The sequence below is a fragment of the Erwinia sp. 1181_3 genome (genome assembly GCF_052824965.1).
This window is the reverse complement of record NZ_VTDE01000007.1, coordinates 1-57,671: the sequence shown is the minus strand read 5'-3', so window position 1 is coordinate 57,671 and position 57,671 is coordinate 1. Positions and strand designations below refer to the sequence as shown.

The following is a 57,671-nucleotide window of genomic DNA, read 5'->3' as shown; positions in this document are numbered from 1 at the left end:
GCACCGAAGACAATCCCAATCGCCACCATCGCATTCAGCAACGTCGGGGTTTTATTGTCGCTGATCCCCAGCGCCACCGGCACCCACAGCACCAGCAGGAAACGCAACGTCACGCCCGCACCCCAGAACATACTGGTACCCACCAGTGAGAAACGGGTTTCGCCATCACGCCACAGGGTGCCGCAGGCGCGGAAGAAGCTGGCCGACATGCGGGCCGGATGCCATGACTGACCGCCGCGTGCGACCGCCAGTTTTGGGATCAGCACATTCGCCGCCACCGCCAGCGCATAAGCCAGCACGCAGGCCACCAGCGCCGCCGTCAGATTCCAGTCAGCAAGGAAGCCACCCGCCACCGATCCCAGCAGGATAGCGGCAATGGTGGAGGACTCCATCAGACCGTTGGCTTTCACCAGCGTGTCACCGCCGGTCAGCTCCCCGAGAATGCCGTATTTCGCCGGAGAATAGGCCGCCGCACCAATCCCCACCAGGCTGTAGCCGAGGAACGGGTCAAAACCAAAACAGATCACCAATGCGCCCAGTAGCTTGAGAGCATTGGCAAACATCATGACCCGCCCTTTGGCAAAGCTGTCGGCCAGTTGCCCGACAAACGGGGCCAGCAGGATGTAGGTGGCCACAAACATCATTTGCAGCACCGGCTGGCTCCACTCCGGGTAGACCAGTGATTTCATCACAGCCAGCGTGGCAAACAGCAGCGCATTGTCACCAAATGCGGAGAAGAACTGCGCCACAATCACCGCCATCATGCCCTTGGACAATAGCGGCTGACCACTCACCTGGGATGTGCTCATGCCTGTTCCTCCGACTTTTCAGCCATTTCACGCAGAGTGACGAAATCCGGTTTACCGCTGCCCAGCAGCGGCAGCTGTGACAACACGCGAATATCACGGGGAACAGCCAGCTCAGGGCTGCCCAGTTCACGCGCCGCACGGGTCAACTGTTCGCGGGTCAGGCTGGCATCGGTGGTAAACAGCACCAGAGCCTCGCCGCGATTACCGTCCGGTTTGATGGTTGCCGCATGCTGTTTCTCCCCTGAGGCTTTCAGCGCAATCAGTTCAACACTTTCCAGCGAGACCATCTCTCCGGCAATTTTCGCAAAGCGCTTCACGCGCCCCTGAATCTGACAGAAACCGCCCTCATCAAAGCTGACGATATCGCCGGTGTCATACCAGCCAGCGTCCATCTGACCTTCGCCGTTATCCGCCTGAGGCGCTTCCAGCACGCCAGGGCGCTCAACGCGCAGATAGCCTTTCATAATGTTCGGGCCACGCAGCTGTAACAGACCGCCCTGCTCGATCCCCGGTACAGAAACCAGGCGCGAATCCATGCCCGGCAGGATGCGACCCACGGTGTGGGATTTCGCGGCCATCGGCACGTTGATCGCCACCACTGGCGCGCACTCCGTTACACCATACCCCTCAAGAATACGGATGCCGTATTTCTCCATCCACAGTTCACGGGTCTGGTTTTGCAGCTTCTCCGCCCCCGCCACCACGTAACGTAAACGGGCAAAGTCATACGGACTGGCAAAACGCGCATAGTTCCCCAGGAAAGTGGAGGTGCCAAACAGCACGGTGCAGTTACGGTCATAAACCAGCTCCGGCACAATGCGATAGTGCAGCGGGCTGGGATAGAGAAACACTTCCGCACCCGTCATCAGCGGGGTAAACAGGCCCACCGTCAGGCCAAAGGCGTGGAACAGTGGCAACGCCGACATAAAACGATCGCGCGGCGTAAAGTCAGCCACGGTGCGGATCTGTTCAACGTTCGCCAGCAGGCTTTTATGCGAATGCACCACCCCTTTCGGGTGGCCTTCAGAGCCGGAGGTAAACAGCACCATCGCGGCGTCTTCCGGCTGCTGCGGCACCTGTGCCCGGGAAGGCATCAGCAGATGGCGCAGGATCCACAGTTTGTCCTGAGTTGTGACGGTATCTTTCAGATCTTCGAGGTAAATCCACTGCACCTGAGGGATGCCTTCCGGCAGATGCCACAGCTTGCCTTTGTCGAGGAACTGACGCGAGGTGAACACCGTTTTCACTTCAGATGCGGTCAGAGCGCTGGTCAGCCCTTTCACGCCCGCGGTGTAGTTCAGCATCGCCGGGATACGCCCGCGCATTGATGCACCGAGGATCGCCGCTGCCGTGACGGTGGCATTCGGCAGTAACAGGCCGATATATTCCCCCGGCTGGCTGTAGCGTTCCAGAATACGCCCCACTCCGAGCGACTTTTTCAACAGCCCGGTGTAGCTGTCAGGTTTAAAATTGACGTCTTCCACGCAGGGTTTAAACAATCCATAGCGGGTGCGTGCGGCCAGGAAGGCCTGGTACAGTGTTTCACGCGGACGTACCGCCATGCGGGCTTCCATCATGATGTGATGCAGATGCTCACCCGCCAGGCGACGACGATCGCGCGCACGCGGTGCTTCGGGCATCGGAATTATCGTCGCAGGCAGTACGGTCAGAGTGATACGTGGAAACAGACGGCGTTTAAACACACCGGCGAGGCGGCCAAACAGGGTGTATTCGGCACCTTCAATGCGCAGCGGCACCACGGTCGCCTGCGATTTTGCCGCGACAAACCCCGCACCATCGTAGATTTTCATCAGCGACCCGGTCACGGTAATACGCCCTTCCGGGAAGATCACCACCGGGCGCCCCTGGCCAATCAGCCGCACCAGGTGTTTGATGGACATCGGTTTGGTCGGGTCGAGGGGAACGAAGTCGATCACCGAGCGCAGCGCACGCATATACCACTGTTCGCTGATAGAGGAGTAGACGGCAAATACGGGTTTCACCGGCAGGAAAACCGCCAGCAGGATGCCATCAATGAATGACATATGGTTCGGGGTGATCAAGACCTTCTCTTTATAAAGCCCGGAGAGATCGCCCGTCAGGCGGGCACCAAACAGCACCCGTAGCAGAAAACGCAACACAGAGAACAGCATGCTTTGTCCTTATTCGCTGTAACAAATTGCGTTAACGATGCAGCAAAGGTGCGGACAACTCAATATCTAATACTTTTTTCCTGTTTCTCCGCTAACGGGGCAAGCACTTCGCCTCGTTAGCCCCGGATTAAATTTTAAACACCGCCATCGCCTGCACCAGCTGCTGGCTCTGATCTTCCAGTGAACGGGTGGCCACGGCAGACTCTTCTACCAGTGCGGCATTCTGCTGCGCCACCTCTTCCATCTGGCTGACGGCAACGTTCACCTGGTCAATGCCCTGGCTCTGTTCACGCGAGGCATTGGCGATCTCGCCCATCAGCACATTGATGCTGGCGATCTGCCCGGCGATGGTATTCATGGTGTCGCTGGCTTTAGCGGTCAGTTGCGATCCGGTATCCACGCGGCTGCGTGAGTCGGCAATCAGTGCGTGGATCTCTTTCGAGGCCTGCGCACTGCGTTGAGCCAGGGTACGCACTTCATTCGCCACCACCGCGAAGCCACGCCCCTGCTCGCCGGCACGTGCGGCTTCTACTGAGGCATTCAACGCCAGGATATTGGTCTGGAAAGCGATACCATCGATCACTTCAAGAATGCTGGCAATACGATCGGAGCTGCGGGAAATCTCCTTCATATTATTCATCACATCACTCATCAGATGGTTACCGGCACTGGCCGTACCCGAGACATTTTCCGACAGTTCATGACCATGACGGGCATTTTCAGCATTATGTTTTACTGTTGCCGTTAGCTGTTCCATGCTGGCGGCGGTCTCTTCCAGCGAGGATGCAGAAATTTCGGTACGGCGCGACAGATCGTCATTACCGTTCGCCAGCTCGGCACTGCCCGTTTCAATCGCCAGGCTGGCATCACGCACCCGGCTGACCGAGTTCATCAGTGACTGCTGCATCAGCGCCAGTCCGGCATTCAGGCGGCCCAGTTCATTGCTACCCGCTTCTGGCAGCGGCCTTGTCAGGTCACCGCTGGCAATAAACTCCAGCTGATTCACCGCCTGATTCAGCGGTTTCAGCAACATCACCCGCAGTACCATCCACCCCAGTGCAATCAGCACCAGCGTCAGCACAAAGCAGATAGCGATCAACACCAGCATCCGCGTACGGTCGGCGCTGGCCTGTTCAAGCTGCTGCTGCCCGGTTAACTGGGCATAATCAAAGAACGCTTTGTTGGCCTGGTCGAAGGCGATGCCCAGCGGGCGCAGACGGGTATCAATCATGGCGTAATAGGTGGTGAGGTCACGCTGTTGCAGAGCCTCAATCATCGGCTTCAGCCCTTCACTCATATACGTCTGGTAGGCGCGGTTAATATCCTCTCCGAGCGCTTCGCCCTTGCCGCTGCCTTTGACGGCGGTAAAGAAGCGCGCAAGGTCATCATGGGCTGCCGCCGCATACTTGCCCGCACGTTCAGCCGCGGCGGCCCCTTCCGGTAGTTTACCCAGTTCAATATTCCGCACCGCCAGTGAAGCCACCACGCGGATACGCTGCATGTTGGTGTTACTGCTGGCAAGGTTGCCTAGCTGCACGCCCTGGGTCAGGTTGACCGCATTCAGCGCGTCGTAAGATTTACCAATCGCCACCACGCCCAGCACGCTAACCACCAGCAGGATCAGTGCCATAAGCGCGAGCAGGAGAAGCAACCCGGTACGAATCGAGAGATTTTTGATCATGATATTTTCCGCAGGTGAAGTTTTTTTTAGGCTATAGCGGGTATATCGGCAGGAAGAGAGGATAACTGTAGGGGCGGGCCCGTGCCCGCCCACGCCCCATACTACTGCGTTTTCCAGCCGCCACCGGTTGCTACAATCAGCTGCACGCTGGTCACCCACTGGGTGCTTTGCAGTGTCAGCAGGCTCTGCTGCTGGGTCAGGCTGGTATTCTCGGTGGTGGCCACGTCGAGATAGTCGATCATCCCGGCCTGATACTGATTGTTAGTGACGCGTGCGGACTCCTGTGCTGAGGCCGCCGCACGCTGCTGCGCCTGCATTTCCGCCTCGAAGGTGCGCAGTGCCACCAGATAGTTTTCTACCTCTTCAAAGCCGGACAACACGGTCTGCCGATAGCTGGCCACATCCGCATCGTACGCGGCGCGTGCCTGATCCACTTTCGCGGAGGTGGCTCCGAAATCAAGCAGCGTACCGCTCAGGCTGGGTCCCAGCGACCAGACGCGATTGGGTAAGGTCAGCAGATGACTGAAGCTGGAACCGGAATAGCCCGCGCTGGCGCTGAGCGTCAGATCCGGGTAGTAACCGGCAATCGCCACGCCTACGGCGGCATTGGCGGCGGCCACCGTGCGTTCTGCCTGGGCGATATCCGGGCGGCGTTGCAGTAAGTCTGCAGGTAATGTCACTGGTGCCGCCGGCAGTGTGGCCTGAAGCGGTGCCACCGCGAGGCTAAACTCTGCCGGGGTTTTCCCCATCAGTACCGCAATCGCATGTTCAAGCTGAGCACGTTGCCAGCTGAGATCGAGCGCCGAAGCCCGTGCGCTTTCAAGCTGGGTTTCCGCCTGCGCCAGGGTGCCGCGTGATTCACTGCCTGCCTGGTATTTATTCTGGATAACCGTCAGATAGCGCTGATAGGCATCCACGCTTTTCTGATACAGCGCGATGCGCTGGTCAAGAATGCGCAGCTGGAAATAGTCCTGTGCCAGTGTTGACTGGGCGCTGAGGGTCATATTCGCCAGTTCGGCCGCGCTGGCCTCTGCGCTGGCCCGGTTCTCCTCCAGCGTGCGGCGCAGTTTGCCCCAGATATCCAGCTCCCAGGAGGCGGAGGCCTGCAATGCGTGGCTGTTACTGACCGACTGACCGCTGGTGCTGGTGGTGGCAGATGCCCCGCTGCGCGTCGAACTTCCCGTCCCGGTGACCGTTGGCAGCAGATCGCTGCGCGATTCTGAGGCCAGCGCCAGCGCCTGGCGGTACAGGGCTTCATACTGCGCCACGTTCTGATTCGAAATCTTCACCTGACGCAGCAGGCTATCCAGCGTGCTGTCGTGGTACACCGCCCACCAGTCGCCTTTACTGAGCTGATCCTGTGGCCTGGCCTGATGCCAGCCTTTGGCCTCTTTATACTGCAACGCGGTCGGGGCTGTCGGGCGCTGGTAATCCGGGCCAACGGCACATCCGCCAATCAGCAATGCCAGTACAAGAGGAGTGAGTTTTTTCATTTTCATCATTATTGAGTTATTCAGCATGACGCAGGCGCAGCCACTGACGTCGTGTGGCACGACTGACGCGGTCAAGATAGAGGTACACCACCGGAGTAGTGAATAAGGTCAGTAACTGGCTCAGGGCCAGACCACCGGCAATCGCCAGCCCCAGCGGGCTGCGCAGATCGGCATCTCCCCCGCTGCCCAGCGCCAGCGGCAGTGCGCCGAAGAATGCCGCCAGGGTGGTCATCATTATCGGACGGAAGCGCATCAGGCAGGCCTGAGTGATCGCCTGTTGCGGGGTCATTCCCTGCTTACGTTCGGCCACCAGCGCAAAGTCGATCATCATAATGGCGTTCTTCTTCACGATGCCAATCAACAACAGAATGCCGATCAGCGCGATCACCGTCAGTTCCGTGCCGGTTAACAGCATCAGCAGCAGCGCGCCCACCCCGGCGGACGGCAGCGTGGAGAGAATGGTTAACGGATGAATATAACTTTCATACAGCATCCCCAGCACAATATACACCGCAGCCAGCGCCGCGAGGATCAACCACGGCATTGAGGCATTCAGCTCGGCAAAGGCCTGCGCGGTGCCGGCAAAACCGGCCTGAATGGTGTTCGGCAGGCCAATTTTTGCCATCGCCGTTTTCACTGCCGCCTGCGCCGCTTCAAGGGATGCACCGTCCTGGAGGTTAAAGGCAATGGTGCTGGTGGCCGACTGCCCCTGATGGTTAACCGATAACGGTGCATTGCTGCCGCTAATGCTGGCAAAAGCCGAAAGCGGAATGCGATCGCCGCTGTCATTGACCACAAACAGCTTGTTGAGCGTATCCGGGTCGCGCGTCCATTCCGGACTGAGTGACATCACCACATGATACTGATTCAGCGTTTTGTAAAGCGTGGCAACCTGACGCTGGCTGAAGGCGTTATTCAGCATGTCATCCAGCATCTGCACATCCACGCCCAGCCGGGTGGCGCGGTCACGATCGATAGTGATCATCACTTCCTGCCCGCCGGTCTGCGAGTCAGAGTCAATGCTGGTCAGCAGGGGGATCTGCTCCAGCGCCGCCTTCACTTTCGGTGTCCAGATACGTAGCGTATCCAGATCGTCAGCCTGCAGGCTGTACTGATACGAGGCATTCGCACTGCGCCCGCCGATATGCAGATCCTGCGCCGCCATCAGGAACAGCTCCACGCCAGGCACATTCTGGGTTTTACCGCTGAGGCGGTTGGCCACTTCGCTGGCACTGGCATCACGCTGGTCGAAATCTTTCAGATGGACGAAAAACATGGCGGTATTACGCGAGCCAAATGCCCCGCTGCCCATCGAAGACATCACCCCATCCACCGCCGGATCTTTTTCGATCATCGCTGCATAGGCTTTCACTTTCGGTTCCATCGCCTGGAATGAGACGTTCTGATCGGCACGCATCATGCCCATCAGCAGCCCGGTATCCTGGTTCGGGAAGAATCCCTTCTGCACCACCGAATAGAGAAAGACGTTAAGGATTACGGTCAGCAGCAGGCTGAACATCGTCAGGCGCTGATGGCGCATCACCCATGTCAGCGCAGCGGCATAGGCAGCCAGCAGGCGGTTGAGGCCATTTTCAATCCACTGATAGAGCGGATGTGGGCGTTTCGTCACCGCCGGTTTACGCTTCAGCAGACGCGAACAGAGCATCGGGGTCAGGCTGAGTGAGACCAGCATGGAGATAATCAGTGAGGCGGTGAGCGTTACGGCAAACTCGCGGAACAGGCGCCCGACAATACTGCCCATCAGCAGGATCGGGATAAACACCGCCACCAACGACAGCGTCATCGACAGCACGGTGAAACTCACTTCCTGCGCACCTTTGATCGAGGCGCGCACCGGGCTGAGCCCCTCTTCGATGTAGCGGGTGATATTTTCCAGCACCACGATGGCATCATCCACCACAAATCCGGTGGCGATAATCAGCGCCATCAACGACAGGTTATCGAGGCTGTAACCGCACAGATACATCACCGCGCAGGTGCCAATCAGCGATACCGGCAGCGCCAGCGCCGGGATCACCAGCGCACGCACATCGCGCAGGAAAACAAACACCACGCCGATCACCAGCAGCATGGCAATCAGTAAAGTCTCTTCGGTTTCATACAGTGATGCACGCACGTTGGGTGAACGGTCGACCACAATGGTCAGTTTAACGTCAGCGGGCAGATCTTTTTCAATCAGCGGCAGTTGGGCTTTAATGCCATCGATGGTCTCCAGCATGTTAGCCCCGGCGGAACGGGTCACACCGATGGTCACCGACGGTGAACCGTTATAGAAACCAGCGCTGTAGTTATCTTCCACGGAATCAGACACCTTAGCGACATCGCTCAGGTGAATGGCACGCCCGTTGCTGTAGCTGACCACCAAATTACGGTACTGGCTGGCCTGATCGAGCTGGCCGTTGCCGTCCACCATCCATGACTGGCTTTTCCCTTCCAGCCTCCCTTTCGGCAAATTGGTGGTGCTGTTAGCGATGGCTTCACGCACGCTGTCCAGTGACACACCCGCCTGGCTTAACTGCTGAGGTTGCAGGTCAATTCGCACCGCAGGAAGGGCACTCCCGCGCAGGGAAACATCCCCCACGCCCGTCACCTGGGCGATCTTCTGTTTGATTTTACTGTCGGCCAGATCGTACAGCTCAGCGCTGGTGCGCGTGGTGGAGGACAGCGCCATCATCAGTACCGGGGCATCGGACGGGTTGGCTTTCTGGTAGGTAGGCAGCGACGGCATACTGCTCGGCAGCAGGCTGCGCGCTGCGTTGATGGCAGCCTGCACATCGCGCGCCGCACCGTTAATATCGCGATCGAGGGCAAACTGCAGGATGATATTGGTCGAACCTTGAGAACTCTCCGAGGTCATCTCAGTGATACCGGCAATCTGCCCCAGCGCGCGCTCCAGCGGCGTGGCCACTGTGGCGGCCATCGTTTCCGGGCTGGCCCCCGGCAGATCAGCCGATACCATAATGGTCGGGAAATCCACCGTAGGCAGTGGGGCGACCGGCAGCAGGCGATAGCCCAGCGCCCCCAGCAGCACCAGCGCCAGCGTGAGTAACAGCGTGGCAACCGGGCGGAAAATAAACAGACGCGTCACACTCATTCACGCCCCCGCACGGTGGCCGAACGGCGCAGATAACGTTTCATGCGCTGTGACAATCCATCAAACCACAGGTAGATCACCGGGGTGGAGAACAGTGTCAGCACCTGGCTGAAGATCAGCCCGCCAACAATCACCAGGCCCAGCGGCTGACGCAGCTCTGCACCCGAACCGGAAGCCAGCATCAGCGGCAGCGCACCCAGCAATGCCGCCATGGTGGTCATCAGAATCGGACGGAAGCGCAGCAGGCAGGCCTGGTGGATCGCCTCACGGGGGCTGAGGTGCTGCTTGTGCTCGGCCTCCAGCGCAAAGTCGATCATCATAATGGCGTTCTTTTTCACAATGCCGATCAGCAGGATCACCCCGATCAGTGCGATCAGGCTGAATTCGGTATCCGCCAGCATCAGCGTCAGCAGCGCCCCTACCGCCGCCGACGGCAGCGTGGAGAGAATGGTCACCGGGTGAATAAAGCTCTCGTAAAGAATACCCAGTACCACATACATGGTCAGCAGCGCTGCGAGGATCAGCCACAGCGTATTGCCGGTTGCACTCTGGAATGCCGCCGCTTCGCCCTGATAACGCAGGGTAATCGACTGCGGCACCGCCAGTGAAGTGCTCTCCTCACTGATGGCCTGCTGCGCCTGTTCCAGCGAATAGCCATCATTGAGATTGAAGGAGACAGTCACCGCCGGGAACTGATTCAGCCGCATATGTACCAGCGATCCGGTACGCAGGTGTATGCTGGCGACCGAGGTCAGTTTCACCATGCCACTGGTGGTGGTGCTCGTTGTGCTGTCCGTTGAACTGCTGCTGGTCGTGCTGGTGCTGGTTGTACTGGTTGATGATGACGCACTGCTGCTGGTTGAGGGTTGCAGATAGATATCATCAAACGAGGCCGGAGACTGCTGGAATGCAGGCGCCACTTCCAGCACCACGCGATACTGATTCGACTGGGTGAAAATGGTGGAGATCAGGCGCTGACCAAAGGCGTTATACAGCGCGGTGTCTACGTCTGAGGCAGTAATGCCGTAACGGGCGGCGGCATCGCGGTTCAGCTCAACGTATGCCACCTGCCCCTGATCCTGCAGGTTACTGACCACCGAGCTGAATTCCGGGCGCTGCTGCAATGCGCTGACCAGCTTCGGGGACCACGCCACCAGGTTCTGGCTATCCGCATCATCAAGCGTCAGTTGGTAGCGATCCGGGGTAACCTGATCGTTCACCGTCAGATCCTGCGCGGATTGCAGATACAGTGAGATGCCCGGCACCCCCGCCGTCGCCTGTTGCAGCTCGGCAATTACGCTGTCGGCGCGTTCATCGCGCTCGTCAAACGACTTGAGGTTAATCTGCAAACGGCCGCTGTTCAGGCTGGTATTACTGCCGTCGATCCCCACCGTCGAAGAGAGGCTTTCGACCGCCGGGTTTTTCAGGATAATTTCCGCCAGCTGCTGCTGACGCCGTGACATCTCTTTAAATGACACATCCTGAGAGGCGACGGTGACGCCCTGGATCAACCCGGTGTCCTGCGCCGGGAAGAACCCCTTCGGCACCACCAGATAGAGCAACGCCGTCAGGGCCAGGGTGGCTAACGCGACACACAGCGTTAGCCGTTGATGGTTGAGGACGACGGTCAGCAGGCGATCATATCCGGCCACCAGCTTGTCAAAGAACTCGCCGCCTTTGCGGTAGAAGCGCGTCTGGCGGTGTGCAGGAATATGGCGCAACAAATAGGCACACAGCATCGGCGTCAGGGTGAGCGACACCAGCATGGAAACCAGTATTGACACTGCCAGCGTGATGGCAAATTCGCGGAACAATCGCCCCACCACATCCCCCATAAACAGCAGCGGGATCAGTACCGCAATCAGCGAGAACGTCAGGGAAATAATGGTAAAGCCAATCTGCTGCGAGCCTTTCAGTGCGGCTTCCATCGGGCTTTCGCCCTTTTCCAGACGGCGGGAGATGTTCTCCACCACCACAATGGCATCATCAATCACGAAACCGGTGGCTACCGTCAGCGCCATCAGCGACAGGTTATTGAGGCTGAATCCGGCGAGATACATCACGCCAAAGGTGCCCACCAGCGACAGCGGCACGGCAACGCTTGGGATCAGCGTCGCCGCAACGTTGCGCAGGAACAGGAAGGTCACCATCACCACCAGCGCAATCGACAGCATCAGCTCAAACTGCACATCGCTAATCGATGCGCGAATGGTCTGGGTACGATCCGACAGCACGGTGACTTTGACGCCGTCCGGCAGCGCGGCCTGGAGTGTCGGCAGCTGCGCTTTAATGCTGTCCACTACCGAAATCACGTTAGCGCCCGGCTGGCGCTGCACGCTGATGACAATCGCCGGTGCGTTATTGGCCCACGCCGACTGATAAGTATTCTCAGCCGCTTCTTCAATGTGCGCCAGATCGCGCAGACGCAGCGCCGAACCGTTTTTCCAGGTCAGGATCAGGTTGCCGTATTCAGCGGCAGTGCGCAGCTGATCGTTGGCATCGATGGTGACCGAATGGTACTGACCATCAAAGCCCCCTTTCGACCCATTGACGTTGCTGTTGCTGACCAGCGTATTGACGTCCTCCAGCGTCAGGCCATGTGCGGCCAGCGCTTTCGGGTCCATCTGCACGCGGATGGCAGGCTGATGCCCCCCGGCCAGCGTCACCATCCCCACCCCGGAAATCTGTGACAGTTTTAGCGCAATACGGGTGTTCACCAAATCCTGCACTTTGGTCAGCGGCAGCGTGTCTGAACTGGCGGCTAAGGTGATCACCGCGCTGTCCGCCGGGTTGACCTTTTTATAGGTCGGCGGATTGGGTAAGTCGGTTGGCAGCAGACTGTCGGCGGCATTGATCGCCGCCTGCACTTCCTGTTCGGCCACATCCAGTGACAGATCGAGAGAGAACTTCAGGCTGATCACCGACGAACCGCTGGAACTGCTGGAGGCCATCTGGCTGAGGCCTGACATCTGCCCAAGCTGGCGCTCCAGCGGTGCCGTCACGGATGAGGCCATCACATCCGGGCTGGCACCGGGATAGAGTATGGTGACCTGAATGGTCGGATAATCCACCTGCGGCAACGCCGATGTGGAGAGCATACGGTAGGCAAAAATACCGGAAATCAGCACGCCCACCATCAGCAGGATGGTGGCTACCGGGCGTTCGATAAAGATGCGCGATGGGTTCATTGCGCTTTCTTGCCCCCGATAGCGGCGGCCGTCTCTTCGGCGGTGACCACCGAGACTTTACTGCCGTCAGTCAGACGGTCGATGCCTTCCGTCACCACCTGCTGACCGGCGCTGACGCCTTCAAGGATCGCCTGCTGGTCGCTGCCAAACACCGGCCCGGTTTTCACCGCTTTGCGGGTCACCGTGTTGTCTTTATTGACCACGTACACAAAGCTGCCATCGCTGCTCAGTTGCAGCGCTTGCCCGGGGATCACCGTCGCCTGTTTCAGAGTGCTGGTTTGCAGGCGCAGGTTAACAAACTGATTGGGATAGAGCGACTCGTCGAGGTTGGCAAACTGCGCTTTCAGCGTAACGGTGCCTGTGCTGGTATCAATCTGGTTACTGATGAACTGCACTTCCCCCTGCGCCAGCTCGCTGCTACCCTGCTGGTCGAACGCGGTGGCAGGCAGGCTTTGATCGTTGTGCAGTGCTTTCAGCAACGTGGGAATATTGCTCTGCGGCACGCTGAAGGTGACGGCGGCGGGTTGCGTCTGTGTGATGGTCACCAGCCCGGTCGTTGAGCTGCTCTGCACCATATTACCGGCATCCACCAGACGCAGGCCAACGCGCCCGCTGATCGGGGCGGTGATACGCGCATATTCAATATTGAGTCTGGCGGCGTCAATCTGTGCCTGGTCGGCTTTGACCGCCCCGCTGTACTGCCCGACCGTGGCGATCTGGGTGTCGAGATCCTGACGCGCCAGCGAGTCCTGAGCATACAGTTTTTGATAACGGGCCAGCGTCAGTTGCGCGCTTTTCAGCAGTGCCTGATTTTGGTTCAGATCGCCCTGATACTGCGCCAGCGTTGCCTGGTAGCTGCGCGGGTCGATCTGCGCCAGCACCTGCCCGGCGGCCACTTTCTGCCCCTCTTTGAACCAGACGTGCGTCAGCTGTCCGTCGACACGGCTGGTCACGGTCACCGTCGCATTGGGGATCACCGTACCCAGCGCCGTCAGATAGACCGGCACATCAGCCAGCACCACGGGGCCAGTGTGCACTGGCGTCGTCATGCCCGCCATCGTCTGTCCTGGCCCACCCGGGCCCCCCGGGCCACGCATACCGCCAGGGCCACCGGCTCCGTTCTGACCGTGCGGCCAGAAACGCCAGGCCAGAGCAGCGGCGAGCAATAGCAAAATAACGCAGAGGATGATTTTACGCCGGGCGTGCGACTTCTTCGGGGAGGTAACGGTCATGAGGCTCTGTTCAATAAGATGCAGCAAGAGGATAAACACGCCGGTAATCACCGCCGCGACAGAAATTTAATGTGGGCCAGGCATGCCTGGCCCCTACGCTAACACCGCAACATGCGTAGGTACGCCTACGTGAACACTGCATCATACGTAGGGGTCAGGCATGCCTGGCCCCTACGCTAACACTGTGCAACATGCGTAGGTACGCCTACGTGAACACTGCATCATACGTAGGGGTCAGGCACGCCTGGCCCCTGCGCTAACACTGTGCAACATGCGTAGGTACGCCTACGTGAACACTGCATCATGCGTAGGGGTCAGGCACGCCTGACCCACAAAACCATCAACCGTTGTTGATAGTAATTCCTATTATCATCTATTTAACTGCTGAAATTCTATCCTCACCGCGTAAGAATTTCGTAATAAGTAAAAGATTTCATCTCATTTCTTCACGATTTCCATCCCCCTCCCAGTGCTTTATACAGTGTAATCTGCTGGTTTAGCTGCCCGAGACGGGTGGTAATCAATGATTGCTGCACCGCATACAGCGAGCGTTGTGCCACCAGTACATTCAGATAATTGTCCACGCCTTCCCGGTAGCGCACGTTGGCAAAATCGAAGTTACGCTGGTTCGCGATTTCATCTAACTGACGTGCTTTCAACTCATCCTGGTAGGTTTCCTGCCCGGCCAGGGCATCCCCCACCTCTTTAAATGCCGTCTGAATCGTCTTCTCATAATCCGCAATTTGAATGCGTTTTTGCAGTTTGGCGATATCCAGATTGGCCGAGTTCACCCCGCCATCGAAGATGGGCAAATTGATACTGGGCCCAAATGACCAGGCGGCCGTGCCACCCGACAGCAGATGGCTAAAGGCCGCAGAGGTGGAACCTCCCGCCGCCGTCAGTGAAATGCTGGGGAAGAACGCAGCACGTGTCGCACCGATGTTGGCATTCGCCGCCTTTAACGTGTGTTCAGCGGCGATAATATCCGGGCGATGCGTCAGCAGGTCGGAAGGCAACCCGGCCGGCGTGGCCGGGAAGTTCCATGCTTTCTGCAAACGGGCGCCGGCCAGCAGACTGGCGGGCAGATCGCTGCCCACCAGTAGCCTCAGTGCATTAACATCCTGGCGTACCTGGCGGCTGTAGGTCGCAATATCCGCCTGCGCCGCACGTACCGCCGTTTCGGCCTGTACCAGATCCTGTTCGCTGGCCACGCCGCCGTCATAGCTGCGTTTCGTCAGATCCCAGGAGTCCTGCTGGCTTTTTGCCGTATCCTGCGCCAGTTTCAGCAGATCGTTATCGGAACACAGCGAAAGATAGCCAGAAGCCACTTCAGCAATCAGGGTGATCTGCGTTGCCCTTTGCGTGGCCGCGCTGGCCAGCCACGCTTCCAGTGCCTGATCGCGCAGGCTTTGCAAACGACCAAAGAAGTCCAGTTCCCAGGCGGTGACACCCAGGCTGGTATTCAGTTGGTGATACGTCACCGGTCCGCTGCTCTGCGTGCTATAGAGATTCCCCGGGAGATGCGTGGCGCTATCGCTGGCATTGAAATCAAGCGATGGCATCAGGGCGGCGCGATCAACTTGCACCTGCGAACGCGCCACCTCCACATTCAGCGCCGCCACCCGCAGGTCACGGTTGTTGGACAGCGCACTGGCGATCAGCCTGTGCATAACCGGGTCGGTAAAGAAGTTCTGCCAGCGGATGTCCGCGCCATCACCACGCACCGCCCCCCCCTGACTCTCGTAATGCGCCGCAACGGGTAAAGCCGGGCGATGATAGTCTGGGGCCATAGTACACCCCGTGAGGATCATCGTCAGAGGCAAGATCCCCTGGGAGAAAGACTTACGCATCATGTTCTTCAACCTCAGTTTTCGGTTTTTTCTTCGCGGTAAAACGCTGGGCAACCACAACGTAAAACATCGGCACGAAGAAGATGGCCAGGAAGGTCGCAGTGATCATCCCGCCGACGACGGCAGTCCCTATCGAGTGCTGGCTTCCCGCACCGGCACCGTGAGACATCGTCAACGGCAGCACGCCGAGCACAAAGGCCATTGAGGTCATAATGATTGGCCGGATACGCAGTTTCGCCGCTTCAATTGCGGCTTCCACCAGTCCTTTTCCCTGATTTTCATGCAGATCTTTGGCAAACTCGACAATCAGAATGGCATTTTTGGCAGCCAGTCCGACAGTCGTCAGCAGCCCCACCTGGAAGAAGACGTCATTTTCCAGGCCACGCATCAACACCGCAAGAATGGTGCCTAACACGCCCATTGGTACCACCATCAGCACCGAGAATGGGATCGACCAGCTCTCATACAGTGCGGCAAGGCAGAGGAAGACCATCAGAATGGAAATGGTATACAGCGCCGGAGTCTGTGAACCGGACATCTGTTCCTCGTAGGACAACCCATGCCAGCCAACACGGAACCCTTTGGGCAGTTTGGCGGCAATCTCGTTGACAGCTTTTACCGCATCACCCGAGCTATACCCAGGCGCAGGCGAGCCCATAATCTCCACCGACGAGGCACCGTTAAAGCGCTCATAGCGCGGTGAACCGTATTCCCATTTGCCACTCCCGAAGGCGGAATAAGGGACCATGTCGCCACTGGCATTACGGAAGTACCATTTGTCGAGGTCTTCCGGTGTCACACGCGACCCCGCGTTACCCTGCACGTAGACCTTCTTAACGCGGGCGTTATAGATAAACTGGTTCACGTAGCTCGAGCCCCAGGCCGTGGAGAGCGTATCGTTAACATCTTCCAGGCTGAGGCCCAGCGCCCGCGCACGTTCATCATCAATAATCAGATGATATTGCGGCTCATCTTCCATCCCGTTCGGACGGGTAGCGAACAGGCGCTTATCTTTCGCTGCCATCGACAGGAATTGATTACGCGCGGCCATCAGTGCGGCATGCCCCTGGTTATTGACGTCCTGCAGGAAGAAGTCGAAGCCGGTCGCATTCCCCAGCTCCATAACGGCTGGCGGTACCAGAGCAAACACCTTGGCATCTTTGAGTGTGGCGAAGTGCGCCATCGTGCGGGCGGCCAGTTTCTGCACCGACTGCTCGCTGTTGCGCTGGTCCCAGGGTTTCAACAGCACGAAGGACATGCCGACATTTTCCCCACGCCCGGCAAAACTGAAGCCATTCGGCGAGAAGACCGATTTAACCTCAGGTTCGTTCTTCAGCAACCAGCCACCAATGTCATTCAGTACCTCCTGGGTGCGTCCACTGGAGGCATTGGCGGGCAGCGTCACCTGCACCATCATCACCCCCTGGTCCTCATCCGGCAGGAATGAGGTGGGTACGCGGGTAAACAGATAACCTGTTGCGGCGATAATGGCCACGTAGATCACCAGGAACAGCTTTCGTTTGGAAATAACGCGACTCACGCCGCGGGTGTAATAAAGCGTCCCGGTGTCGAATTTACGGTTAAACCAGCCCGCCATCCCGGTGGTTTTATGCTCGGCAGAGGTCGCTTTCAGCAGCGTGGCGCAGAGTGCAGGGGTGAAAATCATCGCCATCAGCACCGAGAGCGCCATCGCAGAGACAATAGTGATTGAGAACTGGCGATAGATAACCCCGGTGGAACCACTGAAGAAGGCCATCGGCAGCAGCACCGCTGACAGCACCAGCGCAATCCCCAGTAGTGCTCCTTGAATCTGCTGCATGGACTTAATCGTGGCGGCCTTCGGATCCAGCCCTTCGTCGTGCATCACACGTTCGACGTTTTCCACCACCACGATAGCGTCATCCACCAACAGCCCGATGGCCAGCACCATTCCAAACATCGTGAGAATATTGATGGTGTAACCGCAGGCCGCAAGAATACCGAATGTGCCCAGCAGCACCACCGGAACCACCATCGTGGTAATCAGCGTGGCACGCAGGTTTTGCAGGAACAAAAGCATGACCATGAAGACCAGCACAATCGCTTCGATCAGCGTTTTCACCACTTCCTCAATCGAGGCACTGACAACGGGTGCTGTATCGTACGGGAAATTGACTTTCACCCCTTCCGGCAGGAAAGGTTTAATGCCGTCAACGGTATGTCGCACGCTGTTGATCGCATCCAGCACGTTACCGCCACTGGCAAGGCGCAGTGCAATACCGACCGACGGTTCACCGTTAAAGGTGGAGGAAATGCTGTAATCCTGTGGGCCAAGATCGATACCGCCCACGTCACGCAGGCGCACCTGTGAACCATCAGCATTGACCTTTAACAGAATATTTTTGAACTGCTCCACTGACTGCAGACGGGTTTTCCCGACGATAGTCGCACTGAATCTTGCGCCCGACACCGTCGGTAATCCGGCGAGTTTACCGCTGGAAACCTGCACGTTCTGCTGGCTGATCGCCGTAGTGATATCGCTGGGAACCAGCTGGTATTTATACAGTTTTGCCGGGTCGAGCCAGATACGCATTCCGTACTCGGCCCCCATCACCATAAAATCCCCCACGCCGTTGCTGCGTGCAATCGGGTCCTGTAATTTCGACACCATCAGGTCAGCGAGATCGCCATTACTCAGCTTGGGATTACTCGACGTCAGCCCGACCACCAGCATAAAGTTGGCCTGGTACTTACGGATGTTGATCCCCTGATTCACCACTTCGGTCGGTAATTGTGATTCAGCCAGCGACACTTTGTTCTGCACCTGCACCTGGGCAATATCCGGGTCTGTGCCCTGATTAAAGGTGACGATGATTGACGCACTGCCGTCACTGTTACTTTGTGATTCGATATAACGCAGGTTATCCAGCCCGTTCAACTGCTGTTCAATGACCTGCACCACGGTATTTTGCGTCGTTTCTGCGCTCGCACCCGGATAGGCTACCTGCACCGAAATCGCCGGGGGGGCAATATTCGGGTACTGGTTGATGGGCAGACTCAAAATCGACAGTCCCCCCACCAACATCACCACAATAGCGATCACCCAGGCAAAGATGGGACGTTCAATAAAAAATTTAGACATCAGGGTTTCCTTGCTACTGCGCCGATGCGTCGGTGGTAGTCAGATTGACTTTCGAGGCGTTCGATGACCCACTCGTGCTGGCAGTGGTGGTCACTCGCGTTCCGGCCTGCACAGTTTGCAGCCCATTCAAGACCACCCGGTCGCCCGATTTCAGTCCGGAATTCACCAACCATTTGTGACCGATCATCTGACCGGTGGTGATCGACTGCTCCTTGATGCGGTTGTCCGCGTCCACCAGGTAGACATAAGGCCGACCTTTGGTGTCATGCATGATCGATTCCTGCGGCACCAGAATGCCCTGTTCGGCGATCCCCTGCGGGAAACTGGCGTGGACAAACATGCCCGGCAGCAGTTCACGTTTCGGATTGGGGAAGATGGCACGCAACGTAACGCTGCCGGTGCTTTCATCCACCGTCACTTCCGAGAACTCCAGCCGCCCCTCTTGCGGATAGAGAGAACCATCTTCCAGCGTCAGTTTTACCGCCGCAGCATGATCTCCCACTTTTTTTAACAGCCCTTCGGCCAGTGCGCGACGCTGCGCGATGAGATCCAGTGACGAGGTACTGACATCGACATAAATGGGGTCGAGCTGCTGGATAAGACTCATATAACTGCTTTGCCCGTTGGTCACCAGCGCCCCTTCGGTCGATAGTGAACGCCCGATATGACCGGAGATGGGCGCCCGTACCTGGGTGTAATTGAGGTTAACGCGCGCCGTTTCGACATCGGCTTTCGCTTCACGCGCAGTGGCTACCGCGTCGTCGTAGGTCTGTTGACTGATGGCATGAGCAGCGGCTAGCGGTTTGTAGCGCGCTGCCACTTTGTCCGCGTTGATCAAGGTCGCCAGTGCTTTGTCGTAGGAGGCTTGATAACTGGCGGGGTCTATCTGATAAAGCGATTGTCCCGCTTTCACTTCGCTCCCCTCCGTGAACAGGCGTTTAAGGACAATACCGCTGACCTGGGGGCGCACTTCTGCCGTACGGATGGCCGTGGTTCGGCCCGGTAACTGTTTAAACAACGTGACCGGCTCACTGTGTAAGGTGCTGATACCGACCTGAACGGACGTGTCTTGAGGCGGGGTCGTGGTCTGGTCGCAGGCGGCCAGCAAAAAAAGCAAACTCGCGGGAAGAATCCTTAAGCGCATGGTGAAGTCTCAATTAGATAGCTTTAAAATTAATAACGAGAGTGATTACTCTCATAAAAGAAGGGCATTATAGAGGGTGCAAAAATCTGGCTGTGTTAAGTTTCCGCTAAGTTCTTTATCGAAACGCGACGAGTAAGCTTCTAGTGCCGCATCGGTTGGCGGATGCTGATAGCTGTTGCCTCCTGCAATTAATGCCCTGGTTAACCCAGTGGCTCAACGCCCCTCCTTCTGAGTTCACGCCGGGCCAGATCCTTCAGCCAGCAGGCGAGCGTCACATTGTCATTGTCGGTGATCATTCTCAACTGATCGTGCAGCTGAGGGTGGATGCGTAGCTGAAAGGCGGCTGAACGACCGCCAGTTTTTGGCGTCCTGTCTTTAAGTTTCGGCATATTATCGGTTCCTGAAGGTCAAAAACGCCCCCCGCAGCGCTACCAACACCTCAGGGGGCTGACACGACACAATGGAATGCGTTACTGCACCGTGGTGTCCCACCTTAGCCCTTTGGCCTGTGCTTATTTTGTCGATTCGTGTACGCACCACAGAAAAGTTGTCAGTAAAAGAAACTAACAGGATAAAATGGTGAAATAGAGATTGAAGGGGTAAAAAAAAACCCACGCAAAGGCGTGGGCTGGCGGTGTGACTCTGAGGGATCAGCCCGGATGGTAAATCGCATCCGGGGCGATATTCATATGCTTCAGTACCGGGCCAATAATGTTGCCGAATACCGGGGCGGCGACCGATCCACCGAAGTGATCGCCTGCCGTCGGATGGTTGATCATAATCACCAACGCCACCTGCGGGTTACTGGCGGGAGCCACTCCGGCGGTGTAGTTGATATAGCCGCCATCATATTTGCCGCTGTCGCCCATCTTTTCTGCCGTACCGGTTTTTATGGCCAGACGATAACCCGGCACAGCAGCACGCACCCCGCTGCCGCCCGGTAAGGCATCACTTTCCATCATATGCACGACGGCACGTACCGTGTCTTCATCCGCCACGCGGCGGCCCGCCACAGGCGGGCTGACCTTCGTGATGGACAGTGGCCGATAAACACCAAAAGACCCCAGAGTGGCGTATTCTCGCGCAATCTGCAGTGGTGTCACGCGCAGGCCGTAGCCAAAGGAGAAGGTCGCACGCTCGATATCGGCCCAGCGCTCACGGTGCAGCGGGAAGTAGCCCACGCTTTCCCCGGTCAAACCTAATCCGGTGGGCTTACCGAGACCAAACGCATGGTAGGTATTTACCAACACCTCTGCCGGCATCGCGAGGGCAATGTGCGACACGCCAATATCACTGGATTTTTGCAGAATACCGGTCATGGTCAGACGCGGCCAGTGGCCAACGTCGCGGATCAAGTGGCCATTGACGCGATAAGGCGTGGTATCCAGTACCGAATCCGGGCGCACCAGTTTACGTGCCAGCCCTTCCATCACCACCAGCGGTTTCACCGTTGATCCGGGTTCAAAACTGTCATTGATGGCCGTGTTGCGCATCTGCGCAGGGGAGACATCGACAAAGTTGTTGGGATTAAAGGACGGATAGGACGCCATTCCGAGGATCTCCCCGGTATCGATTTTCACCAACACCGCCGCACCCGAGTCCGCCTTATTCAGGAGTACCCCATCGCGCAGTTTGCTGTAGAGGGTGTACTGATCAAATTTATCAATGCTGAGCTGCACGGTGGGGGGCTGCTGTGGCGGCTCATAGTTAATCATCGCAACGATATTGCCACTGGCATCCTGACGGTATTTTTCCACGCCGGGTGTGCCCTGTAATAGCTTATCAAAGCCCTTTTCCAGCCCGGTCAGCCCGGCATTATCCGCCCCGACAATACCGAGCAGGGGTGCCGTTGCCTCACTCATCGGGTAGTAACGACTGTCGTCGTAAACCGTGGTGATCCCGGCCAGATGCAACTTGACGATATCTTTGGCAATCCCTAATTCAATTTTACGCCCGAGGTAAAGAAAGCGGCGTTTCGGATTGGCATTAATCTGCGCGGCAAGTTGCTCAGGGCGTTGCTCCAGCGCATTGGCAAGATATTCCCACTTGGGACTGGTAAAATCAGGGTGCCCTTCCAGCACACGTTGCGGGTCGGCAATCACATCGCGTGACGGCACGCTTAACGCCAGCGCTTCGCCGTTACGATCCAGCAGCGTTCCCCGGTTAGTCGGCAGGGTGACGGTACGTAATGAGCGTTCATCGGCCTGTTTTTCCAGCATCGGATGGTTGATCAGCTGTAAATCGGCCACGCTCGCCAGCAGAAAGACCAGGCAAGCCAGAACCCCCAGACAGACCACCCGGAATCGCACAGGGTTGAACGTGGGTGCAGGCTGAGATTTCGCCGAGTTTCGTTTAAACGGGGGCATGTAGGTTCCGGTGCAGGCTGGGAGATAACTTGCTGGCAGTTATACAAAAAATGCTGTGGAGATGACAGGGAAACTGTGTTTCAGATCGTGAGTGACACAGCCGGAGAACAGCCTGAAGCGCATTCAAAAAAGAAGAAATAAATCAGATGGTTAACATAAAAAACCCAAATAAATGGCAAAAAAAACCTGCGCATCTGCGCAGGTTGGTGAAACAAAGCGTTAAAAACTTTTTGATGTTCACCCATCAATACCTCTGGGACTTGAACTGTAGCAACCCTGCGCGTTAAGCCGCTACTCAGGAATCGCAACAGTTACCCGCAAAATGTAACCAGCTATGTGATTTATAGGGTTTTATGCAATCTCTCTCGTAAATCGGCACACCTTGCTAATAGTGAAATGCTCAGGCAGTGACATCCGCTTTTCTGATCTCCACCAGGCAGCTCATAGCATTCGGCCCCTGGGTCAGGGACGAGGTGCCAATATCCAACGTCAGCACGTTCGGATTCCCGGCTTGGTCGTAAGGTTTCCAGGCTTTACCGAAGCCCGGATTAAACCATGCCCCGGTGGCAATCAGTACCACCTGCGGGCTCACGCCGTCGCTGATGCGCACACCCGCCTGCATGATGCCACGATCGTTACTGACCTCAATCACATCGCCATCGCTAATACCCCGCGCTGCGGCATCCTGTGGATGCATCAGCAAGGTTTCACGTCCGGCCGTTTTATTCGCCTGTACCGATGGCGTGGCGTCCATCTGGCTGTGCAGACGATCATGCGGCTGAATGGAGATCATATGCAGCGGGAAACGCTGGCCAATCGGCGCACCCAGCCACTCCTGCGGCGGCTGCCACTCCGGGTGTGGGCCAAAGTCTGGCAGCTGATACCCGGCAATGGTTTCTGAGAACAGCTCGATCTTACCGCTGGCGGTTTTAATCGGGTGAGCAACCGGATCGCGGCGGAAATCGTCCATAAATACCCAGTCCTTCTCAGAAGGCGGGATCTCCACATGCCCCTGCTGCCAGAAGGTGTCGAACTCCGGGAAATCAATGCCTTTGCCATGATGCGCCACCGCGCACTGCTGGTAGAGATGCTCTATCCACTGGCGCTCGTTACGGTTTTCCGTAAAGGTATTGCGATAGCCCAGACGCTCGGCGATATCGGCAAAGATATCAAAGTCGTTGCGTGCCTGATGCTGCGGGTTAATCGCCTGGTGCATTGCCAGCACAAAGCGGTCTTTTGACGATCCACCAATATCATTGCGCTCCAGCGAGGTTGTCACCGGCAGGACGATATCGGCCATCTGTGCTGCGGGCGTCCAGACAATATCCTGCACAATCACTGTGTCCGGGCGCTGCCAGCCTTCCACCAGACGATTAAGCTGCTGATGATGATGGAACGGATTTCCGCCTGCCCAGTGAACCAGATGAATATCAGGATAGGTGTGCGTTTCCCCCTGGAAGGTATATTCCGTGCCGGGGTTCAGTAACATATCGCTGATACGCGCCACCGGGATCGCCAGATCGGCAATCGGATTGAATCCGGCAGACATCAGCGGCGATGGCCCTTCCGTTCGCGGGTTGCCTACGCTGTTCATCGAACCGTGGCCAAACGAGAATCCGGCGCCGGGCAGCCCCGGCTGACCCAGCATGGACGAGAGCGCAATCATCATCCAGTAAGGCTGTTCGCCACGATGCGCGCGCTGCACGGAATAAGAGCAGGTAATAAAGCTGCGTTTACCGCACAGCTGTTTTGCCAGCAGAGCAATACGCGCCGCCGGAATGCCGGTGATCTCGCTGGCCCACTGCGGTGTTTTCGCCTGGCCGTCACCCTCACCCAGCAGGTAAGCACGCAGCTGCGGGTACCCCACGCAGTGGGATTGCAGGAAGGCGTTATCGACGGCACCCAGGCGTTCAATTTCATAGCCCAGGGCCAGCATCAGGGCCACGTCCGTATTCGGGCGGATAGGGATCCACTCGGCGTTAACAAACGCCGGGCAGTCATCGCGCATTGGGCTGATATTCACCACCGGGGTGCCTTTCGCCGCCAGTTGAAGCAATGCTGGCTTCAGGCTGTGCTCCCCTGCGCCCCCCGAAGCCACCTGGCTGTTTTTCAGCGCCAGCCCGCCAAAAGCGATAAAAATCTCACAGTGTGAAACCACGCTCGGCCAGTCGGTCACGCGCCCGGTGAGCGGCATGTAGGTGCCAATCACATACGGCAGGAAGAACTGTGCCGCGCCCCAGCTGTAGTTGCCCTGCTGGTCGATGCCGCCACCGCCCAGATTATAGAAACGTCGGACCAGAGTACGCGCATGGTTAACGCGTCCGGCAGAAGACCAGCCGTAAGAACCGTTGAAGATGGCGCTGGCACCGTAACGATCGCGCACGCGGCGATTCTCTTCAGCCACCAGGTCCAGCGCGGTGTCCCAGTCCACTTCAACAAAATCTTCACGTCCGCGCAGGGTGCGGTCACTCTTTTCACGGGATGCCAGCCACGACCGACGTACCATCGGTTTACGGATACGTTTATCGGAGTAGACCAGTTCGGGGATGCTGTTGAGCATCGGTGACGGATCCTGATCGGCGAAAAAAGGCTCACAGCGGAGCAGTTTCCCGTCTTCAACTACGGCGCTAAAGGCACCCCAGTGGGCAAGATGTGGCACTTTTTTAATCGTCATGACAGGATCGACTCAGCAGGTATTTTTCTGGAAACTCAGAATATCATTTTTCATCCTGCAGCGGCACAGGCCGTTTATCGATCGGCTTTGCGATGGCTGCGACATTCTGCGGGGCGATGCAGGCTTGCAGTCACTGGCGCTTTCCGCAACACTAATGGCAATGTAAACGCTTACCCAGGAAGACATTTAACGAATGGCTACGATAAAGGATGTTGCCAGGCTCGCGGGCGTTTCGGTGGCGACCGTGTCGCGTGTGATTAATCACTCCCCTAAAGCCAGTGAAAGTTCGCGCCTGGCCGTAACCAGCGCGATGGAGTCCTTACAGTACCACCCGAACGCCAATGCACGGGCGCTGGCTCAACAGTCGACGGAAACCATCGGTCTGGTGGTCGGGGATGTTTCCGACCCGTTTTTCGGTGCCATGGTCAAAGCTGTCGATTCTGTCGCCTGGGAAACCGGTAATTTTTTGCTGATTGGTAACGGTTACCATAATGAGCAGAAAGAACGTCAGGCGATTGAGCAACTGATGCGTCACCGCTGCGCGGCGCTGGTGGTCCATGCCAAGCAGGTTCCTGATGCCGAGCTGGTGCCGTTGATGAAGCAGATCCCAGGGATGGTGCTGTTGAACCGCGTGTTACCGGGTTTTGAAACCCGCTGTATTGCACTGGATGACCGTTACGGCTCCTGGCTGGCAACGCGCTATCTGATCCAGCAGGGACACACTAACATTGCCTATATTTGCTCAACGCATTCCATTTCTGACGCTACCGACCGCCTGCAAGGCTATTACGATGCGTTGAAAGAGCACAACTTACCCTGTAATGACCGTCTGGTGGCCTTCGGCGAACCGGATGAAGTGGGCGGTGAACAGGCGATGACAGAACTGCTCGGCCAGGGAAAAACCTTCAGTGCCGTAGCCTGTTATAACGATTCGATGGCGGCGGGTGCGCTGGCCGTGCTGAGCGACAATGGCGTGCGGGTGCCGGAAGAGATGTCGCTGATTGGTTTTGATGACGTGCTGGTTTCACGCTATGTGCGGCCGCGTCTGACCACGGTGCGCTATCCGATTGTGACGATGGCACAGCAGGCGGCGGAACTGGCACTGGCGCTGGCGCACAATCAGCCACTGCCGGAGATTACGAATCTTTTCAGCCCGACGCTGGTGCGGCGTCATTCGGTCGGAGCACCGCAGTAAACAGGGACGAGGCATGCCTCGCCCCTACGGGTACGTCCACAGATGACGTAGGGGTTGGGCATGCCCGACCCGGTGTACATCCACAGATGACGTAGGGGTTGGGCATGCCCGACCCGGTGTACATCCACCGATGATGTAGGAGTTGGGCATGCCCGACCCGGTGTACATCCACCGATGACGTAGGGGTTGGGCATGCCCGACCCGGTGTACATACACCGATGACGTAGGGGTTGGGCATGCCCGACCCGGTGTACATCCACCGATGACGTAGGGGTTGGGCATGCCCGACCCGGTTTTATTTCAGCGCCTTATGATACAACCGCACCGCCGTCGCCGGATAATCCAACGCATCGCCCATATACTGCCAGCCAAAACGCTCGTAATAATCCGCACAGGCTGAATAGAGATACAGATTCGCATCACCGCGTTGATGACAACAGTCGATCACCGTCTGCTGGAGCTGTTCGCTTAAACCCTGCCCCCGGTAACTTTCATCGACGTACAGCGCCGCCAGCCAGGGAAACAGATCCTGGCGACTGATCAGATCGCAGCGCCATAATCCCACGGTACCCACCGGACGATCGCCGTCCAGCGCCACAAAGGTCAGCGGCAGATCGGCACCGTGCAAACTGCTGTCGATCACACTGGCAAAAAAGTCGCGGCTGTTATCGCTACCAAATGCCCGCCACTGCCAGTCGATAATCGTCTCGCGGTGTTCCGGCACGGTAGTTAACGGCACAATGCGCAGCAAACTCACACCAGCTTCCCCTGGAAAATCGGCACGGACTCAAACAGATAGCCGTCAAAGTCGGGTGCATCAGCATCTGACAACTCCAGCAGACTGTGTTTCACATTTTCCAGGTGCTGCCACATCGCCTGCCACGATCCCATCACATCACGACGACGCAGCGCGGCGAGGATGGTCTGATGATCGCCCAGCCATTTCAGCCGGTAGCTGCGGGTTTCAATGTGGGCGCGCAGCTGCTGCCACAGCGGGCTGCTCTCATGATGACGCCAGATGCTGTTGACGGTATCCAGCAGCATCTGATTCTGAGTGGCCCCGGCCAGCAACAGATGGAACAGCTTGTCATTGTCCTGACTTTTATCGTCGAGGGCGATGGCGCGCTGCTCCTGCTCCAGGGTGCGTTTGAGGTTTTCAATATCGGCTTTAGTCGCCATTTTCGCCGCAAATGCGGCGATATTACTCTCCAGCAGCTGGCGCGCCTGCAACATCTCAAACGGCCCGACGTCGCTGCGGAAAAATGCCTCCTCTTCGTCACTGCTTTCCGACGGGATGCGCATCACATAAACGCCGGAGCTTTGGCGAATATCCACCGTTCCTTCCAGCTCCAGCATCAATAGCGCTTCACGCACAATGGTGCGGCTGACGCCCCAGGTTTCCGCAATATTGCGTTCAGGCGGCAGACGAGAGCCAACAGGGTAGTGGCCATCGATGATTTGCTGCCGCAGATCGTGCCCGATTTCCTGATACTGCTTTTTTTCCTGCGCAGGCGCACCTTTGTCCACAGAGCTTCACCTTTTAAATCATTATGACCATCAATGACGCCTAGCTTACCAAAGCCAGCGCCTGATCGAGTACTTTTGCGCCGTTAAGGGTGCCATAAGCCACCGAATCAATCACCGCAATCGGGATATTGTGGCTGTCGGTAAGTTTGCGGTTCTCTTCAAGCTTAAAGCGCACCTGCGGCCCCAGCAGCACCACCGCCACTTCGCCGGGGTAGTTTTCCAGCTCGTCACGCAGATTCTGTTCCGGGATCGCATAGATTTGGTATGCCAGTCCACGGGCAGCAGCTTCTTTTTCCATTCGCGTCACCACCATTGAGGTGGACATGCCTGCTGCGCAGGCCAGTACGATACGTTGCATGGGTAACTCCTTATTTGGCTTCATCATCCAGGGTGACAGAGAGCTGGCGCTGTTCGCTGACCTGTTGATACCAGTGAGCGGATTTTTTCATCCGGCGTTGGCGCTGGCAATCCAGGTCGATTTCAATCAGTCCGTAGCGGTTCTTGAAGGCATTCATCGGGGAAACATTGTCGGTGAAGGCCCACAGCATATAGCCCAGGCAGTTCATTCCAGCGGCGTTTGCCCGCACGGCCTGGTAAAGGTGTTCGGTGATAAAGGCGATGCGGTAGTCATCCTGTATCTCGCCGTCAGCATTTTTGAAGCGCGCTTCGTTCTCAATCCCCATCCCGTTTTCAGCGATAAACCACGGGAAATTGTCGTAGTCATTCTTCATACGCAAGGCCATATCCCAGACGATGGCGGGCTGAATCTCCCAACCACGCGAGGTGTTCATACGCCGCCCCGGCAGTTCGAAATGCTCGTAGTAAAAGGCCGGATGGAATGGGGTTTCCGGGTGCCAGGCACGCGATGGCGCTTTCACGCGGTGCGGGTAATAGAGGTTGATGCCGACTTCATCTACGCGGTTGGCGGAGATAATCGCCAGCTCCTGCGCGTTGTAATCCCATTTCACCTGATGTTTTTCCAGCAACTGAACCAGCTCCGCCGGGTATTCGCCTTTGATGGCCGGGTCAAGGAAAACGCGGTTGTAGAACAAGTCGTACATTTCCGCCGCTTTCACATCATGCGCCGCACTGGAACGCGGGTACGTCACTTCCGGGTTCAGGATGGTGCCAACCGTGCCCTGATAACCTTTCTCCCGGAACAGCTGCACCACTTTCGCCGTGGCGAGATTTTTATGGTGGTTCCACTGCATCCATTTGTCAGTGTTCTGCTCGTATGGCCAGCGCAGCGCATCCAGATAGACCCGCGTCTGCACCACAATCGGCTCGTTAAAGGTAAACCAGCGCGTCACCTTGTGGGCGTAACGTGCAAACACCTGCTCTGCGTAACGGACAAACAGCTCCACCACATGCTTTGAACCCCAGCCGCCGTGCTGCTCCAGCAGGGCAGCTGGCAGCTCGTAGTGTTCCAGGCACAGCATCGGCTGAATGCCGTTTGCCAGCAGCTCATCGATCAGGTTGTCGTAATACGCGGCGTACTCTTCATCAACGACGGCATTTTCATAATCAGTCAGAAAGCGCGACCAGTTAATCGAGGTGCGGTAGTGCGTCAGCCCCGAGGCTTTCATCAAGGCGACATCTTCTTTATAGCGATTGATAAAGTCGGTGGCGATCGCCGGGCCGTAACCGTTGTGCCAGACATGACGATCGTTCTGATACCAGGCATCGAGGTAAGAGTCCTGCCCCGCTTTCTTGCCACTCCAGCCTTCGGTTTGCCACGCGGAAGCCGCGGCCCCGAGAATAAAATCGGCCGGGATAGTGACGTTGATTGTGCTCATCATAGCTCCTTAGTGTTTCGCGAGTTCAGGCTGTAACGCGCGGGCTTCAGCGGCCTCTGCACGGCGCGCAGCGATTTTGACAAACGGCAGATAGACCAGAATGGAGACGATAATGCAGACGATTTGCGTCACCACAGCCCCCATCGATCCGGCGGTAGAGAGCCAGGCATTGATGATCGGCGGCGTGGTCCAGGGCACCATCACTACCGCTTTCCCGGCAAACCCAGTGACCGTGGCGAAGTAACCTATCGATCCGGTGATCAGCGGCGTGATAATGAACGGGATGGCGAGGATCGGGTTGAGCATAATCGGCATGCCGAAGATCACCGGTTCGTTAATGTTAAACAGGCCAGGACCGAATGACAGCTTGGCGATTTCCCGCATCTCTTTGCGTTTGGTTGCCAGCATCACCGCCGTCAGTAAGCCGATCGTCAACCCGGACCCACCGATGCTCATATACACATCCCAGAACGGCATGGTGATGATATTCGGTGCTTCAATGCCCTGCTCAAAGGCGTTCATATTGACCAGGATCGCCCCCAGCAGCAGCGGTTCGCGGATCGGTTTCACCATCTGATTACCGTGAATACCGATCACCCAGAACAGCTGGGCAACAAACATCAATAGCAGAATACCCCACAGGCTCTGCACCACCGATTCCAGCGGTTCCTGCACAATTTTGTACACCGCGTCATACAGATACATGCCGGTGAAACGGTGGAAGATAAAACCAAACGTGGCGATGGCGGAGACGGTAATAATCGATGGGATCAGCGCCGAGAACGAAGCTGCCACATTCGGTGGTACCGTATCCGGCATTTTGATTTTTAGCCGATCGATATTTTCCAGTCGGCAATAGATCTCGACGGAGAGAATGGCAATAAACATGCCGAGGAACAGGCTTTTGGTATCCGAGAACTGTTTCGCCAGCACGTCAGTGACCACCTGCAACTGGCCGTTGACCATCATGCTTAATGTCGTTGGCGTGACGGCGATAAAACAGATAATCGCCAACAGACCCGGGAACAGGGTTTTGATGCCGTTGATTTTCCCCAGTTCAATACCGATCAGGAACACTGCACCGATATTCAGAAAACTGAGCGTCGCATAGTTAATACTGGAAGTAATGGGTTTGAGTTCGGCGAGGAACGACAGCGCCTCAAAGCTCGCCAGCCCGTTCTTGCCATCCAGCACCATATTGGAAATCAGCACCGAAAACGCACCGACAATAATCACCGGCATCAGGGTAATAAACGAGGCCTTGATCGCCATGATGTAGCGGTAGCTGTTGAATTTTGTGGCAAAACTCCCCAGCGAGTCGATTAGCCGATCCTGTAGAGACATGTGTAAATCCTCGAGGTAAGGGGTCAGGCATCCCGGCACTGGTATTTGTTGAACTTCCGCTGTTGTGGCATACCAAAAATAAACAATTACGAGTTATTTACTGTGATATGACTCTCAGAAGTGATCACTGGTATTCCAATAAGATAATTAAACCAATTTTGGCATACCAATGGAGGCAATGATGGATTTCGAGCAGACCATGATGGAATTGTTGATCAATGCAGGCGAAGCACGATCCCACGCCATGAGCGCCATTCAGCACGCCCGTAAGCGCGAATGGCAGCAGGCCGATGCGGCACTGGCGGCTTCACTGGAAGCGTCAAAAGGAGCCCACAAGATACAGACACAGCTGATAGGGGCTGATGAGGGATGTGGCAAAGTGCCGGTCACGCTGATCCTCGTTCATGCCCAGGATCACCTGATGAATGCGATGCTGTGCCGCGATCTGGCGGAAGAGATTGTGCTGTTAAGGAAAGAGATGTTTGCAGAATAGTCGTATCCGCAATGGGCCGATCGGAAGAAATGATCGGCTCCTGCAATAAATCGCGATGTCGTGGTGGTTTTAACGCTACAGCGAGCACACTGACTACGAGGATGGGGCCAGTTTGAGGTAAGCCGGACGTCACGCGCCAGGACGGCGCGTGCCGAGGCCCGCAGGGATGCGTCTTTTGCCGATCCGGTGTGCTCAAACTGGCCTCAGCCCTGTCACATCAGCAGCAGCGAATAAAATGTCTGTAACGGGGTGATTTGAGGCCGATCGGAAAAAGTGATCGGCCCCAGCGGTGCGTAAGGCTTATTTTTATACTCAGCGGTCGTTCTGCGTGATATTCTTTTACGAGGAAAAGGAGAGGTAAATATTAAAAGGAAGGGCAAGGATGAATGATATTGATATGGAAGAAAAACTGCTGAAAAGTGGATTTACGACTAAAGAAATTAGAAAAATAAAATATTTTGTGAAAAAAAACCGCACAACCTATGCGCAAGTTCTGATAAAGTTAAGGCGAGTTTTTTTAGGGATAGCAACTCTCAGATTAATAATGACACTTCTCCTGATTTCGACTTATGAAGAAAACAACATGGATGGTTTTTATGGATTTCTGGTGGGGTATGTTTTTGCCATGATCGTTTCTGAAATCCTCGCCCCAACCAAGTTAGGGGCGAAGATATTTATTCATGGCAGGAAATTAATAACTTGATTAAGTTATTCTTCCAGTGCTGTTTTTATAGTAATAGCATCACCTGTGCCTTCGATTAAAAGAGAAGGCACACTCATTCTCTTCACATTTCTAATATAGTCTGAAGGGAGAAAGTTAAACAATCTTCTGGCATCTGGTTTTAATACAAAACGGGCCATGCCATACGCAGAGAGTGATAAGTCCATTGAACTGTAAGCTAGTGCGCCGACTTTCTCATCAAACCCCATGAACCTTGCTGTATTTATATATCCTTCTTTTATTTTTCCAACATGGCCTTCACTACCATTTTTAATATTTACAATTCCTTCTTCAATACCATTTATCCCATGCAGAAAAAGTGTGGCACCAGCAACCATACCCACAATGTTTAAATGAGCAAGTGAACCGGTAAAAATTGTAATTCCCGCAACTATCTGAAATCCCCCCAGCACAACCCCTACTCCATTAATGATATATCCCCAGGAATCCAGTTCTTTAACAATTTTCCCCGATGCCACTATTTTTGCATTATGCCCAAGCAGGCTCCATGTTTGCCTGTCGATAAAAGCCCTCTCCTGCCGAAGATTATCCAGGGAGTCCCGGCATACCCTTTCACTTTTTTTTCAGAATACAGACCGATCTTAATTCTTATTCACACTCTGCTGGATTAGCGGCAGGCAGAAGAGATTGTGCTGTTAAGGAAAGAGATGTTTGCAGAATAGTCGTGCGCGGCAACGGGCCGATCGGAAAAAATGATCGGCCCCTGCAATAAATCGCAATGTCGTGGTGGTTTTAACGCTACAGCGAGCACACTTACTACGAGGATGGGGCCAGTTTGAGGTAAGCCGGACGTCACGCGACAGGATGGCGCGTGCCGAGGCCCGCAGGGATGCGTCTTTTGCCGATCCGGTGTGCTCAAACTGGCCTCAGCCCTGTCACATCAGCAGTAGCGAATAAAATGTCTGTAATGGGCTGATTTGAGGCCGATCGAAACAAATGATCGGCCCCTATGGCACGGGGGAATGGATTACAGTTCCAGCGCCAGCAGCTCGGCCACGGTTTGCGCGCGGCGGATCTGGCGCGACTGGCCGTTTTCGAACAGCACTTCCGGGATCAACGGACGGCTGTTGTAGTTCGACGACATGGAGGCACCGTAAGCGCCGGTATCGTGGAACACCAGATAATCGCCCACCTTCACCGCTGGCAGTGCACGGGTTTCGACTTTGCCGCCTTCCAGTTGGGTAAAGACATCGCCCGATTCGCACAGCGGCCCCGCCACCACGCTCTCAATCGTGTTTTCCTCGTCCAGTGTGCGACCGTCCCCGGCAATGGCCGAAATATGGTGGTAGCTGCCATACAGTGACGGACGCATCAGATCGTTAAACCCGGCATCCACCAGCACAAAGTGACGGCTGCCCATCGATTTAACCGCCCGCACCTGGCTGACCAGCACACCGGATTCTGCCACCAGGAAACGTCCCGGTTCGATTTCCAGTTTGACCGGATGACCCAGATGCTGTGCCACGCGCTTGCGTGCGGCATCCCAAAGACCGTAATAGTGGTTGGTATCAATCGTCTCTTCACCAAAGTGATAAGGGATCGACAGCCCGCCTCCGGCAGAAATAGCCTCCAGATCCTGGCCAAAGCTCACCACCTGATTCACCATCGCATCGCACACCTGCTCAAGGTGTCCGTAGTCCACGCCGGAACCGATATGCATGTGGATCCCCACCAGCTTCATCTGATGCTGCTGGATGGCTTCCAGTGCCAGGCCCATATCACCATGCCAGATCCCGTGCTTGCTGTTTTCACCACCGGTATTGGTTTTCTGGCTGTGGCCGTGACCAAAGCCCGGGTTAACGCGCAGCCAGACCGGATGCCCGGCAGACACCTGCCCCAACTGATGCAGCATATCGACGGAACCGGCGTTGACCGGCACTTTCAGCTCGGCAACCCGTGCCAGCGTGGGTTCATCGAGCAAATCAGCCGTAAACACAATTTCATCGCCACCGGCCTGATAACCTGCGGCCAGCGCGCGTTCAATCTCCCCCAGGGAAACAGAATCCACCTTCACGCCCGCGGCACGCATCAGGCGCAGAATGTGAATATTCGAACAGGCCTTCTGCGCGAAGCGGACCACATCAAACTGCTGAAGCTGGCTGATGCGGGCCTGGATGATACTGGCATCATAAGCCCAGAATGGGCCGCCATAGTGGCGTGCCAGCGGTAACAGGTTGTCCTGAGTCAGGGCGGTGGTAGTGTCAGTAAGCAGGCGCGGCATAAGGATTCTCCATAAGTTTATGCCTCTATTACGCCACAGCCTGAGACGGGATAAAAATATCTTTTTTATCGCACTCTATTCATCCATGATATGGCTTTAGCATTGATCATTCACGGGAGCCGAACGTGGCGGGCGTTTCTTTGCGTCATATTGAAATTTTTCATGCGGTGGTCACTACCGGCAACCTGACGGAAGCGGCAACGCTGCTGCATACCTCGCAGCCCACCGTCAGCCGTGAGCTGGCGCGTTTTGAAAAGCTGATTGGTCTGCAACTGTTTGAACGCGTGCGCGGACGCCTGCAACCCACGGTACAGGGCTTGCGTCTTTTTGAAGAGGTGCAGCGATCCTGGTACGGACTGGACCGCATTATCAGCGCCGCCGAAGGATTACGTCAGTTTCGCCAGGGCGAGCTGTCGGTGGCCTGTCTGCCGGTGTTTTCCCAGTCACTGCTGCCGCTGCTGTGTCAGCCCTTTATGGCGCGCTACCCGGACCTCAGCCTGAATATCATTCCCCAGGAGTCACCGCTGCTGGAAGAGTGGTTGTCGGCGCAACGTTATGATCTGGGACTGACCGAAACCACACACACCCCGGCAGGCACCGAACGCAGCGCACTGTTTACCGGCGATGAAGTCTGTGTGCTGCCAGTACAGCATCCGCTGGCCAGTCGCGACTGCCTGACACCACAGGATTTCGCCGGGCAGCGTTATATCAGCCTGTCACGCACGGACAGCTACCGTCAGATTCTTGATGGCGTGTTTGCCGAACAGGGCGTCCAGCGGCACATGGTGATGGAGACACACAGTGCGGCGTCGGTATGTTCGATGGTCAGGGCAGGTGTAGGGGTATCGATTGTGAACCCGCTGACGGCGCTGGATTACGCCGACAGCGGAGTGGTGATACGGCGTTTCAGCATCGCCGTGCCGTTTACCGTCAGTCTGATTAGGCCGCGCCACCGCCCCGCATCGGCACTGGTCGATGCCTTCAGCCAGCATTTGCAACAGCAGGCGGGCCTGTTCAGCCAGCGCCTGCAACAACGACTCATTTAATGCGTTGCCCTGGCAGGCTGCGGCTGGCCGCGTGATCCCCGGAAGGTATAGAGGCAAACCAGCAGCCCAATCACTGCCAGTACGGCTGCCGAGACGGGCACCGCCGTCAGGCCGTAGCCACCGCCAATCACTGCGCCTCCCACCCAGGCACCCAACGCGTTACCGACGTTAAAGGCAGAGATATTCAGCGTCGACACCAGGTTCGGTGCATCTTTACCGTGGCGGACCACGTTGATTTGCAGCGCCGGAACCATTGCAAAGGTCGCCATCGCCCACAGGAACAGGGTAATTTCCGCCAGCCACAGTGAATGGCTGGTCCAGCTAAACAGCAGGGAGAACACCGCGATCAGCGAGAAGCTGAGGATCAGGCTGAACGACACTTTCCAGTCGGCCAGCTTACCACCGAGGATATTACCCACTGTCAGACCCGCGCCGATCAGGAACAGCGTCCAACTGACGCCTCGGTCCGTCATGCCCGTCACCTGCAACAACAGCGGCGCAATATAGCTGAATAAGGCGAACATCGCGGCGGCGAAAAACACTGTCATCAGCAACGACAGCCACAGCTTGCCGTTATTCAGCGCACTGACTTCTGATGCCAGATGTACCGGCTTCTCATTACGGTTAGTGGGCAGGCTGACGATCAGGCCGATAAAGGCCAGTACGCCAATCACCGCCACGCCCCAGAAGGTGGCACGCCAGCCAAACATCTGACCAAACCAGGTGCCCAGCGGCACACCCAGCACGTTGGCAAGCGTTAAGCCGGTAAACATCAGCGCAACGGCAGAAGCCTGTTTACCCGGTGCGACCAGGCTGGCTGCGACTACGGCACCGATACCGAAGAAGGCACCGTGACACAGCGCGGTCACGACGCGCGCCAGCATCAGCAGGTTATAGGTGTAAGCCAGCGCACAGAGAATATTCCCGACGATAAAAATCGCCATCAGCAGGATCAGCGTCCGTTTGCGCGGTAGCCTGGCCGTCAGCAATGCCATAATCGGAGCGCCAATCGCCACCCCCAGCGCGTAACCGCTGATCAGCCAGCCTGCCGATGGAATCGACACGCGCAGGTCATTCGCCACTTCCGGCAACAGCCCCATAATGACAAATTCAGTGGTGCCGATAGCAAAGGCACTCAACGCCAGCGCCAGTAATGAAACAGGCATGTCACACACTCCCAGGATAATTGGTGTAGAAGATAAATTTGATCTGCGTCACAGCAACGCATTAAAGCACAGCTAATGAACGCCTTACAGCCCGCTATCAGCAACTGTCTGTTGCCTGGGCAGCAAGAATCCTCTGGGTAGTGATGAATCGGTGAGAAAAATGCGATCGCACGCTCATTTTATCGTTTTTCTTCGCTATACTTTCCGTTAACTGGCCATTACATAAACCTTCCTAATCATTCAATTCTACGATTCATCTGAGTTTTGGAAATTTTACTTCAACGCTGCTGGCACCTCTTCGCCTTGTGACAGATTTGATGGAGCATTGATACATTAAAGTTCTGCGACAGATGGCCGATATGCCAGTAAATGAGGTTAAAAACCCTGCCATTGCTGTATCAACCATTACCAAGGAGACCCGATGCGACTCGTCATTTGCCTGCCAGCCCTGATTCTGGTCGGATGTTCCGTCGGAAAGTATCAGTACAGCAGTGAAGCGCACGACCGGGTGGATATGACTGTTACGGGTATTCCAACCGTGCTGGGCTTAGGTACGCTGGGTACCACCATCCCGCTGACGGCCGATTACAGCCTGACCGCGGCCCATGTGGCAAAATTCTCCATGTACCGGGTGAAGTCATATCATCCTGAGTGCGACCTGGCCGTGGTCTATCATAAAAATGATAATGTCCCGGCACCGCATTTCCGTAACGGCCTGATCGGTGACAAGATTAATCTCTACGGTTACAGCTTTATTTCGGCGATGCCGGTCGCATCGACGGGCACCAATCTGATCAATACCGGGCTAAAAAACACCTGGAATAAAGTCAGTTGCGTCGTGGTGGCGTCCGATGCAGGCGTGGTACAGGGCATGTCAGGTGGCGCTGTGTATAACGCGTCTGATGATTCGATTGGCGGGGTGATTGTCGGCTACAGCAAACGCATTAACGATATGAAAACGGGTAAGACGCTGTATAAAGACGTCTCGCTGTATGTGCCGTATGCCCGCTTTAAAGACTGGCTGAACGACGCGGTGAAATCCTGAGTTTCACCGCCGCGGGCGCTCCTCCTGCCGCCTGCACATGTCTCCCTTCCATCCCGGCATTTTCAGGATGTCCCTTTTTTCAATGAGTCCGGCATCCCATCATGGGGGCCAAAATCCTGCTTTGGCGGATCGTCCCAGCGATCCTCTCGCGTAGCGAGGTAGGCTGGATTTGTCGGATACCAGATGCGGTTCTCTTTCTTATTCGCCTCACCAACGATAATAAAGTGCGCTTCGCGATCGCTGTTATTGATAAAGGTATGGCAAATCCCGGTGCCTGCCGGGAACGCTACCGCATCACCGGGTGTTAAGCGATATAACTCGCCATTGATCCATACCTCCGGCTCCCCTTCCAGCACATAAGCAAACTCTTCTTCTGCACTTTCAGCATGCGGGTAGGACATGCGACGGCCAGGCAACAGACGTTCATGATGTATCCCGAGGCGCGTCAGACCGAGCGCCCTTCCCAGCGGCGCACCTATGGACATCAGCTCCTCGCTGTCGGGATAGTGTTCGTTATCTTCGCCCTCAAGCTCACGCCAGTGGCGGATAAAATCAGGTCGGGTCATGGCAGCCCTCTTTACGGTTGCAGTTTGAAAGTCCTTACTATTTGCTTTTTTTCCCGCGGAGGCAAAAAAAAACGGCCAGCGCTAAGGCTGACCGTTGATGTTACAAGCGTGCGTTTACTTGTTGCTTGGACGCAGTGCCGGGAACAGGATCACGTCACGGATGGTGTGGCTGTTGGTAAACAGCATCACCATACGGTCAATACCAATCCCCAGACCCGCCGTTGGCGGCAGGCCGTGTTCCAGCGCGGTGACATAGTCTTCGTCATAGAACATCGCTTCGTCATCACCGGCATCTTTCGCGTTAACCTGTTGCAGGAAACGTTCTGCCTGATCTTCCGCATCGTTCAGCTCTGAGAAACCGTTACCGATTTCGCGGCCGCCGATAAAGAATTCGAAACGGTCAGTGATTTCCGGGTTCTGGTCATTACGGCGCGCCAGCGGTGACACTTCGGCCGGGTATTCCGTGATGAACGTTGGCTGGATCAGATGCGCTTCTGCGGTCTCTTCGAAGATCTCAGTGACCAGACGGCCCAGACCCCAGCTCTTCTCTACTTTGATACCCAGAGACTGAGCAATCGCTACCGATTTATCAAAGTCGTCGAGATCGGTCAGGTCGGTCTGCGGACGGTATTTCAGAATCGCTTCTTTCATCGTCAGCTTCTCGAATGGCTTACCGAAGTCGAACTCCTGGTCGCCGTAAGGCACCACGGTGGAACCCAGAACATCCTGTGCCAGCGTACGGAACAGGCTTTCGGTCAGTTCGATCAGGTCTTTGTAATCCGCATACGCCATATAGAGTTCCATCATGGTGAACTCTGGGTTATGACGTGGCGAAATACCTTCGTTACGGAAGTTACGGTTGATTTCAAACACGCGGTCGAAACCACCCACCACGAGACGCTTCAGATACAGCTCGGGTGCGATACGCAGGTACATATCGATGTCCAGCGCATTGTGATGCGTGATAAACGGACGGGCAGACGCACCGCCAGGGATCACCTGCATCATCGGGGTTTCCACTTCCATAAACTCACGGCCGACCATAAAGCTGCGGATACCCGCCATGATCTGGGAGCGAATTTTGAAGGTGTTGCGCGAGTCGTCGTTCGAGATCAGGTCAAGATAACGCTGACGGTAACGGGTTTCCTGATCGGCCAGGCCGTGGAACTTGTCCGGCAGCGGGCGCAGTGCTTTGGTCAACAGGCGCAGTTCGCTACAGTGGATAGACAGTTCGCCGGTTTTAGTCTTAAACAACTTGCCGCGTGCGCCGAGGATATCGCCGAGATCCCACTTTTTGAACTGTTCGTTATAGATGCCTTCCGCCAGGTCATCGCGGGATACGTAAAGCTGAATACGGCCGCCCACATCCTGCAACGTCACAAAGGATGCCTTACCCATAATACGACGAGTCATCATACGGCCAGCCACGCTGACTTCGATGCCAAGGTCTTCCAGCTCTTCGTTCTCTTTACCACCAAACTCGGCGTGCAGGGTATCTGCGGTGCGGTCACGGCGGAAGTCGTTCGGGAATGCCACGCCAGTTTCACGCAGTGCGGCCAGTTTTTCGCGACGCGCTTTGAGTTCGTTATTCAGTTCAATGGCGGCATCAGCGGCCTGCGGTTGTTGTTCAGACATGTGAGTTCCTTATAAACCTGCTTTCAAACTTGCTTCAATGAAACGATCCAGATCGCCGTCCAGAACCGCCTGAGTATTGCGTGTTTCCACGCCTGTACGCAGATCCTTAATGCGGGAATCATCCAGCACGTAAGAGCGGATCTGGCTGCCCCAGCCGATGTCAGACTTGTTGTCTTCCGCCGTCTGTTTGTCAGCATTTTTTTTCTGCATTTCGTATTCGTACAGTTTGGCGCGCAACTGTTTGAAGGCCTGATCTTTGTTTTTATGCTGAGAGCGGTCATTCTGGCACTGCACAACAATGTTGGTCGGTAAGTGGGTAATACGCACCGCCGACTCCGTTTTGTTGACGTGCTGACCACCGGCACCGGAGGCGCGGTAAACGTCGATACGCAGGTCGGCCGGGTTAATGTCGATATCGATGTTGTCGTCCACTTCCGGGTAGATAAACACCGAACTGAAAGAGGTATGACGACGGCCACCGGAGTCAAACGGGCTTTTACGCACCAGGCGATGCACGCCGGTTTCAGTGCGTAACCAGCCAAACGCGTAGTCGCCGATGATTTTAATGGTGGCGGATTTGGTACCGGCCACTTCACCGTCAGACTCTTCGATAATTTCGGTTTTAAAGCCTCTCGCTTCAGCCCAGCGCAGGTACATACGCAGCAGCATGCTGGCCCAGTCCTGAGCTTCTGTCCCGCCGGAGCCTGCCTGGATATCCATGTAGCAGTCGGCGCTGTCGTATTCGCCGGAGAACATACGACGGAATTCTAATTCGCCGAGTTTCTTTTCCAGCACATCCAGTTCAGCAATCGCTTCATTGAAGGTGTCTTCATCATCGGCCTCAACGGCCAGCTCGAGCAGGCCTGAAACATCTTCCAGCCCCTGCTCCATCAGATCCAGTGTTTCCACAACGGCTTCTAATGCGGAGCGTTCTTTACCCAGCGCCTGGGCGCGTTCAGGTTCATTCCAGACATCAGGCTGTTCCAGTTCAGCGTTTACTTCCTGAAGACGTTCTTTCTTGGCATCATAGTCAAAGATACCCCCGAAGAACGCTGCTGCGCTCTGTGAGATCCTGAATACGGTTCTTTACCGGATTAATTTCAAACATGGTTTTAATCTTTTTAGGTGATCGAAATGGACGTAATAGTAACCACGCAGTTTAACCGAAATAGCGCACAGTTTGTAGCACTGAACACAATGGAGAATCGCCATGTCCGTTACCGATGCCCTGATGGCATTCACCTTTGCCGCCGTACTGCTGACGTTGACGCCGGGGCTGGATACCGCGTTGATTTTACGCACCGCCACGGTAGAGGGAACCCGGAAGGCCATTCAGGCTCAACTGGGCATTAATGCCGGCTGTCTGGCGTGGGCCGCTGCCGTGGCGTTTGGCCTCGGTGCACTGATTGCCGTGTCTGAGCTGGCTTATAACCTGTTGAAGTGGTGCGGAGCAGGCTACCTCGCCTGGCTTGGCGTGCAAATGTTGCTGAAACCTCGCCAGCAAATGGGCGACGTAACCCTGAGCAGCGGTAGCCAGAACGCGTTTCTACGCGGTTTTTTCGGCAATCTGCTCAATCCTAAAGTCGGGATTTTTTACGTCTCCTTCCTGCCACAGTTTATTCCGACCGGGCATTCGCCGGTGCTCTGGACCTTTGGACTGGTGCTAATCCATGTAGTGCTGGGCACGCTGTGGTCGGCGCTGCTGATTGGCAGCACGCGCAAACTGTCAGGGATATTAAAACAGGAAGGGGTGGTGAAGTGGCTCGACCGCACCACGGGCGCGGTGTTTTTATTGTTTGCTGCAAAACTGGCGTTAAGCCGCCGGCCGGGATGATGTGAAAAAGGGGCGACGGATCAGTAGCGTCATGGTCGCCCCCTACGGGTTAAATTTCCTCCAGGGGCTGACCTTCTGTGTCGGTCAGCCCGCCAGCACAATGGATGAGGTGAATTACAGCGCCCAGAGATGGTCGATGATCAGCTGCACATTACGGTTGCCGCGGAACTCGTTGATGTCCAGCTTGTAAGCCAGCTCAACCTGCTTCACGCTGGGATCGGGCCACAGAGCCGTATCAATGTTAAACGCGATACCGTCCAGCAAAGGGCCACCGCCCAATGGCTCAATCATCACTTTCAGATGACGCTCACCTACCAGCTTCTGCTGTAACAGCTTAAATTTGCCATCAAACGTCGGTTCAGGGAACGCCTGGCCCCAGGGGCCTGCTTCACGCAGCAGTTCCGCGGTGGGCAGCGTCAGCTCCTGCGCCATCAGTTCGCCGTCGGACCAGACCACGCCCTGAAGGGATTCCGCCTCCAGCCAGTCGCCCACCAGATCGGCAAAACACTGACGGAAACGTTCAAAGTTCGCCTCTTCCAGTGACAACCCTGCCGCCATCGCATGTCCACCAAATTTGATGATCAGCCCCGGATTAAGGGTATCCAGCCGCTCCAGCGCATCACGCATATGCAGCCCGGCAATCGAGCGTCCTGAGCCTTTCAGCGTGCCGTCGCCTGCGGGCGCAAAGGCGATCACCGGACGATGGAAACGCTCTTTCAGCCGCGAAGCCAGAATACCGACCACGCCCTGATGCCACTCTGGATGATACATCGCAATACCGAGCGGCAAAGCGTCACTGCTGCTTTCCAGACGATCGCAAAGCGCCAGCGCTTCTGACTGCATGCCCTGCTCTATCTCTTTGCGCGTCTGATTCAGTGCATCCAGCTCACTGGCAAGCATACGCGCCTGGCCCAGGTCTTCACTGAGCAATAGCGCCACCCCGACCGACATATCATCCAGCCGCCCGGCGGCATTGAGACGCGGGCCAAGGGCGAAACCTAAATCACTGGCGGCCAGCTGGCGCGCATCACGGTTGGCAATCTCCAGCAGTGCCCGTATGCCGGGACGACATTTGCCCGCACGAATACGGCTCAGCCCCTGCCAGACCAGGATGCGATTGTTGGCATCCAGCGGCACCACATCCGCCACCGTGCCGAGCGCGACCAAATCCAGCAGTTCTGCCAGATTCGGCAGCGTGGTCACGCCACTGTCGCGCAACTGTGCACGCAGTGCCAGCATCAGATAAAACGCCACGCCCACACCCGCCAGTGATTTGGACGGAAATTCGCAGTCGTTAAGATTGGGGTTAACAATGGCATCGGCAGCCGGCAGCGTATCGCCCGGCAAATGGTGATCGGTGACAACAACCGGAATGCCTTTTTCATGGGCCAGCGCCACGCCCGCATGGGAAGAGATGCCGTTATCTACGGTGACGATCAGCTGTGCACCGCGTGCAGCCGCCTGTTCTACCACTTCCGGGCTAAGGCCGTAGCCATCATCAAAACGGTTAGGCACCAGATATTTGATGTTCTGCCCGCCCATGCTGCGTAGCGCCAGTACCGTTAGCGCCGTGCTGGTGGCCCCATCGGCATCGAAATCGCCGACAATCATGATGCAGAGGTTATCGGCCAGTGCCCGTTGCAGGATGTCCACCGCCGCCTGAATACCGCTGAGTGACTGGAAAGGATGCAAATATTTCGCGCCGCGTTCCAGTTCACTGGCCTGGCGGATGCCCCGGCGGGCATACAGGCGACGTAACAATGGGTGAAGATCGGCAGGTAAGGCGGCCGTGTCCGTCGCCTCGCGACGACGGAGTTCAGTTGTGCTGTTCACGAATATCAGCCGCCGTTTTTCTGGCTGTCGAGGAATTTCTTCAGGTCCTGTGGATTCTGATAGCCAGGGATCATGCTGCCATTCTCAAGCAGAATAGCCGGGGTGCCCTGGATACCGTAAAGAATGCCCAATTTGTACTGCTGGCCGATATCGATTTTGCCGTCAATCGGCGATACAGCTTCACCTTTCATCGCGGCATCAAAGGCTTTGCGCGGTTCAGCGGCAGACCAGATAGATTTCATCTCTTTCGCCACATTGCCGTTCATCCCTTCACGCGGGAAGGCCAGATAACGCACGGTAATACCCAGCGCATTATAGTCAGCCATTTCCTGATGCAGCTTACGGCAATAGCCGCAGGTGATGTCGGTAAACACCGTCACCACGTACTGCTGTTTTGGCGCTTTATACACGATCATCTCTTTGCTCAACGCTTCAACTTTCTTTTCCAGCAGTTGATTGGTGACGTTGACCGGCTGACCGCCGCTGACATCATAGAGAGGCCCCTGTACGAAATGTTTGCCATCGTCGGTGACGTACAGCACACCGCTTTCGCTCAGCACGGTTTTAAACCCTGGCAGAGGCGAAGGCTGAATCTCGGTCTGCTGTAAGCCCAGCTTACTCAGAGACTGTTTAATCGCTGCATCATCAGCATAGGCCAGTCCGCTGGCCAGCGCGATGAGTCCCGAAAGTAACAGGAAATGTTTCTTCATTTTTTATGTCCTTATAGCCTGACTAAGCGGGCTGTATGTTTTTGTCGATCAGGCACGCGGATGATGCTGCTGATGGAGCTGGCGCAGCCGTTCTGTCGCTACGTGCGTGTAAATCTGGGTGGTTGATAAATCGCTATGACCCAACAACATCTGTACGACACGTAAATCCGCGCCGTGGTTCAGCAAATGGGTGGCAAAAGCATGACGCAGCACGTGCGGTGACAGTTTTGCGCTGTCGATGCCTGCTAGTGTGGCGTAATGTTTGATGCGATGCCAGAAAGTTTGCCGGGTCATTTGTTGCGCGCGGTTACTGGGAAATAGCACATCGAGCGACTGACCATTGAGCAACCAGGGGCGACCGTATTCGATAAACTGTTCGATCCAGTGGACCGCCTCTTCGCCCATCGGCACCAAACGCTCTTTGTTCCCTTTACCAATAACGCGCACCACGCCCTGGCGCAGGCTGATATCGCTGAGCGTCAGCCCGACCAGCTCTGTCACACGTAATCCGGTGGCATAAAGGAGTTCCAGCATCGCCTTATCGCGCAGCTCAATCGGCTGGTCCAGACAGGGCGCCTGCAATAACCTTTCCACCTGTGCCTCAGAGAGATCCTTGGGCAGGCGCTGCGGCAGTTTTGGCGACGAGAGTAAGGCACTGGGATCGTCCTCACGCAGCTTTTCGCGGTAGAGATACTGGAACAGGCGGCGCATGGCACTGAGCAAGCGCGCAGAGCTGGTCGCTTTGTATCCGCCTTCCAGCCGTTCAGCCAGAAAACCCTGCAAGTTGATCGCATCCACCGTCAGCAGAGAAAGTTGCTGGTGCTGCAACCAGCCACAGAGCGATCGCAGGTCAAGGCGGTAAGAAGCAACGGTGTTTTGCGCCAGATTACGCTCGATCCACAGCGCATCAAGAAATTGCTCAATCAGATCGTTATCCTGCACTTCAACCTCTCTAATCTGCGATTCTCATGACGCGGAGTGCGTTATATAAAATCACTTTACGCTTAAAAATCATAACCATGCAACATCACACTGCCGTACAAAGCCGCCCCATTATGCCTTATTCCTGCCCGATTCTGATATAATCGCGCCAGACTTTACGAAAAATGAGTTTCACTACCATGAATATCGGTCTGTTTTATGGATCCAGCACCTGTTACACCGAGATGGCGGCAGAGAAGATTCGTGACTTTATCGGTGACGATCTGGTGACGCTGCATAACCTGAAAGATGACTCTCCCACGCTGATGGAGCAGTATGATTTGCTGATCCTCGGTATTCCAACCTGGGATTTTGGCGAATTGCAGGAAGACTGGGAAGCCATCTGGACCGATCTGCCACAGCTCAATTTACAGGGAAAAGTGGTGGCACTCTATGGCATGGGTGACCAGGGGGAATACAGCGAATGGTTCCTCGATGCGTTAGGGATGCTGCATGAAGTGCTGGCTCCGTCCGGGGTACAGTTTGTCGGTTACTGGCCGCTGGAAGGCTATGAATTTACGAGCAAAAAACCACTGACTGCCGACGGCAAACAGTTTGTCGGCCTGGCGCTGGATGACATCAACCAGTTTGAGCAGACCGACGAACGTATTGCGCAATGGTGTGAACAGATCCTGACTGAGATGGCAGAACTGCTGTAATTCCGTCGCAAAAAATCAAAGGGCCGATCGAAAAAATGATCGGCCCCGACTGTCGGGGCGGAGTTTCTCTTTCGCTCCGCCCATGCCTTCAGAGGTTTATTTCCACAAACCGAAACGGCCTTCTTCCTCCTGCGCACTTTCAGTGCTCAACTCTGGCATTGCGGTCGCCGACAGACGATACCAGTCGATATTTCTCGTCAGCGCCATCACGGCTGCCAGTGCTGCCATCAGTACCCCCGTCCCCAGCAACAGCGCGCTGTCCTCCGATTGCAGTAACTGCCACAGCACCGCATCCAGCACCAGCAAACCCCCGACAAACATCAGACTGCGCCGCCATCCGCGTAGTACCGCCTGCAAATAGAAACCGTTGATCGCCGCACAGGTCAGGCTCGCCGTCAGCCAGGCAAGGTTAAACCCGATATGTTCGGACAGCGCCAGCAGCACCAGGAAGAACATCACCAGCGACAGCCCCACCAGCAAATACTGCATTGGGTGCACCCGCAACGCGGTCAGCGTTTCAAACAGGAAGAAAGCCATATAGGTCAGGCCAATCAGCAGAATGGCGTATTTCACCGCACGTTCAGTTTGCTGATATTGATCCACCGGGTTAACGACCATCGAACTGAAGGCCGGGAGCTTATCGCTGCTCACGGTAAAGTCATCACGCACTAGCGAATTGAGATTGTTAGCAAACCAACTGCTCTGCCAGCGTGCGGTGAAACCTTCAGGCGTAATCTGGTGTTGTTCAGGCAGGAAACTGCCGGTAAAACCCGGGTGCGGCCAGTTGCTCTTCAGATCAAAGGTGCTGTTTTTACCTAATGGCACCACTTCAAGCTGCTGTGTTCCCTGTAGTTTAAGCGTGAAGTTCAGCGCCAGGTTTTTCTCCTCTAACACGCTGTCCGGAAGCGCCACATGCAGGCCTTCACTGCTACCGGGAAGATCGCTGCCCGGCTGGAAATCCAGCTGTTGATCGCCAATATTCAGCGGTGTCACACTGCTGATCCCACGTGAGTCACCCACGCCCATCACCAGCCAGGGATTACCGAGGGTAATACCCGGCTTTTTAATATCGGCCAGTTGCTCGCTGTCGAAAGTGGCATTAATGGAGACGCCTGTACGCCAGACCTGCCCCTGATAAATACCCACCTTACGCTGTTCTACCTGCTGGTCACCCGCCACCCGCAGGTTTTTAGGCAGGTAATAACGCAGATGATTCTGCTGAACGGTGACTTCTTTACCATCGCGGGTTTCCGTAACGATTTCGCTCCATGGAATGGCGATCAACGGCCCGAAGAGACGCTGCGGACCACTGGTGCTCTGGCTGAGCTTATCGGCCACACTATCGCGCCATACGCTGCGCTCGGTAATCAATGAACTGAGCAGACTTAACGGTACCAGCAGCAGAAGCAGGCAGCCGATCAGCGTTAGCATTTTCCAGAATAAAGGGGTTTTCATCATGTTGGACTCTCCTGTGTCGATAACGCAGAAGATAGCCCCCCTGAATGGGGAGAAAATGAAGTTATGTGAAGGGACGGTGAAGTGGGCCGTTATTTTTTCACAGTGAGCTGAGCACAGACACCACCTTCCGGGCGTGACCTCAGGGTAATGTTGCCCTGATGCAAGCGGGCCACCTCCTGCACAAACGCCAGGCCCAGCCCGCTACTCTTCTCACCGTTACTGCGCGGCAGTGAATAGAAACGGTCGAAAATATGCGACATCGCATAGTCCGGAATACCGCTACCGCTGTCCAGTACGCGGAATATCACCTCATCGGCCGACTGACTGATCTGAATCCTCACCTCGCCCTCCAGAGGCGTAAAGTCGAGTGCATTATCCAGCAGATTTCCCAGCGCCTGCTCCAGCAATAGCACATCGGCCCGCACAGACAGCCCGTCAACGTCGGCGGCGTCGAAGGTCAGATGTTTACCCTGAGCCTGTACCGCCCGGCTGTCACACAGTGAAGTAACCAGAGGCAGCAGGCTAACCGACTGGCGCTGGATTTCAGGGCGGTTTTCCAGCGTTGCCTGGCGAAGCAAATTGTCGATCAACCGCTGCATACGGATATTCTGTTGCAGGATATTGGCAGAGAAACGCTGAACCACCTCAGCCGGAGGGCATTCACGCAGGATTTCCGCCGCACCGCGTATCGCCGCCAGCGGGCTTTTCAGTTCGTGGGTTAGCGCATGGGCATAATGCTCAATGTAACGCTTCCCTTCCAGCCGCAGACGCATACTCTCCAGCGCCTGCGCCAGCTTGCGTAACTCAGTGCTGTTCATCGCTGGCAGAGGTTGCGCATCGCCTTCTGTTACCGAGTCGGCATAACGTACCAGACGACCAACAGAGCGGTTAATCCACAGGACAAACCCCAGACCGATCAGCAAAGCAATGCCCAGCAGGGCTGCACCCGCCCAGAGAATACGGTGTTCACTGCGGCGGATCACCGGCACCATCGTACTGTTGGCTTTCCCCACGCTGATAACCCCAAGCAGCTTTGCGCCATCGCGCACCGGGGCCGCCACATACATCACCGAGCTGGCATCATCGTCAGGATTGCTGCGGGTACTGCGTGCACCGTACTCACCGCGCAGCGTCAGCAGAACATCATTCCAGCGCGAATAATCCTGCCCTGTCGCCACCCCGGAAGAGTCAAACAGCACAATCCCTTTCGCATCGGTGAGGTAAACACGATATTCATTGCGCCGCTTGGCGATGCCGCTGATATTGGCATGGACCGGGTAACCCCGCAGTTGCGAGAAAGCCTGCGCCAGCTGGCCCTGCTGCGGCTGACCGCTGAGGATATCTGCACGGGCGAACTGCGCCAACAATGTCGCGGTATCGACCAATGTACCTTCGGTGGCACGCCTTACCCCAGGTTTGATCTCCTTGAGGAAAATGCTAAGAACAAACCACGCGGCGACGGCAACAATAAGAAAATAGCCGAGCAGTAGACGCATTCCGATGCGCATCAGCCCGTCACCAGACTGTAACCCAGGCCACGATGGGTCATCAGCACCTGCTCGTGCGGGTTGATGTCGCGCAGTTTGGCACGCAGGGTTTTGATATGGGTGTCAACGGTACGATCAAGGCTCTCTTCCGCCTCTTTCCAGACCAGATTCATCAACTGCTGGCGTGAGAACACCCTGCCTGGCGAGAGCAGCAAGGTTTTCAACAACAGGTATTCATAACGCGTCAGTATCAGAGACTGATTGCACCATTGCACACGTGCAGCAGATTCATCGAGAGTGAACTGGCCAACGTTATAACGCGGAGACTGAGCAATGCGCTGCTGTTTTTGCAGTCGACGCAGCAGTGTGCGCACCCGCGCGCAGACTTCACGTGGGGAGAATGGCTTGGCAACATAATCGTCCGCGCCAATTTCCAGCCCCAGCAGGCGGTCAACTTCTTCGCTGCGGGCAGTAAGAAACAATACCGGCAGGTCAGGTTGCAATGCCAGCAATCGGCGGCACAGTTCAAAACCATTGATATCGGGCAGGCCAACGTCAAGGATCACCAGATCCGGTACCTGCAGCGGCAAGGCTTCCAGCAACGGCACACCGCGCGGGAACCAGCGGGTTTCGAACCCTTCCAGCTGCAGCATATATAACAATGTATCCGCAATGGCGGCTTCATCTTCTACCAGCCAGATGGTGGGGCTACTCATCCCGCGGTTCCTTTTCATTCAGCAGGTGTTGGCGCAGAAGCCGCCATTCGCTGCTGTCCATGCCATCGGCAAATAGCCATAACCGCTCGCGACGGCCTGCCGTGTTCTGTAATGTCAGCCGAATCGCCCGTTGCGTTAGCCACGGGCGGGAGGTCATGCGCCACTGGCACTGCGCCCAGACTATCACACGCCCCTTGTGCAGGGTGATCTCCCCCCGACAATGCCGGATACGATGTCGACTGCACTGGCACTCCAGAAGAACCAGCAGCAGTAACAGGATGCGTGGCAATGAGGCGCTGTCCGGCCAGGGTGCCAGCAGCAGCGCCAGGATCAACGTGCCATGCAGTACCAGCGATAACGTTTGTGCGCGCCGGGAGGCCCGCAGATTACATCGCCACCGGACCACGTGCTCGGTTTCTGTCCTGAATTAATGCCACCATCCGTTGCAGCTCAGCATCAGCGGGTTCACCGTGATTCATCAGCCAGTTAAACAAATCGGGGTCATCACTCTCCAGCAGACGTACGAAGAGCTGTTTGTCTTCATCGGTCAGTGAATCAAACTCATACTGGAAAAACGGCATGATGGAGATATCGAGTTCGCGCATGCCACGACGGCATGCCCAGTGAATACGTGATTTATTTGAAATATCCATGTCACTCTGCGTCGGTTAACCAAACAGGGTGCACAGTGTACCGCTTTTTTGCGCTACTGTTGATTCAGCAATTATCACCCTGCGCGTCAGCCCGCAAAACAGTGGCATCAGTTACAGGGTTATCACGCGTTTTGTGCCGCATTTTCCGGAAACAGGTTGCAAAGCCGTGCTGCTCTTTTAACATGAGAAACAGATTTTCATCCCCTGCTTACTTTAGGACTGAATTATGCCGACGATTTCTTTCCCGCCGCGTCAACCCGCCGCATCAGCCCGCTTGCCGTTAACGCTGATCTCACTGGAAGCGTGGGCGCTGGTGAACGCAACAGGTGCCGATCGCATCAGCTATTTGCAGGGGCAAGTGACTCTGGATGTGGCCGCGCTGGGTGCCGAACAACATCGCCCTGCAGCACACTGTGATGCTAAAGGAAAGATGTGGAGCAACCTGCGCCTGTTTCATCGCGGTGAAGGCCTTGCCTTTATTGAGCGCCGCAGCTTGCGCGATAACCAGCTGGTGGAACTAAAAAAATATGCCGTCTTTGCCAAAGTCACGCTGGTAGCCGACGATGAATCGGTGCTGCTCGGTGTTGCCGGTTTTCAGGCCCGTGGCGCGCTAACGGATCTGTTCAGCGTGCTGCCTGATGCAGAGTCTCCGGTGGTTCAGGATGGGGAGAGCACGCTGTTATGGTTTGATCTGCCAGCCGAGCGCTTTCTGCTAGTCACCTCTCAGGCCAAAGCCGAAGAGGTGCGTAAAAAACTGGCTGATTCAGCACAGCTCAACGACAGCTCACAGTGGCTGGCGCTGGAAATTGAAGCCGGTTTCCCGGTGATTGATGCTGAGACCAGCGCACAGCTGATCCCACAGGCCACTAACCTGCAGGCACTGGATGCTATCAGCTTTAAGAAAGGCTGCTATACCGGGCAGGAAATGGTCGCCCGCGCAAAATTTCGTGGGGCCAATAAGCGTGCGCTCTACTGGCTGGCGGGCAAGGCGGGCATCGTGCCTGCAGCAAACGATGCGCTGGAAATGAAGATGGGTGAGAACTGGCGCCGTACCGGCACTATTCTGGCCGCGTGCCAGCTCGACAACGGTGACGTCTGGATTCAGGCCGTGATGAACAACGATCTGGACGCGGATACCGTGCTACGTGTGCAAGGGGATGAGGGCGGCGAACTGGCGATCCAGCCGCTGCCCTATGAGATCACCGCCGGTTAATCAGCACGGGGTTACACCACATACAGGTAGATGGCCAGAAAGTGACACAACGATCCACCGAGAACGAAGCCATGCCAGATGGCATGGTTGTAGGGAATGCGCTTCGCCACATAGAAAATCACCCCAAGTGAGTAGATGATCCCGCCTGCAGCCAGTAACCACACGCTGCCCGCAGGCAGGGTCATTACCATCTGATACAGCACAATCACCGACAGCCAGCCCATCAACATGTAGGTGACCAGCGACAGTGCTTCAAATCGGTGGGCAAACACCAGCTTAAACAACACGCCAGTCAACGCCAGCCCCCAGATGACCACCATCAGCCAGTGCGCCAGCGGCGACTTCAATCCTACCAGTAGAAATGGCGTGTAGGTGCCAGCAATCAGCAGATAAATAGCCGAGTGGTCGAGTTTTTTGAGCCAGAATTTCGCCCGTTCACCCGGTATAGAATGATACAGGGTGGAGGCCAAAAACAGCAGAATGATACTGCCGCCATACAGGCTGTAGCTGATGATCGCCAGCGCACCAGCCCGGTTATCAATCGCCTGGTCCAGCATCAGGACCAGACCAATAACACCCAACAGGCAGCCGATGCCGTGGCTGATGCTATTCGCAATCTCTTCCGCCACTGAATACCCGCCCGTCAGTACTTTTTGCTTCACCATATCAACCCTTTTTCCGGTTCTTGCTACTCCGCCATCACTCGTTGTGCTGGCGGAAAAATCATCACCGCTAGCCTAACTGACAATAATTTCAGGGTACACATGTAAGCTAAAATATTGTGTGTAATCATGCAACGCACATTCTTTCGCGAAATACGCAAACGTTTCCCTTACAATACGGGCAAACTTTTTTCAGGGCATAAGTGAGACAGGTGATGTCAGACAGGGTAGCAGCCTTAGATTTCGGCGCGATGACAGAAGTCGTACAGTTTTTAATGGAGCTGGACAAACTAAAAGGCGTGGAGCGCCGTACCCGACTGCTCAGCAATGCACGTCAGGAAAACTCAGCGGAGCACAGCTGGCACCTGGCAATGGCGGCCATGAGTCTGGCCCCCTTCTCTCAGGCTACCATTGATGTTCAGCACGCCACGCAGTTGGCGCTTTTACATGATGTGGTTGAGATCGATGCAGGTGACGTCCTCGTGTACGACATCGCCGCGCGTGATGCCATTCAGGAACAGGAAGTGGCTGCCGCCGGACGTATTTTTGGGTTACTGCCCACCGAGTTGAGCCAACGTTTCCGCGCGCTGTGGGATGAATATGAAGCCGGAGAAACTGCAGAGGCGCGTTTTGCAAATATGCTCGACCGCGCCCTGCCCATCATGCTTAACCTGCACAATCAGGGCCAGAGCTGGAAAGAGAATGGTATCCGCCTGGAGCAGGTGGAAGCACGTAACGTCAAGCTGGCGGAGCAGTGGCCGGAGCTATGGGGCTATTTGAAGCAGCATCTGGACAATGCCCATGCGCAGGGCTGGTTGCTTTAGCCGCTTAGCGAGCGGCCGGGGGGGCTGACGGGAAAGCAAGGTCGGCCCTAAAACAGTTATACTTGCACTGTCAGTTTCTGCGCCCTGCCCGGTACTGGTTTGTCGCGCCCATCGCGTGTAATTGCCGGGTCCCGGCACTTTTCTTCGCCGGATTTTTCGTCAGTGGGAAGGTCCTTTTACGCGCCACAATCACATTCAGACAGCCCAGCGCAGGCAAGTGGGTGCTGATCATCTTGCCTCCCTGTCGATTCCACGGCAGCACCTGAAAACTGATGCTCTGCATCACTTCGTAATTCAGCAGACTCAGCCAGTCCAGCAGTCTCATCTGAGTAAACATTCGACTGTTCCATGGGATCCGTCGGTGCAGACCCGGGATAAGTTTACCTATCCCCAGAACGCTGAAGAGGTTAAAACCGCTGATAATCATCCAGCCGTCATCGATAAGCACCCTGTCGACTTCACGGAGCACCCTGTGTGGATCACTGCTCCACGCCAGCGTATGTGCCAGCAGGCAGGCATCCACTGACTTGGACTCAAACGGTAGACTAAGAGGATCGGCCCTGACCTGAAGCGACTCACCGCTCAACCCTACATTCACCTGGTGTGAGATAGCACAGCTTTCAGTGTCGATTTCAGCACTCAGGTTACCGATTTTCAGCAAATGGAAGCCGTAAAGTTTGCTGAGACAGGGCCGCAGTTGGTGTGACAGAGCATCACGATAAAATTCACCGCAGGGTATCTGCGCCCAGGACTCTGGCACATGACGGATTTGGCGTGTTTTAGCAGGCTTCATGCTTTACCATCTTCTTTCCCTTGCGAGCATCCAGGAGCGATAATAATGAATCTTACCAGTATTCCAGCCCTGCAGGACAACTACATCTGGACCTTACATGATGATACAGGTCATTGCCTGATTGTTGACCCCGGCGAAGCGGCTCCGGTGTTACGCATGATTGAACAAAACCAGTGGCAGCCTGTGGCGATTTTGCTCACACATCATCATCATGATCATGTGGGTGGCGTGGCCGAACTGGTCTCTCATTACCCTGATTTAGCGGTGTATGGCCCAGAAGAAACGCGCGTTAAAGGGGCTAAAACTATCGTCAGTGAAGGTGATATCGTGTCGGTTTTGGGTCGAGATTTTACGATTTATGCCACGCCCGGCCACACTTTAGGACATATCTCATATTTCAGTTTCCCTTACCTTTTTTGCGGGGACACTCTTTTTTCAGGTGGATGCGGTAGGTTATTTGAAGGCACAGCAGAACAGATGTTCTATTCTTTTCAAAAACTTAATGAACTGCCTGATGAAACACTGGTTTGTTGCGCACATGAATATACGTTATCGAATTTAACCTTTGCACACGCTATTTATCCCCAAGAGACCGAAATAGCACGCTATTACCGAGAAATTAAGGAGTTACGCGCAAAAAATGCCATAACATTGCCTACAAAACTGGCATTGGAGCGAAAAATAAATGTTTTTTTACGCTCGCAAGACATTGAATTACAGAAACAAATAGGAATAGAAACAACTCCGCAACATGAATGGCAGGTATTTGCGGTTCTACGCGAGAAGAAAGACGCTTTTTAATATTTTTGGTTGTGTTGTCGGGATCGAGCACGTATTATTGCTCGTCTTTTAAGCGAACTATTGACACACACATGAAGGCTAAAGCGATATTACTCGCCTCAGTCTTGCTGGTCGGATGCCAGGCGTCAAGGCACGATGCTAACATCCCCGAACAGCATGCACAGAGTTTGTCTTCGGCAGGTCAAGGTGAAAATGGACAGTACTCAGATGAAATGTTGTCGCCGCGCTGGCAGGACGATGGAACGTCACTTGCGCAAGACAGAGATCTGTGGAATTTCATTAGCGACGAGCTGAAGATGAAGATTCCGGATAATTACCGGATACGCGAACAAAAACAGAAGTACCTGAGTAACAAGAGCTATCTCCACGATGTAACATTACGGGCAGAGCCGTATATGTACTGGATTGTCGAGCAGATTAAGCAACGTAAAATGCCGATGGAACTGGTACTACTACCCATAGTGGAGAGCGCTTTTGATCCCCATGCTACATCATCTGCGAATGCCGCTGGCATCTGGCAGATTGTGCCGCAGACGGGACGAAATTATGGTCTTAAACAGACCCAGTGGTATGACGGACGACGCGACATTGTCGCATCGACCAAAGTTGCTCTGGACATGATGCAGCGCCTTAACGGCATGTTTGACGGTGACTGGTTATTAACCATTGCCGCCTATAACAGCGGTGAAGGTCGTGTACTCAAAGCGATAAAAGCCAATAAGGCTAAAGGTCGACCAACAGATTTCTGGTCACTTGCGCTGCCACGAGAAACTACGGTCTATGTGCCTAAAATGCTGGCTTTAGGGCAGATCCTTAAAAACAGTAAGCGTTATGGCGTACGTCTGCCGGCACCTAATGAAGCACGCGCTCTGGCGCGAGTAGAAGTAGGCCAGCAGATTGAGCTGACACAGGCAGCCGAAATGGCTGGCATGTCATTGAGCAAGCTGAAGAGCTTTAATACCGGCTACAAACGCGGTACGACGGCACCAAATGGTCCTCATTACATTATGGTTCCGAAGTCCAACGTAGCTAAACTGCGTAACTCACTGGCAAGCGGTGACATCTCAGCGGTACAGCCAACTTCTCTTGCCAGGAACAGTGTTTCTCCTGCCTCTTACAAGGTGCGCAGCGGTGATACTCTTTCAGGCATTGCCAAGCGTCTCGGGGTTCCGGTGAAAGATCTGCAACGTGCCAATAATCTGCGCGGTGTCAGTATCAAACCCGGTCAGACATTGAGCCTGGGTAACAGCAGTACGCGACTGGCAGATAACGGCGACAGCATCACCTACCAGGTACGTAAGGGTGATTCTCTGGCCAGTATCGCAAAACGTCACGGCGTAAACATCAAGGATGTTGTTCGCTGGAATAGCGTCGCCAGTAATACGAAAAACATTCAGCCTGGCGATAAGTTAACGCTGTTTGTTAACAATAATGCGACGCCAGACAGTTAACTGTTAGCCACTGCGGATGAAAATCCACACAAAAAAGCCCGTCTATGACGGGCTTTTTTTATGGCCGAATGGCCTCGATAAAGATGATATCGGTACTGAAACTGCCATCAGGCTGCAAAGCATAGTAGCGCTGCACTTCGTCAGGTGCTGAATGCTGATAGGCCCGGATCGCCTTTACCATCACATCAGGTGTACGCATTCTCTCTATCCAGCTACTGAACTCCAGATCGAGACGATCCTGCGAGACAGCCTGTATCACCAGCCCACTCTCTGTCATTAATGCCAGCCACTCACCGGGGCTGTAATCCTGCACATGAGAGGTATCACGCAAGGCTTCCACCGTCTGTAACCAGATATTCAGTACCGGATTGCCCGGTGCACTGACATCCATAAATATCACTTTACCTCCGGGTTTCAATACCCGACGGACTTCACGCAATGCACTTCCGACATCGTGCCAGTGATGCGCTGAATACCGGCTGATCACCACATCAAACTCTGCATCCGCAAAAGGCAGGTTTTCCGCATAGCCCTGCCGGGTTGTCAGGTGATGGTAGCCGCGTTCGAGCGCTGTTGCTCGCACCACTGCCAGCATTTTCTCCGACAGATCGTACGCGACCACTTCTTTAACATGCTGGGCAGCAATGAAACTGGCATGCCCGGCTCCGCAGCCCATATCAAGGACCTTCGCCTCTGATGCGTCACACAGCCGTTCTGCCAATCGTACGAGGTCACGCCCCTCCGCATGGACTACGCTGGTCAGATAAGCGCCTGCCTGTTCACCGAACTGTTTATCGACGTTATCATGGTGCTTTGTTGCCATTCTGAATAGTGTCCTTGTTTATGCGTAATCCGTAGGGTGAGCATCAAACTCAACCAGCAGTGGATTGTGGTCGGATGCACGGGTAACCAGTACCGAAGCCTCTGCGACACTCATCCCGCGATAAAAAACAAAATCCAGGGGTCGACCAAACGCTTTGCGCCGATGATCGTCGGTGAAACGGACTTCACGTAGCCCCATTTCACGAGAAAAACGATATAGCGCATTGATCCGCTGACGGCTCCACGCATTAAAGTCACCCGCCATAATCACCGGGCCCTGGTGATGAATAATCTGTTCGCCGATCGGTCCGAGCTGTTTACTGTAAACATCAATGCCCAGACTGAAGTTCACCGCATGAATATTAACGACCATCAGCATCTGGCTACCGGGTAACGGATAGGCCGTGACCAGTGCCGATTTAGCCAGCCTGAGAAGCGGCTCACGCTCGCGCAAAGGGCAACAGTAGACAGGATGAGCAGAGGCCAGTGTCATGACGCCTGATGGGTGCTGAGGCAATACAAAAGCAGGCACCTGGTCAGCAGCAAGATAATGAGTGGTGGCGAAACGCACCAGTTCTGGTGTCGTTTGCGCCTCTTGTAGCAGAACAAGGTGAGCATCTTTACCAAAATTTTGCAAAACCGAGAGCCAGTCTGCGCGCTGTTGCTTGAAAATATTCCACACCAGCACTTTCAGGCGGGTTTCTGTGGTGAGTGGCGCACCGGGCGGCAATGCCTGTCCGACATGCAGCATCGCCACGGGAGGAAAAATACGCTCCGCTGGCTGGCCTGCTACGTATCTCATGGCATAAGTCTTTTTTTGCACGTTACCGCCTGCACTTTTTACAGCTGAATGGGTTTACCATCTATCAGTTATAGGGACTTTGTTGCCTACTTTCAATCGGCGGGAGCCAATTCGCACGGGATTGTACGTAAGGAAATGAAAATAAAAAATACAAATACAAAAAAGCCCTGACTCTTATGAGTCAGGGCTTTCTGTTTAAGTGGCGGAACGGACGGGGCTCGAACCCGCGACCCCCTGCGTGACAGGCAGGTATTCTAACCAACTGAACTACCGCTCCACCGATTCTGTACTGACCTCAGACTACGTCTGAATTCAGGTGTTTCGCCCTTACCTTGTCAGGGGTAAGGTCACAACCCGGTTACGGGTCTTA

General features: G+C 55.5%; 47 protein-coding genes and 1 tRNA gene (1 of these 48 running past the window's edge). 11 read left to right on the top strand and 37 right to left on the bottom strand.

Going from position 1 to position 57,671, the window contains the following annotated elements:
* The 13 genes from lplT to FY046_RS16885 all read right to left on the bottom strand — a co-directional run.
* A protein-coding gene (gene lplT / locus FY046_RS16945) for a lysophospholipid transporter LplT (RefSeq protein ID WP_133846087.1) crosses the window boundary here: on the bottom strand, window positions 1-809 show its 5' portion. The gene continues 409 nt to the left of window position 1, outside the view; 809 of the gene's 1,218 nt are visible here — the first part of the coding sequence; its start codon is at window positions 807-809; the stop codon falls past the left edge of the window.
* Window positions 806-2,962, bottom strand: coding sequence for a bifunctional acyl-ACP--phospholipid O-acyltransferase/long-chain-fatty-acid--ACP ligase (gene aas, locus FY046_RS16940; RefSeq protein ID WP_159337916.1), 2,157 nt, complete (start codon window positions 2,960-2,962; stop codon window positions 806-808). The genes lplT and aas overlap by 4 nt, the downstream gene beginning before the upstream one ends.
* 127 nt (window positions 2,963-3,089) lie before the next feature.
* Window positions 3,090-4,643 (bottom strand): methyl-accepting chemotaxis protein, encoded by a 1,554-nt coding sequence (locus FY046_RS16935; RefSeq protein WP_133846089.1) that lies wholly within the window; start codon window positions 4,641-4,643, stop codon window positions 3,090-3,092.
* 101 nt (window positions 4,644-4,744) lie between these two features.
* Window positions 4,745-6,136 (bottom strand): efflux transporter outer membrane subunit, encoded by a 1,392-nt coding sequence (locus tag FY046_RS16930; RefSeq protein ID WP_446186306.1) that lies wholly within the window; start codon window positions 6,134-6,136, stop codon window positions 4,745-4,747.
* A 16-nt stretch (window positions 6,137-6,152) separates the two neighbouring features.
* The gene (locus FY046_RS16925) at window positions 6,153-9,251 is read right to left on the bottom strand and encodes a multidrug efflux RND transporter permease subunit (protein WP_446186305.1); all 3,099 of its coding nucleotides are present in this window, start codon (window positions 9,249-9,251) and stop codon (window positions 6,153-6,155) included.
* Entirely contained in the window at window positions 9,248-12,439 is a 3,192-nt protein-coding gene (locus FY046_RS16920) for an efflux RND transporter permease subunit (RefSeq protein ID WP_446186304.1), read from the bottom strand. Before FY046_RS16920 ends, FY046_RS16925 begins: the two co-directional genes overlap by 4 nt.
* A complete protein-coding gene (locus FY046_RS16915) occupies window positions 12,436-13,671 on the bottom strand; it encodes an MdtA/MuxA family multidrug efflux RND transporter periplasmic adaptor subunit (RefSeq protein ID WP_171149554.1) in 1,236 nt (411 codons plus the stop codon). Before FY046_RS16915 ends, FY046_RS16920 begins: the two co-directional genes overlap by 4 nt.
* A 446-nt stretch (window positions 13,672-14,117) precedes the next feature.
* Window positions 14,118-15,524 (bottom strand): efflux transporter outer membrane subunit, encoded by a 1,407-nt coding sequence (locus FY046_RS16910; protein WP_446186303.1) that lies wholly within the window; start codon window positions 15,522-15,524, stop codon window positions 14,118-14,120.
* Window positions 15,514-18,642: an efflux RND transporter permease subunit gene (locus tag FY046_RS16905; RefSeq protein WP_133846094.1), complete on the bottom strand. Its 3,129-nt coding sequence runs from the start codon at window positions 18,640-18,642 to the stop codon at window positions 15,514-15,516. Before FY046_RS16905 ends, FY046_RS16910 begins: the two co-directional genes overlap by 11 nt.
* Window positions 18,643-18,655: 13 nt before the next feature.
* Complete coding sequence (locus tag FY046_RS16900) at window positions 18,656-19,786, bottom strand: efflux RND transporter periplasmic adaptor subunit (RefSeq protein ID WP_446186302.1); 1,131 nt, start codon at window positions 19,784-19,786, stop codon at window positions 18,656-18,658.
* 200 nt (window positions 19,787-19,986) lie between these two features.
* The gene (locus FY046_RS16895) at window positions 19,987-20,175 is read right to left on the bottom strand and encodes a toxin-antitoxin system HicB family antitoxin (protein ID WP_133846096.1); all 189 of its coding nucleotides are present in this window, start codon (window positions 20,173-20,175) and stop codon (window positions 19,987-19,989) included.
* A gap of 261 nt (window positions 20,176-20,436) precedes the next feature.
* Window positions 20,437-22,152, bottom strand: coding sequence for a penicillin-binding transpeptidase domain-containing protein (locus FY046_RS16890; protein ID WP_133846097.1), 1,716 nt, complete (start codon window positions 22,150-22,152; stop codon window positions 20,437-20,439).
* A 400-nt stretch (window positions 22,153-22,552) separates the two neighbouring features.
* Complete coding sequence (locus tag FY046_RS16885; RefSeq protein ID WP_159337904.1) at window positions 22,553-24,826, bottom strand: molybdopterin guanine dinucleotide-containing S/N-oxide reductase; 2,274 nt, start codon at window positions 24,824-24,826, stop codon at window positions 22,553-22,555.
* Window positions 24,827-25,019: 193 nt separating this feature from the next.
* Between FY046_RS16885 and galR the strand changes: the two genes are divergently transcribed.
* Entirely contained in the window at window positions 25,020-26,021 is a 1,002-nt protein-coding gene (gene galR, locus FY046_RS16880; RefSeq protein ID WP_133846100.1) for an HTH-type transcriptional regulator GalR, read from the top strand.
* A gap of 295 nt (window positions 26,022-26,316) precedes the next feature.
* Here galR and FY046_RS16875 read toward each other — a convergent pair whose 3' ends face one another.
* From FY046_RS16875 to FY046_RS16855, 5 genes are read right to left on the bottom strand one after another with little or no spacing between them, the layout of a single operon-like run.
* Window positions 26,317-26,772 carry a GNAT family N-acetyltransferase gene (locus FY046_RS16875; protein ID WP_133846137.1) on the bottom strand — a complete coding sequence of 152 codons (456 nt, stop codon included), beginning with the start codon at window positions 26,770-26,772 and terminating at the stop codon, window positions 26,317-26,319.
* A 2-nt stretch (window positions 26,773-26,774) separates the two neighbouring features.
* Complete coding sequence (locus FY046_RS16870; RefSeq protein WP_133846101.1) at window positions 26,775-27,548, bottom strand: FCD domain-containing protein; 774 nt, start codon at window positions 27,546-27,548, stop codon at window positions 26,775-26,777.
* 40 nt (window positions 27,549-27,588) lie between these two features.
* Window positions 27,589-27,906: a PTS sugar transporter subunit IIB gene (locus FY046_RS16865; protein WP_133846102.1), complete on the bottom strand. Its 318-nt coding sequence runs from the start codon at window positions 27,904-27,906 to the stop codon at window positions 27,589-27,591.
* Between the two features lie 10 nt (window positions 27,907-27,916).
* Complete coding sequence (locus FY046_RS16860; protein WP_133846138.1) at window positions 27,917-29,344, bottom strand: glycoside hydrolase family 1 protein; 1,428 nt, start codon at window positions 29,342-29,344, stop codon at window positions 27,917-27,919.
* 9 nt (window positions 29,345-29,353) lie between these two features.
* The gene (locus tag FY046_RS16855) at window positions 29,354-30,688 is read right to left on the bottom strand and encodes a PTS sugar transporter subunit IIC (RefSeq protein WP_133846103.1); all 1,335 of its coding nucleotides are present in this window, start codon (window positions 30,686-30,688) and stop codon (window positions 29,354-29,356) included.
* A 181-nt stretch (window positions 30,689-30,869) separates the two neighbouring features.
* Between FY046_RS16855 and FY046_RS16850 the strand changes: the two genes are divergently transcribed.
* Window positions 30,870-31,181, top strand: coding sequence for a PTS lactose/cellobiose transporter subunit IIA (locus FY046_RS16850; RefSeq protein WP_133846104.1), 312 nt, complete (start codon window positions 30,870-30,872; stop codon window positions 31,179-31,181).
* A 382-nt stretch (window positions 31,182-31,563) separates the two neighbouring features.
* Complete coding sequence (locus FY046_RS16845) at window positions 31,564-31,884, top strand: hypothetical protein (RefSeq protein WP_167863299.1); 321 nt, start codon at window positions 31,564-31,566, stop codon at window positions 31,882-31,884.
* Between the two features lie 5 nt (window positions 31,885-31,889).
* Here the strand turns inward: FY046_RS16845 and FY046_RS16840 are convergent, their stop codons facing one another.
* Together FY046_RS16840 and lysA are read right to left on the bottom strand one after the other, a co-directional pair.
* A complete protein-coding gene (locus FY046_RS16840) occupies window positions 31,890-32,456 on the bottom strand; it encodes a DUF4225 domain-containing protein (RefSeq protein WP_446186317.1) in 567 nt (188 codons plus the stop codon).
* Window positions 32,457-32,890: 434 nt separating this feature from the next.
* Complete coding sequence (gene lysA, locus FY046_RS16835) at window positions 32,891-34,144, bottom strand: diaminopimelate decarboxylase (protein WP_431022099.1); 1,254 nt, start codon at window positions 34,142-34,144, stop codon at window positions 32,891-32,893.
* A gap of 125 nt (window positions 34,145-34,269) precedes the next feature.
* On the opposite strand from lysA, the gene FY046_RS16830 reads away from it, so the two are divergent.
* On the top strand, window positions 34,270-35,190 hold the full coding sequence (locus tag FY046_RS16830; RefSeq protein WP_339505035.1) for a LysR family transcriptional regulator: 921 nt from the start codon (window positions 34,270-34,272) through the stop codon (window positions 35,188-35,190).
* Here the strand turns inward: FY046_RS16830 and FY046_RS16825 are convergent.
* On the bottom strand, window positions 35,187-36,356 hold the full coding sequence (locus tag FY046_RS16825; RefSeq protein ID WP_133846109.1) for an MFS transporter: 1,170 nt from the start codon (window positions 36,354-36,356) through the stop codon (window positions 35,187-35,189). The two genes, FY046_RS16830 and FY046_RS16825, sit on opposite strands and share 4 nt — an antisense overlap.
* Before the next feature lie 421 nt (window positions 36,357-36,777).
* On the opposite strand from FY046_RS16825, the gene FY046_RS16820 reads away from it, so the two are divergent.
* Complete coding sequence (locus FY046_RS16820; protein ID WP_133846110.1) at window positions 36,778-37,401, top strand: serine protease; 624 nt, start codon at window positions 36,778-36,780, stop codon at window positions 37,399-37,401.
* A gap of 62 nt (window positions 37,402-37,463) precedes the next feature.
* On the opposite strand, the gene FY046_RS16815 is transcribed toward FY046_RS16820, so the two are convergent.
* The 3 genes from FY046_RS16815 to prfB all read right to left on the bottom strand — a co-directional run bounded on the left by FY046_RS16815 (window position 37,464) and on the right by prfB (window position 40,710).
* Window positions 37,464-37,967, bottom strand: coding sequence for a cupin domain-containing protein (locus FY046_RS16815; protein ID WP_159337899.1), 504 nt, complete (start codon window positions 37,965-37,967; stop codon window positions 37,464-37,466).
* 114 nt (window positions 37,968-38,081) lie between these two features.
* Window positions 38,082-39,602, bottom strand: coding sequence for a lysine--tRNA ligase (gene lysS, locus FY046_RS16810; protein ID WP_446186301.1), 1,521 nt, complete (start codon window positions 39,600-39,602; stop codon window positions 38,082-38,084).
* 9 nt (window positions 39,603-39,611) lie between these two features.
* Window positions 39,612-40,710 (bottom strand): peptide chain release factor 2 gene (prfB, locus tag FY046_RS16805; RefSeq protein WP_133846113.1). Its coding sequence is split into 2 segments (ribosomal slippage): window positions 39,612-40,634 and window positions 40,636-40,710, totalling 1,098 coding nucleotides; the frame shifts between segments, so codons are not numbered across the junction.
* A 102-nt stretch (window positions 40,711-40,812) separates the two neighbouring features.
* On the opposite strand from prfB, the gene FY046_RS16800 reads away from it, so the two are divergent.
* Window positions 40,813-41,436: a LysE family translocator gene (locus tag FY046_RS16800; protein ID WP_446186300.1), complete on the top strand. Its 624-nt coding sequence runs from the start codon at window positions 40,813-40,815 to the stop codon at window positions 41,434-41,436.
* Window positions 41,437-41,550: 114 nt separating this feature from the next.
* Here the strand turns inward: FY046_RS16800 and recJ are convergent, their stop codons facing one another.
* From recJ to xerD, 3 genes are read right to left on the bottom strand one after another with little or no spacing between them, the layout of a single operon-like run.
* Entirely contained in the window at window positions 41,551-43,269 is a 1,719-nt protein-coding gene (gene recJ, locus FY046_RS16795) for a single-stranded-DNA-specific exonuclease RecJ (protein WP_133846115.1), read from the bottom strand.
* 5 nt (window positions 43,270-43,274) lie between these two features.
* A complete protein-coding gene (gene dsbC, locus FY046_RS16790) occupies window positions 43,275-43,979 on the bottom strand; it encodes a bifunctional protein-disulfide isomerase/oxidoreductase DsbC (protein ID WP_133846116.1) in 705 nt (234 codons plus the stop codon).
* A 48-nt stretch (window positions 43,980-44,027) separates the two neighbouring features.
* Window positions 44,028-44,921, bottom strand: a complete 894-nt coding sequence (xerD, locus tag FY046_RS16785; protein ID WP_133846117.1) for a site-specific tyrosine recombinase XerD — start codon at window positions 44,919-44,921, stop codon at window positions 44,028-44,030.
* A gap of 179 nt (window positions 44,922-45,100) precedes the next feature.
* Here xerD and fldB point away from each other — a divergent pair, with 179 nt between their 5' ends.
* A complete protein-coding gene (gene fldB / locus FY046_RS16780; protein ID WP_133846139.1) occupies window positions 45,101-45,619 on the top strand; it encodes a flavodoxin FldB in 519 nt (172 codons plus the stop codon).
* A 96-nt stretch (window positions 45,620-45,715) separates the two neighbouring features.
* On the opposite strand, the gene creD is transcribed toward fldB, so the two are convergent.
* The 5 genes from creD to sdhE form a co-directional block, all read right to left on the bottom strand.
* Window positions 45,716-47,077, bottom strand: coding sequence for a cell envelope integrity protein CreD (gene creD / locus FY046_RS16775; RefSeq protein ID WP_133846118.1), 1,362 nt, complete (start codon window positions 47,075-47,077; stop codon window positions 45,716-45,718).
* Window positions 47,078-47,166: 89 nt separating this feature from the next.
* Window positions 47,167-48,585, bottom strand: a complete 1,419-nt coding sequence (gene creC, locus FY046_RS16770) for a two-component system sensor histidine kinase CreC (RefSeq protein ID WP_446186299.1) — start codon at window positions 48,583-48,585, stop codon at window positions 47,167-47,169.
* Window positions 48,585-49,280 carry a two-component system response regulator CreB gene (creB, locus tag FY046_RS16765; RefSeq protein ID WP_133846120.1) on the bottom strand — a complete coding sequence of 232 codons (696 nt, stop codon included), beginning with the start codon at window positions 49,278-49,280 and terminating at the stop codon, window positions 48,585-48,587. Before creB ends, creC begins: the two co-directional genes overlap by 1 nt.
* Entirely contained in the window at window positions 49,273-49,686 is a 414-nt protein-coding gene (locus tag FY046_RS16760) for a protein YgfX (protein ID WP_133846121.1), read from the bottom strand. Before FY046_RS16760 ends, creB begins: the two co-directional genes overlap by 8 nt.
* The gene (sdhE, locus tag FY046_RS16755) at window positions 49,667-49,933 is read right to left on the bottom strand and encodes an FAD assembly factor SdhE (RefSeq protein WP_133846122.1); all 267 of its coding nucleotides are present in this window, start codon (window positions 49,931-49,933) and stop codon (window positions 49,667-49,669) included. The genes FY046_RS16760 and sdhE overlap by 20 nt, the downstream gene beginning before the upstream one ends.
* Before the next feature lie 226 nt (window positions 49,934-50,159).
* Here sdhE and ygfZ point away from each other — a divergent pair, with 226 nt between their 5' ends.
* Window positions 50,160-51,146, top strand: coding sequence for a tRNA-modifying protein YgfZ (gene ygfZ, locus FY046_RS16750; RefSeq protein WP_133846123.1), 987 nt, complete (start codon window positions 50,160-50,162; stop codon window positions 51,144-51,146).
* An 11-nt stretch (window positions 51,147-51,157) separates the two neighbouring features.
* Here ygfZ and trhA read toward each other — a convergent pair whose 3' ends face one another.
* On the bottom strand, window positions 51,158-51,811 hold the full coding sequence (trhA, locus tag FY046_RS16745; protein WP_133846124.1) for a PAQR family membrane homeostasis protein TrhA: 654 nt from the start codon (window positions 51,809-51,811) through the stop codon (window positions 51,158-51,160).
* A gap of 212 nt (window positions 51,812-52,023) precedes the next feature.
* Here trhA and FY046_RS16740 point away from each other — a divergent pair, with 212 nt between their 5' ends.
* A complete protein-coding gene (locus tag FY046_RS16740; RefSeq protein ID WP_133846125.1) occupies window positions 52,024-52,632 on the top strand; it encodes an HD domain-containing protein in 609 nt (202 codons plus the stop codon).
* Window positions 52,633-52,702: 70 nt separating this feature from the next.
* On the opposite strand, the gene FY046_RS16735 is transcribed toward FY046_RS16740, so the two are convergent.
* Window positions 52,703-53,425 (bottom strand): class I SAM-dependent methyltransferase, encoded by a 723-nt coding sequence (locus FY046_RS16735; protein WP_133846126.1) that lies wholly within the window; start codon window positions 53,423-53,425, stop codon window positions 52,703-52,705.
* 45 nt (window positions 53,426-53,470) lie between these two features.
* Here FY046_RS16735 and gloB point away from each other — a divergent pair, with 45 nt between their 5' ends.
* Both gloB and mltD read left to right on the top strand, forming a co-directional pair.
* On the top strand, window positions 53,471-54,226 hold the full coding sequence (gene gloB, locus FY046_RS16730) for a hydroxyacylglutathione hydrolase (RefSeq protein WP_159337894.1): 756 nt from the start codon (window positions 53,471-53,473) through the stop codon (window positions 54,224-54,226).
* Window positions 54,227-54,297: 71 nt separating this feature from the next.
* On the top strand, window positions 54,298-55,677 hold the full coding sequence (gene mltD, locus FY046_RS16725) for a murein transglycosylase D (protein ID WP_133846128.1): 1,380 nt from the start codon (window positions 54,298-54,300) through the stop codon (window positions 55,675-55,677).
* A gap of 58 nt (window positions 55,678-55,735) precedes the next feature.
* On the opposite strand, the gene FY046_RS16720 is transcribed toward mltD, so the two are convergent.
* The 3 genes from FY046_RS16720 to FY046_RS16710 form a co-directional block, all read right to left on the bottom strand.
* On the bottom strand, window positions 55,736-56,500 hold the full coding sequence (locus FY046_RS16720; RefSeq protein WP_133846129.1) for a class I SAM-dependent methyltransferase: 765 nt from the start codon (window positions 56,498-56,500) through the stop codon (window positions 55,736-55,738).
* Window positions 56,501-56,518: 18 nt separating this feature from the next.
* Window positions 56,519-57,322, bottom strand: a complete 804-nt coding sequence (locus tag FY046_RS16715; RefSeq protein WP_159337892.1) for an endonuclease/exonuclease/phosphatase family protein — start codon at window positions 57,320-57,322, stop codon at window positions 56,519-56,521.
* Window positions 57,323-57,501: 179 nt separating this feature from the next.
* Window positions 57,502-57,578: transfer RNA gene (locus FY046_RS16710), tRNA-Asp, on the bottom strand.
* Window positions 57,579-57,671 lie beyond the last annotated feature (93 nt).

What these genes read in the sequence shown, in the direction of transcription:
- aas (WP_159337916.1), bottom strand. Translation starts at nt 2,962, where the DNA reads ATGCTGTTCTCTGTGTTGCGTTTTCTGCTACGGGTGCTGTTTGGTGCC.
- FY046_RS16935 (WP_133846089.1), bottom strand. Translation starts at nt 4,643, where the DNA reads ATGATCAAAAATCTCTCGATTCGTACCGGGTTGCTTCTCCTGCTCGCG.
- FY046_RS16930 (WP_446186306.1), bottom strand. Translation starts at nt 6,136, where the DNA reads ATGAAAAAACTCACTCCTCTTGTACTGGCATTGCTGATTGGCGGATGT.
- FY046_RS16925 (WP_446186305.1), bottom strand. Translation starts at nt 9,251, where the DNA reads ATGAGTGTGACGCGTCTGTTTATTTTCCGCCCGGTTGCCACGCTGTTA.
- FY046_RS16920 (WP_446186304.1), bottom strand. Translation starts at nt 12,439, where the DNA reads ATGAACCCATCGCGCATCTTTATCGAACGCCCGGTAGCCACCATCCTG.
- FY046_RS16915 (WP_171149554.1), bottom strand. Translation starts at nt 13,671, where the DNA reads ATGACCGTTACCTCCCCGAAGAAGTCGCACGCCCGGCGTAAAATCATC.
- FY046_RS16910 (WP_446186303.1), bottom strand. Translation starts at nt 15,524, where the DNA reads ATGATGCGTAAGTCTTTCTCCCAGGGGATCTTGCCTCTGACGATGATC.
- FY046_RS16905 (WP_133846094.1), bottom strand. Translation starts at nt 18,642, where the DNA reads ATGTCTAAATTTTTTATTGAACGTCCCATCTTTGCCTGGGTGATCGCT.
- FY046_RS16900 (WP_446186302.1), bottom strand. Translation starts at nt 19,786, where the DNA reads ATGCGCTTAAGGATTCTTCCCGCGAGTTTGCTTTTTTTGCTGGCCGCC.
- FY046_RS16895 (WP_133846096.1), bottom strand. Translation starts at nt 20,175, where the DNA reads ATGCCGAAACTTAAAGACAGGACGCCAAAAACTGGCGGTCGTTCAGCC.
- FY046_RS16890 (WP_133846097.1), bottom strand. Translation starts at nt 22,152, where the DNA reads ATGCCCCCGTTTAAACGAAACTCGGCGAAATCTCAGCCTGCACCCACG.
- FY046_RS16885 (WP_159337904.1), bottom strand. Translation starts at nt 24,826, where the DNA reads ATGACGATTAAAAAAGTGCCACATCTTGCCCACTGGGGTGCCTTTAGC.
- galR (WP_133846100.1), top strand. Translation starts at nt 25,020, where the DNA reads ATGGCTACGATAAAGGATGTTGCCAGGCTCGCGGGCGTTTCGGTGGCG.
- FY046_RS16865 (WP_133846102.1), bottom strand. Translation starts at nt 27,906, where the DNA reads ATGCAACGTATCGTACTGGCCTGCGCAGCAGGCATGTCCACCTCAATG.
- FY046_RS16860 (WP_133846138.1), bottom strand. Translation starts at nt 29,344, where the DNA reads ATGAGCACAATCAACGTCACTATCCCGGCCGATTTTATTCTCGGGGCC.
- FY046_RS16855 (WP_133846103.1), bottom strand. Translation starts at nt 30,688, where the DNA reads ATGTCTCTACAGGATCGGCTAATCGACTCGCTGGGGAGTTTTGCCACA.
- FY046_RS16850 (WP_133846104.1), top strand. Translation starts at nt 30,870, where the DNA reads ATGGATTTCGAGCAGACCATGATGGAATTGTTGATCAATGCAGGCGAA.
- FY046_RS16845 (WP_167863299.1), top strand. Translation starts at nt 31,564, where the DNA reads ATGAATGATATTGATATGGAAGAAAAACTGCTGAAAAGTGGATTTACG.
- lysA (WP_431022099.1), bottom strand. Translation starts at nt 34,144, where the DNA reads ATGCCGCGCCTGCTTACTGACACTACCACCGCCCTGACTCAGGACAAC.
- FY046_RS16825 (WP_133846109.1), bottom strand. Translation starts at nt 36,356, where the DNA reads ATGCCTGTTTCATTACTGGCGCTGGCGTTGAGTGCCTTTGCTATCGGC.
- FY046_RS16820 (WP_133846110.1), top strand. Translation starts at nt 36,778, where the DNA reads ATGCGACTCGTCATTTGCCTGCCAGCCCTGATTCTGGTCGGATGTTCC.
- FY046_RS16815 (WP_159337899.1), bottom strand. Translation starts at nt 37,967, where the DNA reads ATGACCCGACCTGATTTTATCCGCCACTGGCGTGAGCTTGAGGGCGAA.
- lysS (WP_446186301.1), bottom strand. Translation starts at nt 39,602, where the DNA reads ATGTCTGAACAACAACCGCAGGCCGCTGATGCCGCCATTGAACTGAAT.
- FY046_RS16800 (WP_446186300.1), top strand. Translation starts at nt 40,813, where the DNA reads ATGTCCGTTACCGATGCCCTGATGGCATTCACCTTTGCCGCCGTACTG.
- dsbC (WP_133846116.1), bottom strand. Translation starts at nt 43,979, where the DNA reads ATGAAGAAACATTTCCTGTTACTTTCGGGACTCATCGCGCTGGCCAGC.
- fldB (WP_133846139.1), top strand. Translation starts at nt 45,101, where the DNA reads ATGAATATCGGTCTGTTTTATGGATCCAGCACCTGTTACACCGAGATG.
- creD (WP_133846118.1), bottom strand. Translation starts at nt 47,077, where the DNA reads ATGATGAAAACCCCTTTATTCTGGAAAATGCTAACGCTGATCGGCTGC.
- creC (WP_446186299.1), bottom strand. Translation starts at nt 48,585, where the DNA reads ATGCGCATCGGAATGCGTCTACTGCTCGGCTATTTTCTTATTGTTGCC.
- creB (WP_133846120.1), bottom strand. Translation starts at nt 49,280, where the DNA reads ATGAGTAGCCCCACCATCTGGCTGGTAGAAGATGAAGCCGCCATTGCG.
- sdhE (WP_133846122.1), bottom strand. Translation starts at nt 49,933, where the DNA reads ATGGATATTTCAAATAAATCACGTATTCACTGGGCATGCCGTCGTGGC.
- ygfZ (WP_133846123.1), top strand. Translation starts at nt 50,160, where the DNA reads ATGCCGACGATTTCTTTCCCGCCGCGTCAACCCGCCGCATCAGCCCGC.
- trhA (WP_133846124.1), bottom strand. Translation starts at nt 51,811, where the DNA reads ATGGTGAAGCAAAAAGTACTGACGGGCGGGTATTCAGTGGCGGAAGAG.
- FY046_RS16740 (WP_133846125.1), top strand. Translation starts at nt 52,024, where the DNA reads ATGTCAGACAGGGTAGCAGCCTTAGATTTCGGCGCGATGACAGAAGTC.
- FY046_RS16735 (WP_133846126.1), bottom strand. Translation starts at nt 53,425, where the DNA reads ATGAAGCCTGCTAAAACACGCCAAATCCGTCATGTGCCAGAGTCCTGG.
- gloB (WP_159337894.1), top strand. Translation starts at nt 53,471, where the DNA reads ATGAATCTTACCAGTATTCCAGCCCTGCAGGACAACTACATCTGGACC.
- mltD (WP_133846128.1), top strand. Translation starts at nt 54,298, where the DNA reads ATGAAGGCTAAAGCGATATTACTCGCCTCAGTCTTGCTGGTCGGATGC.
- FY046_RS16720 (WP_133846129.1), bottom strand. Translation starts at nt 56,500, where the DNA reads ATGGCAACAAAGCACCATGATAACGTCGATAAACAGTTCGGTGAACAG.